Source organism: Grimontia indica, assembly GCF_000333895.2.
Lineage (GTDB): Bacteria > Pseudomonadota > Gammaproteobacteria > Enterobacterales > Vibrionaceae > Enterovibrio > Enterovibrio indicus.
Genome location: NZ_ANFM02000027.1, coordinates 57672 through 115342, shown reverse-complemented (window position 1 = coordinate 115342; position 57671 = coordinate 57672). Strand labels below are relative to the sequence as shown.

Below are 57671 nucleotides of genomic sequence, written 5' to 3'. Positions count from 1 at the left end.
TCACCTGTTTTCTTTATTCGATCCACTACAGTGGCAATATCGAAAACCTCAGCGCTTGTATTCGAAGTGCTCACGCAGCACTTAAGCCTGGTGGTGTGTTCTGTTTTAACGCCGTTGAAAAGAACCTGATCAACAACAACTCTTTCGTGCGCCATATTGTTCAGCACGAAGGCAGTGAGTTTGCTTTTAAATCTGGCTGGTTCTATTCCGGTGAAGGCGACAGACAAGCACTGAAACTCAGCATCGAAAAGACCACAGACAAGGTGACCGAGGAGTGGCATGACGACCACCCAATGGTCGCCGTGAGCTTCAACGAGCTAAAAGAACTGCTTGATCCATACTTCGAAGTCACTGTGTTTGAACACGACTACGAAAAGCTGGAGATGTGGAACACCACGTCAGGCAATGCCATTTTCGTGTGTGTAAAGCGATAAGCTAAAATCAAGATAGAAAAGGCCGGATTAAATCCGGCCTTTTTTGATTAGATTGGATTGCCGTTGATAGTGGCGGAAAAAAGCTTGTCTGAGCCTGTCATGGTTTCCCCATTTTCAGCAGTCGACACGAAATCTTCCCGTATGGTTAACCCATTTCCCACCCCAATATACTGCGTAAACACCACTTTAAGCCTGTCTCCACTCGCATCTACGTTATCTACAACAAACTCAAGTACACAAGTTTCAAAAGTCCCTGCGGGAACCGTGATATTTTCCGTTCGCAAATACTCCAGAGAATAATCAGTCGTATTGCTTAGAGCATTGTTTTCGTATTCGGTGACCGTGGAGAATGTTTTCTTTTCACCCAGTGCCAAATCGTAATTGAGAACAAAGCCATTGGGACGATAAGTAATTTCATCGCTTCCAAGAATCTGACCCAGAGTTGTCACATTTTTTTCAGTCTGATCTACAAGGATATAGAGGCGATTATCTGAACCACTGCCGTCAGTGATTTTCTCTTCGATCGCATCGTTGTAGCCACGATAAGACGTTTTTTGAATCACTTCTGTGGTTTCAGAATAATTTGACAATGATTCACCGTTAAAAATAACGGCATTAACCTCATTGACCACAGTACCCACGCTGTAAAGCGATTCGTTAAAACAAGCCGAAGAATTGGCACGCTGGGCCACTGTGTTTCCGTCTCCGCTACTGCCTCCACATCCTCCTAAAAATAGTGCGACACTTAAGAACAACAGATACGACTTCATACTTCATTCTCCAACTGCAATCCATGGGCAGAATGCCCTTCGCAAGCGAAATATCTATCGATTCTATCGACCGTATTTCGGAGAATTTGCTTTGAAAACGAGACGAAATATAAATAGAAAAACAGCAAGCCCAAATTTGTTCTTTAAAGCTGAGCTACTGCACACTTTACAATATCGACACAAAATGAAAGCACTTTCTTTTTGGGGCCAATTTTTACTGAGCCCCTTTGTAATGAGCCACTATCTCCGCATTACCAATTGAACGTTCCGACTTGGAACCAAGAAAAAACACGCCATTGGCTGCATCTACATTGTATTTTTCAGGGATCAAACGATCGAACAACATCACCCAAAACAGCGAAAGCTTGATTGCTTTCCCCGCCCAGTGCGAGCGGAAAAGTCCACTGAAGAAGCCTTCAAGCGCCCACAATAGCTGCGTACCTGCCCCGGAACAGACTCCCGACTTAACCAAGCTGAACTGACGGAATAACAAACGGTGCCCACTTTCGGTAAAACGCATGAAATCGTAGGGGCCTTCATGGACATGCTGTAAAAAGGGGGTTTCCGCATACACCAGACCATTGGGTTTCAGTACGCGATGGATTTCAGAGACAACCATTCCCGGATCCATAACATGCTCTAGCACGGCCTGAATGATCACAGCATCGAAACTGTTGTCGCTCAATGGAATACAATGAGCATCAGCCACAAATTGAACGTTTGGAGACGCGTAAACATCAAAAGAAACTAATTCGATATTCTCGTCTTCATAGAAGCGTTCCATGCCTTCACCAATGGTACCGCCCCCTATTATCAACACGCGTGGCTTTCTGCGTAACTCAAACAGTGTGGAGATTAGCGTGTCGACATTCTTCTTTGTCGCACCGGAAGGTGGAGAAACCATGCGCTTCATCACCTTCATCGCTCCAGAATAGGTGTGCCGTGGTACAACAGAAGCATCAGATGACAATTGCCATCCCAATCCTTTGCAGCGTTCAGAACACAACAATATCGGGCACCCACCCACTACTTCATAGTGAATGTCACCCGTGCTTGACGCCACCTTGGCGTTTTGATCGTCCAATTTATCAAGCTCAGCGCCGCTACGCGGACAGCGCAACAGTGCTAAAACTTCTTTTTGATCCAAAAGCATTATTAGCCCTAATCCCTTACTGCAAAATACTAAGCGTTTGAACCTTTGTCTAAGTCTAAAAAATCTGAACTTTTAGCATTTCATTATTATGAGATAGACCTTATAGATTTTATGGTGAAGGATCTAGGGGAAATCATTCTTTAATAAAAAAATAGGACTTAAAGACTAAACAATCCCCATATACAAAGAAAGGAATAGTTGTAGAAAGGATGTATACAATTGAGAGGAACTAAAATTATTTCCTTTTAATACAATAAATTAAAAGGATAAGTAGGGAATTCTTTACAACATTAGTAATACATAAATTAGAAAACATTATTTTCCGAGACACCATACGGAAAACTTTCAATTTTCTGACAGCGCCTTGACGGCAATATTTTATGCGGAATAACCCGTGAATACCTATCAAGACACTGTGCATGGAAATGCATTCAATTCGATAAAATCCATAATGCCATTTCAGCCTAGCAATGTGTATTAATTATGCATTACACCTTATTGAAAATAAAATTATGCAACGAAACAAAATGTTAGCGAGTTTAGTCAACCACCATATAAAACAGGCAGTCTGATAGGGCAATATGGTGTTTGGTGGTGATCATGAAAAGCTTGGAGGCATGTTTTAAAAGAAGCTCACCATTATGTTCATAGAAAAGTGCGTCAATTGGGTGTCCGCCTTCGCCATCATTGGTGGTCATGCCGTCCAGTCCTTTCTCTCCGAGCCACCCAATCATGCTATCTGCCGCCATCCAACCGAAGTTATGGCGGTCAATATCAGGAGGAAGGGTCAGGTCTGCATCCTCGACCTTCCGGTCGTGATAGCAAAGTTCCAACCCTTGTTTCAGTTGCACTCGCACTGGGTGGTAAAGCAAGTCCAGTGGCCAGAAGCCAGAATGATTGGCGAAGATATTGTCTGCTGTCAGGAAATGATGAAGCCCATTTTTCGCCACTTCATGGGCGGCATGATCGGCAGCGCCCCCACATTCGACAGTAACGATAGGTGACTCGTCAGTGGTTTGCTCCATCAGCGCGCCCAAACGAACACTGGTGCAAAGCATTCGCTCAGTAAACAGTGAGGCAATCTGCTGGTGTTTTTCATCATCAATGATAGAGACCGAGAATGAAGGACTGGTGCCGGAGGTGTTGTGGAGGTCGACAACCGCTTCAGGTTTTAACTTAGCGATACGTGACATGATTTCAGCCGCGATGCCATAGCTGTCATCCTCGCCCGTTTTCCCAAAGCAGCGATTCATGTCCGGTTTATCAGCGAAATGTCTGGTGGTAAAAGGCTTGTCGTAGAGCGCAGCTTTCACATTGGCCAAACAAAAATGCGTAGTTACTGCACAGTCAGGAGAATTCTGGGCAAAATGCCAGAGTGCCTTGGCTCCGGAAGGTTCATTGCCGTGAAGTAATGTCACCACCACACGATGTCGTTCAGGATCCCGGCCCGGCAACGTCAGCCAACTGGCTCCCAGCAGCGTATCCAACCAGGCAACCAATCCGCGTCGTAAATCTTCATCGTTAGGCCAGCTAACATCATGCAGCATCATGATTTTCTTACACTCCTTGTGAAATTCTTAGGGTCTGTTAACACTAGCACCCACTGCATCATAAAATCGGCCAGTGTGAAACTGGTACGCCTGATAAATATTGCTTTTGATACAGGGCGAACATCTTGTTCAGGGCGACTTCACGGCCGTATTTTCTTTCCAGCTCAACCAGAGTCGAAAGCTGCCAACTCGCTCCGTTCTGACGTTTTGCCAAACGGTGCTCTATCACCACCATCAACATGTCAGCCTCTACCCTGGAAATGCCCAGTTCAACCAACGAATCGGCAACGCGTGGTAACAACTTATCCAACACATCCACCAGTGGATACTCTTGCAACGTGCCATTTTCTGATTCCCAAAGGATATTGGCATTCACACCATATTGAGCTGCTCTATAGAAATTATACTTGGCAAATTCAAAAGGTAGCCTGTCCATCAGCCTGTCCAGGTCACGTTGAAGCGCATGTGCCAAACCAATGCAAAGTGCCGCGTTAGCTACCATGTCAATGGTGGTCGGCCCGGCGGGCAAACTTCTGAGTTCAATACGAAGGTGTCCACCGTCTGCATCGTCATACACGGCGCGGTTCCAGCTCCAAATCGTGCTCTGGTGAAGACGCAGCGCATCAAGCCTTGGGCCACAGCCTTCCTTACATTTAGATTCGGGCAGATCAGGCAAAAGTACAGGCTGAAGACTGACTCCTTGTCTGAAAAGTTCCAGCGCGCTTTTTCGCACATACCCTTTACCGAAGGATACCCGTGCAGGCGTGTGCCAGTTCATGCCACAAAGATTGCGGCTGTCTATGGACTGCTTAAACAGCGGTACCCGGGTTTCATGCCAGAGTTTTTTCTGTAAGAAGACGGGGGAATTCGCTGCCATCGCCAAGGTGAAAATGGTGGCGATTTGAATACCGTTGTACCACTGAGCAAACTCATCAGGTTTGACACGATAATGCACCTGAAAAGACGTATTGGCGCCTTCCAGCGTGAGATCATCAGCATCCACTTCCAGGCTTTCTGCGCCATGAATACGGATATGGAATGGCCCACCGCGGGATTCGCAAAGAATATCGGTCAGAGCGTGATAACGGGGGGAGTCCGTCATAGACGCCAGTCCGAAGTCGCCATCTTTCAGTGTGGGCAATATCCCAATCGGCGTGACATCTATACCGTCTGCTTGTGCGATAGCCTGCAGCGATTGCAGTCGTTCGTCCATTTTTTGCTTGAGGAAGGTGAAAGGCGCGCCACTAAATTCGGTATAGGGGCAATTGTATTCCACATTAAAGCGATTGATTTCAGCCGTCATAAGTGGATCTGAGGCTTTGTCGAGAATATCGAGATTGTAGTGCGCGGGTCGATGATGTTTGTCGGTGAGATAAAGCTCCAATTCGGCACCTAAGGTGCATTTCCCTATTCCCCAACCCGGCGTTTCCAGTAACCCTTCGAGTTGGTCCAATTCTGACTTTAGCTGCTTGGCGAATTGCTCATGATCGCTGGCGCTAAACGAGGTTTTATTAATATTCTGTCCCACTGTCTTACCCTCGCTTGACTTCAATGTTTAACATAGAACAAAAAGCGCGCAGTTACAGGCAAGTAGCGACGTCCAAGCCCATATTCACGCCAACATTCGCATTCCTGAGCTAGTATACGAGTGCGGATTATGCACAGCATTTCCGTGAAATCAGACTATCTGATACACTCGCGCCCCTTCTTTATGGCGGAACTTTTTACCCATGTCAGACAACGTATTTTCACTTCTTCATCCCACGCTTCAGCAAACGCTGAGTGAACTTGGTTACAGCGAGCCCACTGATATCCAGCAGCAAGCGATTCCAAAAGTGTTGGAAGGAAAAGACGTGATGGGTGCTGCCCAAACAGGCACAGGCAAAACCGCCGCTTTTACGCTGCCTCTGATCCACCAACTTCTGGAACGTGGTGTGAAAGGTTCTGCGCGAGTGTTGATCGTCACGCCAACCCGAGAGCTTGCTCAGCAGGTGTATGACAAAGTTGCAGAGTATGGCCAGCACACTTCTCTGAAATGTGTGGCGCTATATGGCGGGGCGAACATTAACCCTCAGAAGAATCAGTTGGCGAAGAAGCCGGAAATCATTGTCGGCACGCCGGGTCGCCTGCTCGATCACCTTCATATTGGTACCTTGCAGCTTAACAGCCTGGATACGCTGGTTCTCGATGAAGCTGATCGCATGCTCGACATGGGCTTTATTTCAGACATCAAGCGCCTGATGAAGAAAATGCCAAAGGAACGCCAGACGCTGTTTTTCTCCGCCACCTATCCAAAGCAGGTCATGGATTTGGCTTACCGCCTGCTGAACGACCCTGTACGAGTGGAAGTATCAACCGCTAACAGCACAGCTGAAACCGTCAATCAGTTGGTGCATCCGGTTGACAGAAAACGTAAGCGCGAACTGCTTTCCTACTTGATAGGCAGCCGTAACTTGCAGCAGGTATTGGTATTCGCTAAAACCCGCCAAAGCACTGAAGCGTTGGCAAACGAACTCAAGCTCGACGGACTGGCAGCAGAAGCGATTCACGGCGAGAAAACCCAAGGCGCACGAAACCGCGCATTGGAAGGCTTTAAAAACGGTACTGTGCGCGTATTGGTAGCAACCGATGTGGCTGCACGGGGGTTGGATATCCCTTCACTGGATACCGTGTTCAACTACGAACTGCCACACCAGCCAGAAGACTATATTCACCGAATCGGCCGTACCGGTCGTGCAGGGAAATCCGGCATGGCGATATCGCTGGTCAGTCGTGAAGAAGAAGGCATGCTGAACGCAATTGAAACCTTGATTGACCAACGCCTCCCTCAGGAGTGGCTGGCGGGTTTCGAACCAGATATCAACGCAGATAAAGAGCACCATGAAAAGCGTGGTGGTCGCGGCGGAGAGAAGCGTCGCCTTAAGCGCCAGCTGTTGAAAAAAGCAGGGGCTAAAAAACGCTAGGGTCTAAGTAAAAGAGAAAACGGCGCATTCAGCGCCGTTTTTTTGTGTTCATACCAATCGCAGTAGGTAGCTGATCAGAAATAGCGCAGGAAAAATGCTAGGGGCTGTTGACCTTTGGTGATGATTTTTGCAGCAGTTTGTGGGGATTTTATGCAAGGCAGAGGCTTCGATGTGTAGCTAGCCTACATGAGAAGCCGATAACGCAGCAGAAATTCCCCACAAGCGCTGCCCGAAGGGTTCTGCTCTAAGCGTTTTATGCTTTGTTGAGGTGTATTTGCTTAGAATGCTAGGCGGCACACACCTCGCCGCGCCTAAAACGCTTATAGCTAGAACAAAATTTAACCACCAAAGGTCAACAGCCCCTAGAGAACAAGGCGGGAAATTTCGATAAGTAGTTATTCTACAGTCAAATTTTCCAACGCAGTTATCGAGCATTTTAACAAGCTAGGATGAGAAGATATTTACTACGATTGGTATCAGTCCACCAGCTCAATGCCGAGGCTTTCCAGCAAGTTCAACGCTTCGTAGCGAGAGAACTTGGCGCCTTTAAGCTGATTTTCCAATACGTTGATGGCGTAGTCTGTCGATTCACTGAAATCGACCTCTTGCAGATTGGTACGCATAAACTGAGCGTGGGTAAAATCGCAGTATGTCATCGAAGATTGCTGGAAGTCCCCTTCCCTGAAATCCACTTCATGCAGCTTGCACTCTTCGAGTTTGAGCTCATGCAGCGTCAGCCCAAAGAATGACGCATCATTCAAAATGCATTGCTTGAACCTGAGTTCGAAATCCACATGGTAAGAAGGCCAGTCGGCCTTGCTCCAATCCACGCCCACCAACTTACACTCTTCAAACTGCACGGTAAAAAGACGCGTGCCAGAGAGGTTCATCAAACTCAGATTACAGCGTGCAAACTCACAATTGATGAACTTACAGTTTTTGAAAATGGCGTCAGAGAAATCACACTCTTCAAAGCGACACTCCTCAAACTCAATGCCCGTGAACGATTCGCCTTGAAGGTCTTTCTTCGCGAACAGCTCGTCGTAATAACTTTCGCCACTTTCAATCATACTCAATGTTCCCAAATACGGCCAATAGACAACATTATGCCTGACAATCCGCCTCTATTGCCTGAGTATTCTTGCTTTGGTTTAAAAGCACATTCACTTTTCTAACCACCGCATCCACGACAAACTCATCCAGAAAAATGTCATGACCACCGGGAATTAAATCGACGCTCACTGTCTTGCCTTGCTCCTTCAACACATCACCATAGGTTTCAGTCAGGTAAGGCTGTGTGACGTTGTCTTCCTTGCCGCAAATCAGATGAATATCTGTCTCGGCATCGATTCTTTCAACCCGCGCAATCGGTGAGGTTACTCGAAGGCTGCCCCAAAACAGCGGATTGCGGCGTTGTTCATACATGTCTTTGCGCCAACGGTTAATATCCGCAGGGCAGGAAACCATCACCGCGGCATCAGCAAGGCTTGGATAATACGCGATGATCTTTCCCGTTATCGCAGCGCCACCGGAATGACCACAAATGATCACTTTAGCGGGACTATAGAGGTCTTTTAACGCTTGAATGGCCAAAACAATATGATCGATACGTCTGCGGTTGTAATTGTCACCAACGGTAAAACCTTTCCACCCCCCGGATTTTCGCCCCAGATTGTCTTTATAACCCGGCCTCAATAACCCGACAGATACGACATTGCTAGCGCGTTGGGCGATGGTTTTCGCAAACTGGTTTTGATAGCTCACCGCACCAAAAGGACTGTCGCCATGAATTGCCACAACCAGACAAGGATGAGCCCGCACACCATTTTCGTGAATGTCGACAATGGTTCTGCGGTTATCTATGTTGAGTTCCAAGCGAACGCTCCTTGAAAGGGTGGATTTTGTATGAGCAAAACGAGCTGGCCATAGACTGACTCGATGTATAAGTAAGGAGGACGCGCTAGTTTAGCTAAGAACCGCGTAACTGACGCAGATACCAAACGCGGGCAGTCCCGCGAAAAACAGCTTGAGAAACATTCGGCTGTCGTAGAACCGACGCACTGCATTAAATTCTGCTGCAATGGTGTTATCTACCAAGCTGGAAGCGGCCACGCTTGCTTTATCCGCATCAGCGTGAGAGTCACCATCGTCGAGCCAAAGAAACAATATCGACAAGCCCCACAAGCTCGTCACTGCGCCAAACACATAATCAATCCAGTGCGTGATACCAAATAAGCCTGTGACCTGGTCAAAGCCCCAAATTCCTGCAACCACTATCAAGTTACTTACCAGCACAAATCCCGCTAGCTTTAACATCGTGACCTCCCTCTACGATGGCTATTTCTCTAACCCACTCAATCTATTGCATAGTTGTAACAACAGTCACGTCTGGCGTTCACAATGCGCTAAGATGATTCCATCTTTTTCCAAATTTTCGCGACGCATATGGCAATTCCACTGATCGACTTTAAACAGCGTGAAGCCGCCCTACAGGACGTGGAGATCATCGAGCTTTCAAAACTCTATACCCGCGAGTTCAAAGATCACGATCCTCAAGCGCCGCACCGCCTTTCCTTCTTCATGACAGTGATTTTTGAAAAAGGGGAAGGTAAGCAGATGGTCGATTTCAAGGAACACGCATTCAAACCCGGTACAGTAATCAGTGTGCAGCGTGAACAAGTGACGGCGTTTGATTTAGGGGATAAGCCCGAAGGGAAAATCCTGATATTCACACAAGCATATCTGGATGCGGTTCACGCCAACATGAAGCTGCCCAGTTTCACGCCGACCCACCTCAACAGCCAATATTCGCCAGCCTTTGAACTCGATGAAGAAAACCGTAAACGCACATCCTCATTACTTGATGAAATGATCGCAGAGCTCATCTGTGAAGATGGTGACCCATTGATCGTGATGTATTTATTCTCAGCATTGACCTTGCTTCATCGACGTTTGAAAACGGTCGGGGAAGTCGACAACCTTTCCCCTTCGCAAAGTCGTCTCCTCTCTCGTTTTATCGCGCTCCTACAGGAACATTTTGAACGTACACGTGATGCAAACTGGTATGCCGACCAGCTCGCTACCACCTATAAAACCCTCAATCAGGTTTGTAAGGCATCTACGTCCCTCACCACCAAACAAATGATTGATGCCTTCACCATTACAGAAATCAAACGGCGGTTGGTGGTGAGCAAAATTACCTCTCAACAACTCGCCTATGACTTCGGGTTCGAAGACCCAAGCAACTTCGTTAAATACTTCAAAAAGGAAACCGGACTCACACCTAGCAAGTTCAGAAATCACTATCTATGACTATTGGTGCATAAAGGACTTGCACTGAACTTAGTTTTCTCAGGTTCGATATTGACCATTTTTCTGCCTATTTCCACTCTGCACGGATTCAGTGCAACGTCCTAACATGGCTTCAACACCGAACAAAAGGACGAGACAATGAAAACAATGACAAACAAATTTCTTCGCTCTGTTGCTGTAGCCAGTGTGATGGGAATTGCTGCATGCAGTGCCCAGTCAGCGTCGGAGTCGCTCTCAAACAAGGACAAAGCCGTCGCACTGATCAGCAGTATTGAAACCGGTGACCACGCGCCAATCGCTTATGTAAACCCTAACAAATACATTCAGCACAATCTCGCAGTTGGGGATGGCCTGGAAGGATTCGGTGAACTGATGAAAGCCTTGCCTGAAGGTGGCGCGAAAGCCGATGTGAAACGTGCATTCCAGGATGACGATTACGTGTTCCTGCACACTGAATATGACTTCTTCGGCCCTAAAGTTGGCTTCGACGTATTCCGCTTCGAAAATGGCCAAATTGTTGAGCATTGGGACAACCTGCAAGACATCGCCCCGGCAAACCCTAGCGGTCGTACCCAGCTCGACGGCCCAACAGAAGCGATTGATCTGGATAAAACTGAAGAGAACAAAGCCATTGTTGCAGACTTCGTGAAGACCATCCTGATGGAAGGCAACATGGCGCGCATCAATGACTTTATCGACAACGAACCGGAAGCCTACCTGCAACATAACCCGATGGTAGCTGACGGTCTGGCAGGTTTGGGGGCAGCACTGCAAGCGCTGGCTGAGCAGGGCATGCCAATGTCTTACACCAAAAATCACAAGATTCTGGGTCAAGGTAACTTCGTGTTGACGATCAGCGAAGGGAAATTCCTGAACGAGCACGTGGCCTTCTACGATCTGTTCCGCGTCGACAACGGCAAAATCGTTGAGCACTGGGATGTGATTGAAACCATTCCACCGCGCAGCGAGTGGAAAAACGACAACGGTAAGTTCGGCTTCCAGTAAGCGAAACGTCCACTGTCAAATACCCATCATGAGGCCACAAACGTGGCCTCAGTTACGGAGGTCAGCATGAGAAAATTAACTGTCAGCGACTACGCCGATCGCATCTCGCTCCATCGCCCGTATGTCCCAACCCCATTGCAAGGTCTGACGAACCCAGCATTGGTGCTCAGAGTATTGCAGGAGCTGACACCCGTTCTGCAAAAATCTGGCATTACAGACGTTCGCGAGCTGGATTCCGACGAGCAGCGCACTCTGCTGGACTCCGCCATTACTGTTATTCCGCCAGGTTATCTGAGTGAAAACGGTAAAAGTGCGCTGGATACCCTGATATCTGCAGAGTGCCAAAGCCAATCAATCACAGATGTCAGCGAATTAGCGCCATTTCTAAAAATCGGTGACACCAAGGTAGTGCTCTGGCGTGGAGACATCACCACACTGAAGGCAGACGCAATTGTAAATGCCGCAAATACCATTGAAAATCACGTCATGCTGGCCTTTCAGGTCATTCCACGCCTTAAAGAAGGTAACAATTTCGAAGTGGTCGATAAAGCCATTGAAGTCGTGAAAGCCGCCAATGTGTCATATACCCAAACGACCTGAAGATGCCGATTCAGCGAGTTTGACTGGCGTTGTGATCGCGGCGTCACTTTGCAGGTGTAGTCATCTCCATCAAAAAGGGACAACAAAGAGCACGACGTCAGTCAACTCGCCCGAAGGGAGGCCCTCAATGCGCCCACTTCATCGTTAAATTCCACGGAAATAGAACCACTATTCCTCGCAAAATTTGCCTCGAATTGAACGCATTGATGACCTCTGAATGCGAGCATCTTCAGGTCGTTTGGGTATATAAGGTCGGCGCGATGGAAACCACTATGAAAGGTGAGCTGGATTACTTGCTGGAAGTGGTCAAAAAAGCGCAGCAAGCTTGCTACGACGCAGGCGCGGTAGAAGTGATCACCAATATCAAAATCCATAGCAAAACAGACGCTGCAACAGATACCTTCTGCACCTATCACCGTGGCGTGACGGAAGCGAACCATATGTTTGTGGAAAAGTAAGAAAGCCAGAAACACAAAATCCACCCGAGGGTGGATTTTTTCGTTTCGATAAAGCCAATATACCCAATAAATACTATTTCAGGGCGTAGACATAAGCCTCAACAACCTTGCCATTTTCACAGGCTGCTCGAGTCAATACTCGCTGATATCCCTCGCCTTCAAACTCATCCAAGCGCTTCCAGTGTGAAGGTAAGGCTTCAGAACTGAAGATAAATCCTTCTACGTTATCTGCTGTTTCTGCAAGCGTAATGCCGGGGTAACCATGCTCTGCCCCCCAGCCTTCCTGTAGCAACTTTCCTTTCACCGACGCAGGTTCCCACGTCCCCGGAACCAGTGCTAATACATGCTCATTCGGACGCCCGGGTGCCAGCGTTCCATAGACAAATAGACGAGAAACCATCTTCAACTCCTCCAATGGCTTTTTCGCTATCCTAGCATCGGAATTGCTGGCAGATTTTATCGAATTTTGGACGGAATGAAGTTTATATCTGGTGTGTGTTACACCCTGCTCCAACATCAAATAAATGAATAGTAATCAATCATATAGTTGGATATCGCTCGCCTTTTTATGCCCCATCCCCCGCGTCTTCACTAGCAAACGTTAACATCTCCCCATTACTCTCACACCACAACCACTTAGTGTGCTAAGAACAGGCTCATGACCATGAAAAAACTAATGATCGCTGCTGCTATCGGCCTCACGGCTTTTATTATCTACTCCGAAGCAAACCGTGAACCAAGAGAACGCATTAACTATGCGCAAGCGCTACCTGAAGCTCCTGCCTTTGAAGTGTCATCAAACTTCGACGGCCAATGGGAAGGTAAACGTATTGATATCAGCGGCGACAACATCTGCCTCGAAACCCGCATTCTCGGAAGCATTGAAGAAGGCAAAGTCTCCCTTCGCTTGATGTATAACAACACTCTGCTGAAGGGTTGGATTGCCGATGATGGAAAGCTTGAACTCTACAGCAATAACGAGCGCTGGGGTTACGATTTCAAAGGGACGGCGCAAAACGGGCAAATTGATGGTGAATGGAAGGTATCAAACGCACCCTGTCGTGGCTCTTGGAAAGTGGTGAAGGTTTAATCAACAGTTCCTAAGCACTGGAAAACTGTTCGAATGAGCAGATTGATGAGAAAGTAAAAAAGCGTTCGCAACTAGGGATAAAAGGAAAAAGAGCATGAACTATCTGGTTTTAATCGCTGTGATTCTTCTCGTCTGTCTGGCAGCCGCTCACTCCTACTTGGGCGAACGCTATATTCTGCAACGTCTTTTCAGAAGGGATAACTTGCCCAAGTTGTTTGGGAATGATGATTTTACCAAGCGGACATTGCGCTTCGCTTGGCATGTCACGTCTATCGCCTGGCTGGGTTTTGCAGGCGTTATCATCGCCCTGTCTCTCCCAACGGTTAATGTCTCCCTTATTGCCACAATCATTGCTATCACCTTCCTTATTCATTTCGTTATTGCGCTTGTCGGCTCTAAAGGTAAGCACCTCTCCTGGATAGCATTTTTGATTGTCACTTTGGCCGTGTATTTTGGGGTTTCACACTAGCTCCGGCATGAATTGATAGCGCCACAATTTCATATAAACCTCTTATCGCTGTTTCCCAAAACCCTTTGAAAGCACTCTACACATTATCCGTCTCACCCTTGCATCATCTTTGTTTTGTCTTTTTTTCTTTACTTGAGTGACACAAAGCTTCAATAGCTTAGTCCGCTAAAGAAAGCGCTATCTTCTCTAAGGAAGGAACGAAGAATGAAAACCAAGGTTCTCGCTGCGGCTGTCGCAGCGCTGTCTCTCCCGCTCACGGGCTGCTTTGAACGTCCAATGGATCTCACCATCGCACATATCAATGACCATCACTCTCATCTGGAAGCTGACGATGGTTTAGACATCACCGTTGGTGGTGAAAGCACACGTGCAGAAGTGGGTGGTTTCCCGCGCGTCGTAACCAAAATCCGCGAAATCGACGAATCAAAACAGAACGTTCTGAAGCTACACGCGGGCGATGCCATCACTGGCGATCTGTACTACACCCTGTTTGGCGGTGAAGCCGATGCAGCCATGATGAACCAGGTGTGTTTCGATGCTTTCGCGCTGGGTAACCATGAATTTGATGACGGCGATACGGGCCTGAAAACCTTCCTGGATCAGCTGGCAAGCGGTGACTGTAACACCTCAGTAGTCGCAGCAAACGTTCGCCCAGAAGTCGGTGTATCTCCACTCACACCAGAAGGTCCTTGGGACTCTTTCCGCCCATTCGTGGTGAAAAGCTTCCATGGTCAGAAAGTCGGTATCGTAGGTATTGATATCGCCACCAAAACCAAGAACTCATCTAATCCGGATTCAACCACTGAGTTTTTGGACGAAACGGAAACCGCGCAAAAGTACATCGACAAGCTCAAGAAAAAAGGCGTGAACAAGATTGTTTTGCTGACTCACTACCAATACGGCAACGATCTGGAGCTAGCGAAGAATCTGAGTGGTGTTGACGTGATCATCGGTGGTGACTCTCACAGCCTGCTAGGCGATTTCGATGCGGTCGGTCTGAACAGCGCGGGCGACTACCCAACCATGGTGACGAACAAAGATGGCGACCCGGTTTGTGTCGCGCAAGCTTGGCAATATTCCTCAATCGTTGGCGAGCTGGATATCAGCTTCGACCGCAAAGGTGTCGTTGAAGCGTGTTCGGGTACCCCTCACCTGATGCTGGGTGACACCTTCAAGCGCCGCAACGCTGAAGGTACCCGTGTAGAACTGGAAGGTGCTGACCGCGATGCCGTTTACGCAGATATTGACGCAAACCCCGTGCTTTCAATTGTTGAGCGTGATGCAGAAACGCAAACTCTGCTGGACACTTACACACAACGCATCGAAGAAGAAACCCAAACTGTCATCGCGAACGCGACCTCTAATCTGTGTCTTGAGCGTGTTCCAGGGCAAGGTATCAGCTCGCTCTGTGATGTGACTGAAACCCAGTCTAACGGCTCTGATGTTTCAAATTTGGTGGCGAAAGCTTTCATGTTGCAGAGCCTAGAAGCAGATGTTGCCATTCAGAATGCGGGAGGTGTGCGTGCCGACGTCCCTATGGGTGATGTGACTATCGCGACCGCCTATCAACTGCTGCCATTTGGTAATACCTTGGTGAACCTGAACATGAGTGGTGCTGAAATCAAACTGGCTCTGGAACAAGGCGTGGATTATGTTCTGAACCCAGACGGTTCAAGCGGTGCCTACCCTTACGCTTCGGGTCTGCGTTTTGATGTGGATATTTCGAAAGCGTTTGGTGAGCGTGTCACCAATATCGAAATCAATTCGCGCTTAGCAGGTGATTGGGTAACGCTGGATACAGCAAGTACCGAAACTAATATTCAGGTGGTAACCAACAGCTTTGTCAGCGGTGGTCGCGACGGTTACTTCGTGTTTGGTGATGTCACCAATGATGGTCGAGCAGTTGATACTTACCTTGACTACGCAAAAGCTTTCGTAGATTACGCAGAAGCGGTTGGCACACTGAGCAAACTTCCTCTCGAAGAGTACAGCACCCAGCGTTTTTACGACGCTGACGGTAACCTGCAGTAATCAAACACCTATCTAATCAACAAAGCCCGCAAATGCGGGCTTTGTTATTCTAGGCCTTTGCAGGCTCAAACCAGTGGGTTGTTCTGTTTGCAAACCACACTAGAGATAGCATCACGGGGACTTCCACCAGCACGCCCACAACCGTTGCCAATGCCGCACCTGAATGCAAACCAAACAACGAAATCGCGACGGCGACTGCCAGCTCAAAGAAGTTAGACGTACCAATCATCCCAGCAGGAGCTGCAACGTTATGTGGAAGCTTGAGCCATTTGGCTGCACCGTAAGCAATCGCGAAGATGCCGTAAGTTTGAATAAGCAGAGGTATTGCAATCAACAAAATGGTTTGAGGCTGGCTGACGATGGTCTTCGCCTGAAAACCAAACAGCAACACAACAGTGCCAAGAAGTCCCACAATCGACCAAGGCTTTACAGCCGTCAGGAAGCTTTGCAGTTTTTCCTCACCTTTCGCGAGTAAGTGTTTACGAGCCCAAGCACCTGCGACCAGCGGAAGAACAACATACAAGGCAACGGAGAGAATCAAGGTTTCCCAAGGCACCTGAATATCTGTCACACCCAGCAAGAATGCCGTGATAGGGGCGAAAGCAAACACCATAATGAGATCATTCACTGACACCTGAACCAAGGTATAATTGGCATCTCCTTTGGTGAGCTGGCTCCATACAAAAACCATGGCGGTACAAGGCGCCACACCAAGAAGAATCATACCCGCGATGTATTCGCTTGCACTTTGTGGGTCAACCCAATCTGCAAAGATTCCTTTGAAAAACAACCAGCCCAACGCTGCCATGGTGAAAGGCTTCACTAACCAGTTGATTACCAGCGTCAGAGCCAGACCTTTTGGCTTTTTTCCCACGTCTTTGATGGCGGAGAAATCGACCTGAACCATCATAGGAAAGATCATCACCCAAATCAGTACCCCAACTACCAAATTTACGTGTGCAAATTCCAGATTGGCCACCACTTCAAAAGCAGAAGGAGCAAGATTTCCAAGCAGTACACCCGCACCAATACACACTGCTACCCACACGGAAAGGTAGCGTTCAAACATCCCCATCATTCAGTCCTAAGTCAGTTTAATATATGAAAATTCATATATATTGAGCCATAAAAACACCATCATCCTGGCTCTCTACTCTTAACAGCAGGTAGAAACGCGCTCTGGGCGATCGCCCATTTTGCATAGGCGGGTCATACATTCTTGCAGGAAGACCGGATTAGAATCGGTCGTCACGGCAAGCACCTCTTTCGCCCACGCCGGCAATGCTCTGGAAATGCTGTAGAACACCCACTGGCCCTGACGGCGATCGGTCAGCAGTTGGCATTTACGCAATTGAGCAAGATGACGGGATACTTTTGGCTGGCTTTCTTCGAGCGCTTCCATCAACTCACACACACAAAGCTCCCCTTCCTGTTGCAGCAACATCAGGGTTTTCAGACGGGTTTCATCAGCTAAGCATTTGTAGAAATTAACGGGAGAGATCATTCATATTCACCAGGTCGTTGTTCACCCTGCACACTGTATATATGTTTTTTCATATGTAAAGTGACATTTGGATGTCAGCATCTTCTCTTCACTGAATCAGGCGCAAAGTTGGTTTCGATAATCTCTCGGCGAAGCGCCACTCCACTTACGAAATGCATGACGGAAGTTAGCGGGATCTGAAAAACCCACCCGCTCGGAAATATCTTCAATGCTGATTTGGGTTGAGCGCAGGTAGTGGCGGGCAAGACTGAACCGCACATGATCCAGAATGTCCTGAAACCCGGTGTTTTCATTTTTCAGGTGACGGCGGAGTGTTCGGGAAGACATACCCAGCTCTGAAGAAACCACTTCAATCGACGGATACCGACCGGGGTTTTCCAACAACATCTGTGTAATTTTTTCATTCAACGTCAGCGCCCCTGAGACTTTATCCAGCATCTCATCACAGGATTTAAGACACATACTCAGCGTCATCGGATTTGCGGTTGGCAGCGGCTCATAGAGCTTAGTAGCGTCGAAATGCCATTCAAGGTGTTTGCTGTTGAAATAAACCGGGCAGTGGAAAGTTTCTTCATAGAGTTCGGCATATTCCGGCGCAGGGAAGGGAAAATAAATGGCTTTGGAAGGGAACGGTTGCTGAATCACCTCTTCACACAAACTCAAGATCGCCGCAAACCAGTATTCAGAACAAAACGGCAGCAATGAATCCAGCTCCACCAGCTGATCAGCACGGAAGTAGCCGACATCGTCTTCTACCCACATGGTTTTCTTGAGCACAGGTCCCGCCAAGCGAAGGTATTTGAAACCCATCATCAAGGCGTCAAGCAAAGTATTGCTGCTAAATACGGCGTAGCCCAGGACGCCAAAGTCGCTAAACCTCGCCTGTTGACCGACCTTCAACCCGAGCCCCGGCTCTGAGGTGTTGTTGATGGCATTGCTGAAGGTAGCGAGCTTTTGCATCAGGGTAATGTGGGTATCTGGCGCGTAAAGCCTGTCTTGTTGCAGTCCGGTTCCTTCAAGAAGCGTTTCCATCGGCACGCGATCTTGCAGATAACGGCTTAAAAGCTGCAAATCCAACACGCCACAAGACTTCATGTCTGGCTCATAAACCGCAGTGTACTTCATGGCGCTTCCCCAAGCTGCTCGTCACCAGAAACAGTGATAGGACTATTAATAACGCAATTTTGTCCGAATATCACCGGATTTTGTCTTTTTGGCACCTGTTCGGGGGTTTGACCTGATGTTGTAATCGAATGGTAAATGACAAAACCATCAGGAATTCGGGCATGAACAGTCAAAGCAGTACCGCACCATTCTCCCAACACACTGCGCTTAGTGAATTAGAAACGTGGTTTTACGCGCTGAAATCAGCCTATCAGCAAGATACCCAGCCCGCACTGGAAGATAGAAAAGCGCAACTTTCTGCGCTGAAAACCCAGCTTCGCCGTTATCAGAATGTATTGGCTCAGGCCATGAGTGAAGATTTCGGTGGCCGCAGCCATTCTGAATCCCTGATGGCAGATATTCTGGGGCCGATCCTCGACATCAATCATGTACAAAGTCACCTTCGCCGCTGGATGCGCCCGAAACGCCGCCCAACGGAGTGGCTGTTCAAAGGCAACAAACTGGCACTTCGTTACCAGCCGAAAGGCGTGGTTGGCATTATCTGCCCGTGGAATTTCCCGCTTTATCTCTCTTTGGGTCCCTTGATCACCGCGCTCGCAGCGGGCAACCGCTGCATGATCAAAATGCCGCCGAACTGCCCAAAAACCACCTCTGCATTGAAAGCTATGCTAGCGGAAATCTATTCAGAAGATCGTGTTTGCGTTGTGCCGGGCGATCATCCTCAGGCAATGGAAATCAGCCATCTGCCGTTTGATCATCTGGTCTTTACCGGATCGCCAAACAGCGGAAAGATCATCATGGCGAACGCATCAAAGAACCTCACGCCAGTCACCCTTGAGCTGGGTGGAAAATCCCCTGCTGTGATCTTCAATGATTACGACATCCAGCAAGCAGCCAACCGCATTGCCCACGGTAAGAGTTTTAATGCCGGGCAAATCTGTATCGCACCGGACTATGCGTTCGTGCCAAACGAAAAAGTGGATGCCTTTGTTGAAGCACTATCCCAGGCTTACAACAAGATGTATTCAGGAATAGCAAGCAACGCTGATTGCACATCCTTGGTTGATGATGCCCAATTCGAACGCTTTCAGGCACTCGTTGAAGACGCCAAAGCCAGAGGTGCCAACACCATCAAATGTCGCGATGACAGCGATAAACGCAAAATGCCGCTGCACATTGCAACCAACCTGTCGCCGGAAATGCGGATTTGTCAGGAAGAAATCTTCGGGCCCCTGCTGCCCGTTCATGGCTACAACAGCCTTGAAGAGGTCGCTGATTACATCACTAACCGCCCAAGACCACTGGCTTGCTACCTGTTCAGTCACGATAAAGAACGTCGGGAATGGATGCTTGAGCGCACCCACAGTGGCGGCGTCACTATCAACGATTGGGGCTGGCATGCCCTGAACCATGCCGTGCCGTTTGGTGGCATTGGTAACTCTGGCATTGGGAATTACCACGGCGAAGAGGGCTTTCGCGAACTTAGCCATGCCCGGACCGTTTTGCAGATGCGCCGTTGGTTCCCAATCAGCCTGTTCGCGCCGCCATATGGCAACCTCGCGCAAAGACTGGTGATGCGACTATTCATCGGCAAACCCGATCCCATGCTTTCCACACAAGACAATGCCAACGCCGCTATTGAAACCCCAGACATCGCTTCTGGACGATAGTGCTCGATAAAAACAAGGCAAACTAAAAGGAAGATAAGGAGTACAAGGATGCACAATCTTGCTGTCAATCTGGAGCGCAGTGCGGCGCTCTTTTCCGATAAAGTTGCTGTTCGAATGGCCGACACCGCCTTCACCTTCGAACAGCTCGACAAACTCGCCGCCAACGTCGCCCATCACCTTGTTTCACTCGGCTTGGAACCGGGAGACAAAGTTGCCCTCTCCTGTCCCAATATCCCCTACTTCCCCATCGCGTATTACGGCATTCTGAAAGTAGGCTGCGTGGTAGTACCGATGAATGTATTGTTCAAGCCCCGCGAGGTTGCTTATCACCTTAATGATTCCGACGCTAAAGCCTATCTCTGTTTCGATGGCACAGAAGAATTGCCGATGGGCACCTTTGGCCAGGAAGGGTTTAAACACGCGGAAGGCTGCGAGCACTTTGTGTCCATGCCAGGAAATGATTCGTCAGCCCATTCCCTTCAAGCCTGGCTGTCAGAAGCATCACAGCCATTTGAAGCGGTTTCCCGACTGGGCGATGATACGGCGGTTATCCTCTATACCTCTGGCACCACAGGCCAGCCCAAAGGTGCTGAGCTTTCCCACACCAACATGATGACCAATGCCATGGCGTCGCAGAACCTGATGCGTTTGGAATACAGCGACACCACCATGGCGGCGCTGCCACTGTTCCACAGCTTCGGACAAACCGTGATGATGAATGCCAGCATACTCACTGGCGCGACTGTGGTGCTGGTGCCCCGCTTTGAACCTGCCAGCGTGATTGAACAAATCATCGAACAACGGGTGACTGTATTTGCTGGCGTTCCTACCATGTATATCGCCCTGCAACGTGCCAGCGAAGCCTGTGCAGAGAAAGCCGAGAAAGTGCGCCAGAGTCTGCGACTAGGCATTTCTGGCGGTGCCTCTTTGCCTGTTGAAGTGTTGCGCCAGTTTGAAGCGGCCTTTGAGCTTCCCATTCTCGAAGGCTATGGCTTGTCTGAAACCGCACCTGTGGCGACTTTCAACCATATCGACAGCGACAGACTTCCCGGCAGTGTCGGCCAACCGCTGTGTGGTCATATGATCAAGATTATCGACTTGGCCGGAAACAGCGTCCCGACGGGCGAGCGTGGTGAAGTGTGCATCAAAAGCCCAAGCGTGATGAAAGGCTATTACAACCGCCCAGAAGCGACGGAAGAAACCTTTGTCGACGGATGGTTCAAAAGTGGTGACATCGGCTATCTCGATGAACACTGCAATCTCTTCATCGTTGATCGCGTGAAAGACATGATCCTGCGTGGTGGCTATAACGTCTATCCGCGTGAAATCGAAGAAGTGATGATGTGTCACCCTGCTATCGAAATGGTAGCTGTGGTGGGCGAACCCCACGAGAGACTTGGCGAAGAAATCCATGCTCATGTACTGTTAAAGCAAGATGCTGAGGTCTGCGAAGAAGCCGAGATTATTGCTTGGTGCAAGGAACAACTGGCGGATTACAAATACCCGCGCCGCGTCATTATCCGTAGCAGCTTCCCAATGACCGCAACGGGCAAAATCCTCAAGCGTGACCTCCACCCTTCCAATGATGGAGACGCATAAATGGATAGCTTTGATTACATTGTTGTCGGCGGTGGCTCAGCTGGGTGTGTGATGGCATCCCGCCTGTCCGAAGACCCGACAGTAACTGTCTGCCTGCTGGAAGCCGGCGGCAAGGACACCAGCGCCCTCATCCACACCCCTGTTGGCGTGGTGGCAATGATGCCAACCAAAATCAATAACTGGGGATTTGAAACCGTTCCCCAACCGGGATTAAACGGACGCAAAGGTTATCAGCCGCGCGGTAAAACCCTTGGCGGTTCGAGCTCAATCAATGCCATGATGTACTGCCGCGGACACCGATTCGATTACGATCACTGGGCAAGCTTGGGAAACCAAGGCTGGAGCTATGATGAATGCCTGCCGTATTTCAAGAAAGCGGAAAACAACGAAGTTCACCACGATGAGTTTCATGGCAAAGGTGGCCCGCTCAACGTTGCTGAGCTTCGCTCGCCAAGTCCTTTGATTGAGCGTTTTCTGGATGCCTGTGAAAGCATTGGCGTACCAAGAAACCCAGATGTGAACGGCGCAGAGCAATTCGGTGCGATGGTGACTCAGGTTACTCAGCTTAATGGTGAACGTTGCAGCGCTGCCAAAGCCTATCTCACGCCTAATATTGAGCGCCCTAACCTGACTGTGATCACCAATGCCACCACTTGTCGTGTGCTGTTCGAAGGCAAAAAAGCGGTTGGGGTGGAATACGAAAAACAAGGACAACGCGTTCAGATCCGCTCTCATCAAGAGGTGATCCTGTCAGCCGGTGCGTTTGGTTCACCGCAAATTCTGATGCTTTCAGGTGTCGGGGCGAAAGCTGATCTGGATGCCCACGGCATAGAGCAAATTCACGATCTTCCCGGCGTGGGTGAAAACCTGCAGGATCATATCGATCTGGTGCATTCTTACCGCTGCACCGCTAAACGCGACAGTTTTGGTGTTTCGCTGCAAATGGGTATCGAAATGGCGAAAGCCCTGCCCGAGTGGATGAAAGAACGCAAAGGCAAACTGAGCAGCAATTTCGCGGAAGGTATTGGTTTTTTGCGTTCATCGGATGACATTGATGTGCCGGATTTAGAAATCGTATTCGTCGTTGGCGTCGTCGACGACCATGCCCGTAAAATTCACGCCAGTCATGGTTTTTGCTCACACCTCACCCTGCTTCGCCCCAAGAGCATTGGTACTGTAAAACTCAACAGTGCCAATCCTTCGGACTCACCGCGTATCGACCCCAATTTCTTTGCTGCCCCTGATGATATGCGAGTGATGATTGAAGGCTGGAAGAAGCAATATCAGTTGCTTGAAAGCGACGCATTCAAAGACATTCGAGGCAAGCCTTTTTATCCGGTCGATGCTAGTGACGATGCAGCGATCGAGCAGGACATCCGCAACCGCGCAGACACCCAGTATCACCCGATTGGCACCTGCAAAATGGGAACGGAAGAAGACCCAATGGCCGTGGTGGATAACCAGCTTCGTGTCTACGGTTTGGAAGGATTACGCGTGGTGGATGCGTCCATTATGCCGACGCTGGTAGGTGGTAACACTAATGCCCCGACCATTATGATTGCGGAGAAAGTCGCCGACATCATTAAGCAGCAGCGACAAACCTTCACAACCATCGCCAAGGCGAATTAATCGCCTTTCAGCGCTTTATCCACGGCTTTCACGTTGAAGCCGTGGAGAACTTTGTCACCAATCTTTATCACCGGCACGCCACGCGCACCCAGCGAGGCGTGCTCTTTTCTGCCTCTTGGTGTGCCCACATCGCACAAACGGTAGGCGATTTTCTTACTGTCGAAATACTGCTTGGCTGACTGGCAGTGAATACAACTCTTACTGGTATATAAAACGATGCGTTTCAAAAAAGCGCCTTTGTTCAATGATAATTTTTGAGGAGGTTACCACCGAACAAAGGCGGGGAGAACATTCAGATCAGGTTCAGACGAGCCCTTTTTCTCTCAGTAGAGAGAGAATAGCGTCCGCCGCTTCCTGTGGGTTTGGGTTCATCATCACCTTTCCGCCTGAAGATGCAGGCGCAGCGGTGGCGGCTTTGAAGCGGTCTCGGCTGGAGGCTTTCGCAGCGATGGTTTTGGTCCGCTTCGGACGTTTCTTGGCAGGCTGCCATTCCCAGCCCTGTTGCTCCAAATCCATTTTCACTTCAACTTCCAGCACGTTCACTAAACCGTCTCTCGCTTTGGTAAACGCGCTTTGCCTGGCTGCAGGCGCTGATGCGCTGGCAATCAGCACGGCAGGTAGTTCCACCCTTAGTTTTCTACGCTGACCGCCCGCCAAAGCCTGAAGCACTTCAACGTGGGAATCGGTATGCTTCATCACATTGACCACCTCCGGCACCACGGCTGCACCTAACCCATCAGCAACTAGATACGGCACCATGCCGGATGATTCCCCCTGCTCTGCCCGGGCACCGCAGAAAACCAGTTGGGGCTTCTGGGATGCAACGAAATCCGCCAGTGCCATGCTAGTGTCTGCTCCTTCAGGTTGCTTCAACACATTGACCTTGGAAACGCCCATACCAAGATATTCCCGAATAGCAGGTGATTGCGGATCTCCGGCAAACACAACCATTGCTGATTGAGACTGGGTCAAAGCCATTTCCAGCGCCTTGGCATCTCGCTCTGCCCGTCTTGGGCGGCCAGAGAGCGGGTGTTGACCGGCTGAAACCAGTACGAGGATGTTTGGGTTATCCGACATCATCAAGCTCTCCTTCACCACCAGAGGTTGCGTCAACCAATGCCTGCATCACCTCGCTGCTGTCAGCGATAATGCTGAGATCAGCGCGCTTGATCATGTCGCAGTTGGCATCGGTATTGAGTGCGATGACAGTTTCACAGGTCGTCATCCCCTGCAAATGCTGAATCGCGCCCGAAATACCTACCGCGACATAGACTTTGGCATTCACGTAAGTGCCGGTTGCACCCACTTGAGTCGTTCTCGGCATGTGTCCGTTATCGACAGCGACGCGGCTGGCCCCTTCTGTTGCGCCCAAAGCTTGCGCACATTGATGGAACAAGGCCCAGTTTCGAATTCCGTTACCACCGGAGAGAATAAAGCGGGTTTCCGCCAAAGGAATGTCAGCCGGATCAACGGCAACACCACCAAGATCAGTGACTTTCGGGATCACGCCCGCCACTTCTGCGACATCCAGAGAAGACGCCTCCGTGATAAAGCCCGCGATGGGGTCGGCCACTTGTTCTTCCACCAGCAATATTCTGGAAAGCTTCCGGTTAACGCTTTTCGAAGCGTCACCACCACCACAGTTCAGCTCGCCATCTGCAAATTGTTTGCCGCGGGTGATTGGCCGGACACCCAACGAGACCGCCAATCTTCTTGCTAAATCTCCACCGACTAAGGTGCCATCCGCGAATATCCAATGTTTGGGGGATAGCTCTGAATCAATGGTTTGTAATATCGCGAGCCAACTGTCAGGTGAGTAACTGGCTGCATCGAGCGTCAGCGCCCTGTCTGCGCCGGCCGAAGCAAGGTCATCTTCACGGCTGTGAAGGTTAATCATTACGACGGCTGTGCCATCGTCAGCCAGCGAATGCGCAAGTCCTAACATGTCTTTATCCAGCACCGTCAGCTTGGCACTGTCAGAATCCGAGAACACCACAATATAGTTGGAAGGATTAACAATGGTCCTGAGTGGCAGGCTTTGTTCTTGCTGTTTTTTCGCCACGCCAGCCGCGGCGATCGCAGCACCAGAGCGGTCAATCCGTTTGATGCCTTCCGCCGATAAGTACCCCTGCTTGTGGGGATTTTTGCGGTTTGTACCGCCTGACAGCAGCAAGTCATGGTCAACAGCCATCTCATCATACTGAGGATGCAGGCGATTTCTCAGGATATGTTCTTTACGGGGATCGCGTCGTTTGATGTCGTCCATTTACTCCCCCACCGCTTTTGCTTGGCCAGCGTCGGCGTTTTCTGCCACGGCATCGAGCAGCATGACCGCAATGTCTTTCACTTCTGGCCTTGGCATCACCACGCCTTCGAGCATTACTGCACACTGCGGGCAGGCAACCGCTACCATTTCTGCACCTGTCTCCCTGGCATCATCCATCCGCATATCTGCAATACGGTGTTCGCCCGGAATATCGGTGACTGGCGCACCACCTCCACCGCCGCAACAACGCGAGCGATAACCTGAACGCTCCATCTCACTGACAGTGAATCCCATACTACTCAAGAGGTAACGCGGTGCGTCATAGCCACCGTTGTAACGCCCAAGGTAACAAGGATCGTGATACGTCACCGATTGGGCTTTGGCCTGATTCAGCTTGATATCACCTTGCTCAACCAGCTTCGCCAGATACTCGGTGTGATGGAAAACATCATAGCTGCCGCCAAAGTCCGGATACTCGTTTTTCAACACATGGAAAGCGTGAGGATCCGGCGTAACAATCGATCGGAATTGGTATTTGTTCAGGGTTTTGACATTGGCAATCGCCAAGCGCTGGAAGGTCGCTTCATCGCCCAGACGACGCGCCAGATCGCCGCTATCCAATTCTTCATTACCCAAAATGGCGAAATCGATATTGGCGTTTCGAAGCAGTGCTACAACCGCACGGAGCGTGCGTTGGTAAGCTAAATCAAAGGCGCCATCACCTGCCCAAAGCAACACATCTGTAGTACCTACCTCTGACAGATGATTGAGCTTCAGATCGACGGACCAGTTCGCTCGGCTGTTGGGCGACAGGCCATTCGGGTTATCGGTTGCAATCAGGTTTTCCAATACCTCTGCGCCTTTTCCGACTGTTTCACCTTTTGCGAGCGTCAGGTGACGGCGCATATCGACGATGGCATCGACGTGTTCGATCATCATTGGGCATTCTTCAACACAGGCGCGACAGGTGGTGCACGACCAGACGGTTTCTGCATCCAGCAGACCTTCAAACAAAGGTTTATCCGGCGCTCCGCAACGGGCTTCATCAGATTTGCCAGGGTACTGGCTGCCTGCGTAATTTACGGTGTCACCGCCAGCCATGCCAACCACCATATCCTGAATCAGTTTCTTCGGATTCAGCGGCTGACCTGCGGCAAACGCGGGACAGACTTTTTCACAGCGCCCGCATTGCACGCAGGCATCAAATCCCAACAGCTGGTTCCAATAAAAATCGGATGGCTTTTCGACGCCCAGAGTTTGCTCGTCAAGATTGATTGGTTTCAATCCCGTTGATCGGCCACCGCCAAAACGTTCCTGACGACGGTGAAAACCAAGATGCAAGGCACCCGCAAAGGCGTGTTTCATTGGGCCGCCCCAGGTCATGCCAAACAGCAGGTCTGCTAAACCTAGCAGAATGCCAACGATAAGCAGTGCCGCGACGATGATGGGCACATTGCCGATGCCCAATAACAACAGCAACGACATCATCAAGCCAGAGAAGGAGAAAACCAGCAGACTGTTAGGTAGCCTCTGCCAAGGCCCTTTGGAAAGGTTCGCAGGCGGGTTTTCGCGACGTTTTTTCACTTTCACTGCACCAAACGCCATCGCAGCAAACGTCGCGCTCATCAGTGCGAATGTCAGTATATTGTCGAACCCCAGAATGAAAACCAGCACCATTAAAATGCCGGATGCCACAAAGCCCCCAGCAGTGGCGACGTGCGTGTTCGCAAACGCTTTGTCACGTGCAACCACGTCGTGAAGATCGACCAAATAGCGTCTGGGGATGGCAGCAAGGGCTTTCCCGATAGGAAGGCTAGCTGGCTTCCCTTGCTGCCAGAGACGAATCCGTTTGACTGCGCCCGCAATCGCCAGCGCAATCATGATGACTAACAAGGGACCGATAAGCGACGTCCACATCACAGCTACCCCGCAGTCGGTCAGAGGTCTTTAAACAGACGCAGTGAATCGTAGATGGCAGCGTGAATATTGCGCTGCGCGCTGCAATCCCCGATGCGATAAAGTAGATAACCGTCCGCCTGCTCAGCAAATGCGGGTTGTGGCTCGAAGGCAAACAGAGTGTCGATATCTACCTGGCCGCGGTTGCGGGAGCCTTCTTTGAGCGCATAGTAGAGCGCCTCGTCCGGTCTGACGCCGTTTTCAATCACTACCTGATCGACCACGCGCTCTTCGCGCACACCTGTGTATTCGTTTTCAAAGCGGGCAATCAGTTTGTCGCCCTCTTTGTAGACTTCTTCCAGCACCAGATCCGGCGTCATCACCACATCGCGCTCGTAAAGGCTGCGATAGTATGTGGGGAAGCTGGTACCGCCCACAGCGACACCCGGCTTGATATCATCAGTGACAATTTCCACCAACGAGCCTTTCGCCGCGAGATAATCCGCCACAGACATGCCCGCAAATTCGCAAATAGTGTCATACACCACCACGTTTTTGCCCGGCTCAACTGCACCGCTTAGAATGTCCCAACTGCTCACCACCAGACCGTCATCACCGCCCCATTTGGCTTCCTGATTGATAAACGGTTTACCGCCGACAGCCAGTACCACAACATCGGGCGATTGCGCCAAAATAGTGGCTTCATACGCTGCCGTGTCGAATACAAGGTTCACCCCCAAACGGCGCAGTTCCAGATCGAACCAGCGGGTAATACCTGCGATCTGCTCACGTTGCGGTGCAGCCGCTGCCAGCGTGATTTGCCCACCCAGTTCGCTGTTTTTCTCAAACAAAGTGACCTGATGACCACGCTCGGCGCAGACACGCGCGGCTTCCATGCCACCGGGGCCACCGCCAACAACAACCACTTTGCGAATTGGGCCGTCGGTTTTGCTGATGATATGAGGTACTTTGGCTTCGCGAGATGTCGCTGCGTTTTGGATACAGAGGACATCAATACCCTGATATTGGCGGTCAATGCAGTAGTTGGCACCGACACACTGACGGATTTGATCTGTCTGGCCCAGCTTCACTTTGGTGATGAGATGAGGATCTGCGATGTGGGCGCGTGTCATACCGACAAAGTCAATCAATCCGCTTTCCAGCGCACGCGCAGCCTGTACCGGATCTTTGATGTTTTGTGCATGCATCACAGGCACATTCACCACGCTGCGAATTCCTGCGGCAAGGTGAATAAATGGCTCTGGCGGGTAAGTCATATTCGGGATGACGTTCGCCAAGGTGTTGTGGGTATCACAGCCCGAGCCGACCACGCTGAAGAAATCGATCATGCCGAGCCCATCATAGTAAGCCGCGATTTCTTTCATGTTCTCGTGGTCAAGGCCGTCAGGATGGAATTCATCCCCCGTCATGCGGATACCCACTGCGAAATCCGGCCCCACTTCCGCACGCACCGCTTTCAGAATTTCTACGCCAAAGCGCATGCGGTTTTCGAAGCTGCCACCCCATTCATCGGTACGACGGTTAACACGCGGACTCCAGAACTGATCGACCAAGTGCTGGTGGGCAAATGAGAGCTCAACGCCGTCCAAGCCACCTTCTTTTGCACGACGGACGGCTTGCGCGAAATCATCGATAATACGCCAGATTTCTTCAGGTTCAATGGTTTTACAGGTCGCACGGTGAACCGGTTCGCGAATACCGCTTGGGCTCATCAGGGTCGGCCAGTTGCCACCATCCCAACGGGAACGGCGTCCCATGTGGGTCAGTTGGATCATGATAGCCGCGCCATGTTTATGCATGGCATCAGCAAGGTTCTGGAAGTGTGGAATAACCTCATCGGTACTGACGTTCACCGAACTCCACCAATGCTGCGGACTGTCGATAGACACCGGGCTTGAACCGCCGCAGACACAAAGGCCAATACCGCCTTTGGCTTTCTCTTCGTAGTACTTGATGTAGCGCTCAGTCGGCATGCCATTTTCCGTCGCATACACCTCGGCATGTGCCGTACTGATCACCCGGTTTCTGATCGTCAGCTTGTTGATCGCAAGCGGCTGAAAAATAGCGTCGAACTGAGACATTGCACTTCCTTATTTTGTTTTGAGGTCCTAGGACCTGCTTTTCCTAGGATCCAGAACCTTCTCTTACCCAATCGGCTTCACTTCAAACAGTCCAAAATCGCAGCCTTCTTCAGAGCCGCTTTGTAATTGCACTGCCTGGGTTTTGAACGGAAAGCCGACACTCTCCGTCACCTGATCCATGGCACCGGCAAACCAGCCCGTGAACATGTAATCCACCTTGCGGTTGACCTTGCCGTAGTAATACACAAACGCGGAGTTTTCGAGCCGCACTCGTGCCGTTCCCTGAGAAACATCCAGATGCTCGATAAAGAACTGTCCCCAACCGCGCTGGGAAAGACGCTTCATGTAATGGTCGAACACTTCTGCACCTGAGATGCCGTGGGTTTCCCCCTCCTGCTCGCACCAGAAATAAGCGGATTTGTAGCCTGCTTTGTAGAGCAAATCCGCGTATTGATCTGCGCCAATGGCGTCTTCCACCGCTGCGTGGTTATTGATGAAAAAGTGTCGGGGGACATAGAGCATGGGCAAGCCATCGGTGCTCCAAACGCCAGTTTCGTCGTCGACCTGAATAGGGATTTCCGGTGGATGATGACCCATTAATGCTTCCTCTCTTTCTGGCTTATTTGCCCCAAACGTCTTTAAGAACTTTGACCCAGTTGCCACCCATGATTTTCTGCACTTTCTCTGGCGACCAACCGCTGTCGAGTAACGCCGCCGTCAGATTCGGGAATTCACCCACGGTGCGGATACCTTTCGGGTTGATGATTTCGCCAAATTTGGTCAGCCTTCTTGCGTAGCCTTTGTCATGGGTAATCCATTCAAAGAATTCCTGATCGTGACCTTGGGTGAAGTCAGTGCCGATACCAACACAATCTTCACCGACCAGATCAACGATATAGTCGATGGCTTCGACGTAATCTTCGATGGTAGAATTGATGCCGTTTTTCAGGAAAGGGGCGAACATGGTGACGCCGATAAAGCCGCCGTGGTCACCAATGAACTTCAGCTCTTCATCGGATTTATTGCGGGGATGATCTTTCAAACCGAGTGGTAGACAGTGCGAATAGCAAACCGGCTTTTTCGATTCCAGAATGACTTCTTCCGAGGTTTTTGGCCCGACATGGGAAAGGTCACACATGATGCCGACACGGTTCATTTCCGCGACGACTTCACGGCCATAACCGGATAAACCACCATCGCGCTCGTAGCAACCTGTACCGACCAAGTTTTGGGTGTTGTAAGCCATTTGCGCGATACCTACACCCAGCTTTTTGAAAATCTCGATATAGCCAAGTTTGTCCTCAAACGCATGAACATTCTGAAAGCCCAGCATGATGCCGGTTTTACCTTCACGCTTGGCAGCAAGAATATCTTCTGTGGTGTGCACCGGACGAATGAGGTCGCTGTTTTCACGCAGTAATTGGTTGAATTCGACAATGTTATCGACGGTACCCTGAAAACCTTCCCATACCGAAACCGTGCAATTGGCAGCCGTCAGCCCACCTTTTGCCATGTCTTCAAACAGTTCCCGGTTCCATTTGGCGATAATCAGGCCATCAATGATGATGGAATCTCGATGCAGCGCTAGAGCATCTGACATGGGTGCGTCCTTTGTTGGTTTTTCCTTTTCTATATTTAGCCAACTTAAACAACACTCAGCTGATCCAGCGATGCGAATGCGACAGGATGTATTTGGAATGCGCCGCGAACGGCGCATAGAGGAGAGTTTTGAATTTATTTTTGCTTTCTAATCAGTGCTGTAAGCGGATACAGAGTTTGTCCGATGACGCCCTTCGGCATAGGTTTGGTGGTGCCATATTTTGCTGGCCAATGCTGTTTAGGCATGTGCATGGTGCCGAACAACCAGTCAAACAGCACCAAATGTGCACTGTAATTGGTATCGATCGCAGGCTTTTCTGAGCTATGATGCCAGTGATGGAATTGCGGCGTCACAAAGATATATTTCAGAAAACCAAAGTGCATGCGGGTGTTACAGTGAATCAATACCGCTTGCAGCGCTGCGAAAGCCACGTAAGCATTCAATGCAGCCTCTGAAGGCCCCAGCAAATACAGTGGCACCATCACCATTGTACGCTCTGAAAACACTTGAATGAAGTGACCTCGAGAGCCTGCCAACCAATCCAGCTCTTCCACCGAGTGGTGAACCGCATGAACCGGCCACAGCGCTTTTACTTCGTGGAACAGGCGATGTTCCCAGTAAAGAACAAAGTCCGCAGCAATCAGAATCAGTACGAATTGAACAATGACTGGCAGGGATTGCATTGACTCTTGCAATGAAGCGCTCACTGCCCAGTCAAAATGCGAGGTATGGTAGTTGGCATAAATCAGGATGGCGGAAATCGCCAGATGGTTAAAACAGAAATAGAAGAAGTCCGTTTCCCATTCTTTACGCAAGATAACTTGGTTCTTGTACTTAGGCAGCAGCTTTTCCAGCGTCATAAAAATCGCCGCAGAGCCCAAAAATGCCAGGATTAACCAATCCACTCCCAAGGAGAGTTCTTTCGGCTCAACCGGGCCAACGGGAACGGTATACCCACCCAAAGCAAAAGCCACCAGCGTCAGCAGTATGCCGATGCAACCCAGACGACGATACCTTTTCAGCAGGTGCGTCATTGCACCAAAGAAAAGAGAAAAGTACATGCCGTATTTCAGAACATGTTGCAGGCTTTCCGCATCGTAGGTTTTACGAAGTTCAGTCGTGGTGAGATAGGAAGGAAAGAGATAGGCCAGTACAGCAAGCAGCGACAAACCACCCAAAGTCACGGATAGATAGCCACTGATTTTGCCTTCGCCAAGACGAAACGCGCGGTCGGTATCTAACTCAACCTGACGTTCCTGATATTGATACGGTTTGTCCTTCTTACACATCACTTGCTCCTGCTGCCAAATCGCTTGGAATTGAATGACAAGTACTTTACGTGCTTCAAGGCAGGAGAAAAACGTTCAAGAAATAAGTAACAAAAAGCGCTACCCAAGGTAGCGCTTTTTGACACTTAAATCAGAGGGCACTCAGAACAGTCCAACAATCTCGCCATCATCATCCAGAGAGATGCTGAGCGCGGCGGGCTTACGCGGCAGTCCTGGCATGGTCATGACATCACCACAAATCGCGACAACAAAGCCTGCACCCGCCATCAGGCGAAGTTCACGCACAGGCAGTATGTGTCCTGACGGTGCGCCAAGCTCCGATGGCTCTGAGGTAAAACTGTAAGGTGTTTTCGCGATACAGACAGGGAGATGCCCGTAACCTAACTGGTGGATTTCATCGAGCTGCTTTTGAGCTGCAATGTTGAACTGCACGTCTTCCGCGCCATAGAGAGCGGTGGCAACTTTGCGGATTTTGTCATCAATCGGCAGGTCGTCTTCGTAGAGGAATTGCACATCTGGCGCTTCACCGTCCAAAATGGTTTTCACTGCTTCAGCAACCGCTTTGGCACCGACACCACCTTCTGCCCAATGCTGTGCTTCTTCGACGCGCGCCCCCAGGCTCAGGCAAACTTCTTTGATGATTGAAAGCTCCTTGGCATCATCGGTCGGGAAACGGTTGATAGCTACCACAGGCGTAAGGCCAAACTTCTGCATGTTTTCGATATGGCGTTTAAGGTTGGCTGAACCAAGCTTCACCGCGTCAGCGTCTACTGAATCCAATTTGTCTTTCGCGACGCCACCCTGCATTTTCAGAGCGCGTACGGTGCATACCAATACGGCCGCATCCGGTCTCAAACCAGAAATACGGCATTTGATGTCGATGAACTTCTCTGCGCCTAAGTCCGCACCAAAGCCCGCTTCCGTCACTACAACATCGGTTAGACCCATGGCTGTGCGGGTCGCCATCACAGAGTTACAGCCATGAGCGATATTGGCGAACGGACCGCCATGAATAAGCGCCGGGTTGTGCTCCAAGGTCTGGATAAGGTTTGGTTGAATCGCGTCTTTCAAAAGCACCGTCATTGCGCCTTCTGCGCCTAAATCACGCGCGGTCACTGGCTTGTTGTCACGGTCGCGTCCAATGATGATGTTACCCAGACGACGTTGAAGATCTTTTCTGTCTTCTGCCAGACAAAGGATTGCCATGATTTCAGACGCTACGGTAATGTCGAAACCAGATTCTCGCGGCTGACCATGCGCAGGACCGCCCAATCCCACTAAGGTATGGCGAAGCGCGCGGTCATTCATGTCCATCACACGACGCCATGATACTTTGCGCGCATCCAGATTAAGCTCGTTACCCCAGTGGATGTGGTTATCAATCAAGGCTGCAAGCAGGTTATGAGCAGAGGTGATCGCATGAAAATCACCGTTGAAGTGGAGGTTTAAATCTTCCATCGGAATGGCTTGCGCACGGCCACCGCCAGCAGCACCACCCTTCACGCCAAAACATGGGCCCAGTGAAGGTTCGCGTAAACAAACGCTGGCGCTAACGCCGATAGCATTCAGTGCATCTGCCAGACCAATACTGGTGGTGGTTTTTCCTTCCCCAGCAGGGGTCGGCGTAATTGCGGTGACCAGCACGAGTTTGCCCACTTTCGAGGTGGTATCAATCTGTGACAAATCCAGTTTGGCTTTGTAATGCCCAAACGGGATCAAAGCATGTGCGGCCACGCCGAGTTTACGCTGGGCCACTTCAAAGATCGGCCAAGGTTTTACAGCGCGGGCGATTTCAATATCCGGCGCGCCGGGTGGAGGTAAAGCTGTCATATTTTCAGTCACTAATACGGTATTATTTTGATTATTCATTAGAGTGCCCCAAATTTCACTCTTTTAGGGTCTCAGCATCAAAACTAAATGCCAACGCACATACCCTAAATTGGATTATCTGGCTTTGTTAGCGAGCCATTCGGCAGATTGTTTCAGTCCACCAAACGGAAACAAATGGATCCCCTTCAATACAGATTCCGACCTATTCGATTGATAAACTGCCATCCCTTCCAGCAATGCATCTGGCGTCCAAGGTCTGAGCAGCCTGACGGCATTTAGGTTCTTGGTCAGTGCCTTTGCGGATGTTGCCACCCCGCACTGCGCAGCGTAAGAGAGCAGATTTTTCAAACGCGTAGGCCCAGCAAGTCCGAGATAAACCGGAATGCCAGCAAGTATGGTTTGGTGTTCATCGAGCCACTGCTCCAAAACCGTCTGATCAAACGAGAATTGCGTCACCACCCAAAGGGATAGTCCGTGCTCTTTGGCATAATTTCGTTTGAATTCAAGGGCATTTTTCAGCGTTGTTTGGTCGGCGTGGGGATGTCCTTCGGGATGCCCCGCAACACCAAAGCTTTCAATGCCGTATTCCTGCAACAAACCAGATTGCAGAAGCTGCATGGTATCCGCATAAGGCCCCTGCACAGTTTCAATATCGCCAGATATAAGCAGTAGTTGCTTTACGCCCAGCACTTTGAGCGCCAACAACCATTCACGAAGTTTTTCTTCACTGGGGACAGCGCGTGCAGGAAGATGAGGAACCGGAACCGCCCCCCAAATCAACAGGGTTTTACAGGTATCGAAAGCATCTTCAAAGTTTGAAGAGGGAAGAAAAGGCACGTACACACGGATACCTTCCGGTAGCCATTCCGGGCGATTTTCCAATGCGCTCACTTGACGCGGTGTCGCTTCTAGAGAGGCATGATAAATAAGCTCTGCCGCAGCAAAAGCGGGATCGGGAAGCTGAGGCATACAATCAACTTTGCCTTGTTCAAAATTCATGGTCATGAGCATTTCGCCAGAAAGAGGCGGCGCATTGCACCGCCAGCATATAGGTCAGGAAACAGGCGCGCTGGTGCGCGATTTCTCCACTTCACGGGAATTAGGATTCACTGAAGGCCGGAAGGGTATACTGACGACCTCGGCTTCGACAACCTCCCCGCCAAATTCCGTTGGCAACGCCACCCTGTATTTGGTACCGACATCCCGTCCATTCCACGGTACATGGCAAAGCGCGATGTTGGTTTCCAGCTCTGGGCTATACCAAGGCGATGTCACATAGCCGACCGCATCATCGCCCTCTTCGCCATAAATCAGCCAAAAATCGTTGGCGTAATCGATCACTGGCTCGCCACCGAAGACAATCCCAACCATACCAAGCGGGTACGGTGAATATCCGGTATCAATTTGCGCTCTCGCTTTCTCAAGCGCCGCCTTGCCTATGTAGTCGCCCTCTTTGTCTTTCGGCACTTGATAGGCGAGGTTACATTGGAAGGGAGACACCTCCTGATCAACATCCTGCCCCCAGGAAAGAATGCCAGCGGCAATGCGGCGGTGATGGGCTACGGCGGTCACTTTCAGGTTGTGCTTTTCACCTGCTTCCAGCACGCCATACCAGACTTTTTCCGCGTTCAACGTCGCGTCCAAGCAGTAGATTTCGTAGCCCTTTTCGCCGCTGAACCCGGTCTGGGAGATAATCACGTCCGCGCCATTGAGCGTGCCTTCCATCAAACCATAAAAGGGAATATCACTGACAGCTGAGCCAAACAAATCCGTCATCAGCGCTTCAGATTTTGGCCCTTGGATTTGTACCGGACAGACATCAATTTCTGCAATGGTGACATCAAAGCCTTTACCAATGTTCACGCCACGAAGCCAAAATTCGATGTCACTGTCTGAAATCGAAAACCAGAACTCATCTTCCGCAATGCGCAAAAGCACTGGGTCATTCATGATCCCGCCTTCTTCGTTACACAAGATCACGTACTTTCCGCGCATGGGTTTGATGATGTTTGCTGGGCGAGTGATAACAAAGTCGACGAACTTTTCAGCGTCCGGCCCTTTCACTTGAATCTGGCGCTCAACCGCAACATTCCACATCGCCACGTGATTGACCAACGCATCATACTCCGCCATCACGCCGCCTTGTTCTTTGGGAATATGGGCGCGGGGGTGATACATGCGGTTATAAATCGTGGCCTGCCAGCAGTCAGATTCGTAAGAGAGATGCCAATAGGGAGATTTCCTCACCCGTGTAGAAATCAGAAGTTCGACCGGTGTGGGACCGGACTGCCTGAGATTAATCGGCACTCGTCGGTTAGATTGATCAACAGAGGTTGTGTGCCTGGCTGCTGCCGCTCGCTTCTGCATGGGTGTTTTTTCATTCATTGCATCTGAACTCCTTGTATTCGGAACCCTATCTGTCCAAAACGCTGACGTTCCTTAAGGCAGATCCCACACCGTCCGTTGATTGGATGCTTCGCCCTTTGTTGAAAAGCGCTTTCTTGATGATGAGTTAGCCTCACCCTGTTGCCTAAACTGAGCCGTTTTAAACATCCAAGCCATTCAACACGCGACACGGTAAAAATGAAAAGCGTCAAACCATCGCAGTCAATTGACGACGAATCTCATCAATCATCGTAAAATGGAAGCAATCAATATAAAGGGATATCTCAATGCCACGGATTTTATGTTTCGGTGATTCAAATACTTGGGGTTATAACCCTTCAAATGGCTCGCGCTGGGGCGAGGGCATTCGCTGGACATCACGCCTTCAAGACGCGCTCAACATTGACAAAGACGACGGCTCCGAAGACCGTTTTGTGATTGTTGAGGAAGGGCTCAATGGACGCACCACAGTGTGGAATGACCCAATGAAGCCTTACCGCGATGGAAGCGCCGTTCTGCCCATGCTGCTGCTCTCTCACCGTCCACTGGATGGCGTGGTGATCACACTCGGCACCAATGACTTGAAGTCCCAGTTTCCTTCAGAGCCAGCCTGGATTGCAGAAGGTATTCGCAAGCTGATTGGTCAAGTCAGAGAGTGCGACAACGCAGGTCACCCGACACCACGTATTTTGATTGTTTCGCCTGCGCCAATGCACGACGCCAACAACTGGGCTTCAGGTTTTCGTGATGGTCGGCAGAAGTCTCTTGAGCTTGCGAGCTTTTTCCGTGCAGTGGCTGAGGAAGAAGGCTGCGATTTCTTCGAAGCAGCCACCGTCTGTGAGGCATCACCTATTGATGGCCTCCATCTTGATGAAACAGGTCATGCGGCATTGGCTGATGCACTGACGAAAATTCTTCGTTAAATGACCCACTAGGGTTTTGGCATCGTACTATACCCAAACGACCTGAAGATGCTCGCATTTAGAGGTCATCAATGCGTTCAATTCGAGGCAAATTTTACGATGAATAGTCATTCTATTTCCGTGGAATTTAACGAAGAAGTGGGCGCATTGAGGCCCTCCCTTCGGGCGAGTTGACTGACACCGTGCTCTTTGTTGTTCCTTTTTGATGGAGGTGACTACACCTGCAAAGGAACGCCGCGATCACAATGCCAGTCAATTTCGCTGAATCCTGCATCTTCAGGTTGTTTGGGTATAAAACACACTAACCAACAATAAAAAGAAGACACGATTTATGTTTAAAGCGCTTTTGATTGCGGCTTCTCTTTTTGGCCTGACCGCCTGCCAATCCGTTCCTGAAGGTGTTGAGCCTGTCACTGGATTTGACGAACAACGCTACTTAGGGAAATGGTACGAAATCGCAAGACTCGACCACTCCTTCGAGCGCGGCCTTTCTTCCGTCTCAGCGGAATACACACCACGCGAAGATGGTGGCATCAACGTCATTAACCGTGGTTACAGCGATGAAGACAAAGAATGGAGTGAAGCTTTAGGCCGAGCCTACTTCGTCGCCGAACGTGATGTCGCCCATTTGAAAGTCTCCTTCTTTGGTCCTTTCTACTCGTCTTACGTGGTGTTTGGATTGGGTGAAAACTACGATTACGCCTTCGTTTCTGGCTTCAATACAGATTACCTATGGCTGCTAGCGAGAACACCAGAGGTTTCGGAAGAGGTAATGCAGAAATTCATCGAAGCTGCCAAATCCCGTGGCTTTGATACTGAGGCTCTGATTTACCCTAGTCACAGCGAATAGGCGTCTGCATTTTTCGATATTAATCGCAAAACTTCAGTGCTCTTGGAAAGCAAGTAACACATGCTTTCTGCGCTTGAAATGACATCCTAACAATTTTAAGAATGGCCGCTTTGAGTAACTTTAAGCGGCTAATTTCATTACAATTGGGTGACAAGTCTAATTTTCTGGTTAATTTTTGCACCAACTCTGCCGCTTATGACACCAAGCGCTACACTTCGATTGACTGAAACAATCCGTTTCAAAACCAGATTGTTTCCTTGAGTCGCTTTCTGATTAAATAGCCCAACACTAATAACAAAAAAGTTAATAACAATGCCTATTACAACTGATACTCCGGCGACGCGTAATGCACTCGCCAGACTTAACGACGACGTTCTAAATTCGATGGACAACGAGGGCAACTGCACGGTGAAAGTGAGTGATCTCTCCACCCTGTTGGCTGCCTACAAAATTGAACTTAACAAAGCTCGCTCGCTGAAAAAGTCCCTGTCTGAAACGTCAGAGGTCTAAACTCAACGCCGCGGTCGCAGAACACCGGGAACTATGCCGATATCACTGACAAAATCTAATCATCCTGACGATTGGCGAACAATTGAAGGGTTTCTTTTCGAAGCCATTGAAAGACTCGAAAGCGCGGGGATCCCCCTTTGGGAGCGTGAAGAGGTCTCGGTGTCTGCACTACAAAAAGCATACGGCGATGACAGTCTTTATCTGGTCAAAGAAGAAGACAAGATCATCGGCGGTGTCTTCATCCTAGAAAAGGATGCTCTTTTCTGGCCTCAAATCACTGCTAATGACTCTTTGTTTTTTCACAAACTAGTGATTGGCGATGCCTTTATCACCCGTGGTATTGGTCATCGCGTTTTACAAGCTATGGTGGACTTAGTTAAGTCAGAGGGAAGACAGTGGCTGCGCTGTGATTGCCACGGTGATAGGCCAAGGCTTCGCAATTTCTACGAATCGTTCGGCTTTTATTTCATTGACCGGCGAGAAGTCGAAGGCTTCGATGCCGCGCTTTACGAATATCCCTGCCTATAACCAGCACTGATTTCGACATCACAAAATCTCAACAATGAAACATTGGTTATGTTTCCTATACTCACTAATAACCAAATAGTTAGTAAGGGGCTTTGTGATGAAATTCTTACGCTGGATAATGGTGTCCTTTCTCGCGCTACCATATACCGTTTTTGCTGAGGTCGGTGTCACTGATACCACCATAACTTTCGGCATGAGTAATGCACTTTCCGGCCCAGCCTCGGGTTTAGGCACAGGGGTGAAAGCGGGTACCCTCGCCTACTTTGAGAAAATTAACCAGCAAGGCGGCGTTCATGGCAGGCAGATCAAGGTCATATCCCTTGATGACGGTTACGAGCCGGATCGCGCAGCGAAGAATGCGAAGAGGCTGATTTACACTGACAAAGTCTTTGCGCTCGTAAGTTTCGTTGGCACACCAACTTCGAAAGCCGTCGTTCCCGAAGTGAACCGCGCAAAGGTCCCTTATATCGGCCCTTTCACCGGCGCAGAGTTTCTCCGCGCGCCTGCCAATCCGAATATTTTTAATATCCGCGCAAGCTACTTCAATGAAACAGAAAAGCTGGTTAACCATTTCATTAATGATTTGGGATACAAGAAAATTGCCGTGTTTATTCAGGACGACGGCTATGGCGCAGCAGGTAAAGCGGGCGTGCAACGCGCGCTAAGAAAACGCGGTCTCAAAATCCATGCGGAAGGCAGATACACCCGAAATACATTGGATGTCGAGCAAGGGCTGAACAGCATCATGAGCAAAAATCCGGATGCTGTAATTTTGGTCGGCGCTTACAAAGCCTGTGGTGCCTTCATCAAACTGGCAAATCAGAAAGGCTTTGACGCTAAGTTCGCCAATATCTCTTTTGTGGGCACTAAAAAGCTGATTGCAGAATTAGGTGCTGACGGCGACGGCAGTTATATCTCCCAGGTCATGCCGAACCCAGATGAAAGTGACCTTCGCATTATTAAAGACTTCAAAAAAGATCTCGCCGCCCAAGGCGTTGAGAGCCCTTACTACACTCAACTGGAAGGCTATTTAAATGCCATGGTGATAGTTGAAGCCTTACAACAGGCTGGTCAATCACTCACCCGATCAAATTTTGTCAGCGCGATGGAAAACATCAGCAACAAGAGCTTTGGTGGCCTTAATGTGAACTTCAGTAAGTCAGATAGACAGGGCCTGGACGATGTATACCTGACGAAAATCGAGAATGGCAAAGCGGTTCCAGTCAACAGTATGAAGTGAAGCCATGAATAAGTGGATGTCGTTTTTTAAAGGGTTGTCGCTTAAGTACCGGATTCTGGTTCCCTTGATCGGGAGTATCACCGCATTGCTGGTTTTGGCGGCCGTATTCTTCCACCACATGACTGCGCAGGAGCTTTCCCAGATACAAAAAGGGAAGGTGCAGTCATTGGCCAACTTTCTGAATCAATCCAGCAAGACATACATCATGAATTATGACTTGTCGGCGTTGGAGGAGTTTGTTCAGGTTGGCATGAAAGATCAGGATATTGACCATATCCAGTTTATGGACAGCCTTGGGGTGCCTTACACAGAAACAGCCCCTAAGGAAGCCAATGACGGAGCACTGAAGTACTCGGAGGAAATCCTCGCTCCTGATGGTACTTTGCTCGGTGTGCTGAATATTACCTACAACGAGAAGGCTTCAACGGCGGCACTGCAAAGGAATCTGCAAGTGGTGCTGTTTTGCTTTGTCAGCATCATCATTCTGCTTTGCCTGATCATCTACTTTGTTTCGATGCGACTTTCTAAGCCGCTGATTTCAATCACCAAAGACCTCGCCTATGTATCTGAAGCTGCTCAGGAGAATTCCCAGCTTGTTCTACAAGGCGCAAAAGACATTGCCAATGGAGTAGAGAAACAGCGGAGCGCACTGGATTCGAATGTATCTGCCATGTCTGAAATCCGGGAGATGGTGGAGCGTACCAATGAAAACGTCCTGACCTGTCTGGATGTGTCAAAAGGCACGTTAGCGCTCAGCTCTGACGGCAGCAAGAACATGGACAAGATGGCGCATTCGGTCGTGCTGATTGAAAACTCCAACAAGCAATTGCAGGAGATAAACGAGATCATCAGAAAGATCTCCGACTACACAAAGGTCATTCATGACATTGTTTTTCAAACCAAGCTGCTGTCACTCAATGCTTCTATAGAAGCCGAGCGTGCAGGTGAGCACGGACGTGGGTTCGCCGTTGTGGCTCAGGAAGTGGGACAGTTGGCCTTAATGTCGGGTCAGGCATCGCAAGATATCGATAAGCTGCTGAAAGACTCGATGGTCACCGTTGGCCAGATAGTGCAAGACACTGAGTTGCGGGTAAAGGAAAGTAAGGCGCTTTCAGAACAAACCCAGGTCAGTTTTTCGAATATCTCCAACAAAATTGAAGGGTTGGCGCAGGAAATTGATTCCTTTAGTCAGGCGTTCAACCAGCAAATGAAAGGCCTCATTCAAGTGAATTCTGCCATGGAATCCATGACAGGAATCGTCAACAATAACCACCAGATTGCCAATGAAACCTCAGAAGTCTCGATGAGTTACAAAGAACAGAGCCTGAAACTTAAGCAGGTAACTGAGACCATCGAGGATCTCATCAAAGGTAACCGGCAAAGCTAGCTGCTTGCCAAAGTCCGCTGAAAGAAACCTCCTCCATTGCAGTTCTTCTTTTTCATAGAAAAGGAGAGCTGTCATGAGAAAAAGCGTCATATCATTCCTGTCCCCCCTGTTGCTGTCTGTCATCGCGACGCCAACTTTGGCACAGGATAAATACAAGGATTTTGGTTTTGTCGGTGCCGGGCTTACTGTTGGGGAATCGGTCTTCTCAAATCAAGGCGCAAAGGCTGGGGCTGAACCATACCTGTTTTACAACAGTGAACATGGCTTTATTGATGGCAGCCTGTTCACTTACAACCCTATCCCGTTTATTGGCCTTTCCGGTAACCTTCGCTTTGCAGAAGTTTCTGACGATTTCGACGACATCCCTTCAGGAATAAATAACCGCGATGGCAACGGCGAGCTTGGCATTACGCTCGGTACTGTCGGTGCCCGCCTCACTTATCTTCATGATGTTACCGACGAGCACAATGGCTATGAAATACAACTGCATCTCGGCCGAGCGTTCGACACGCCCATCACCAACTTTGTCTTGTCACCCTACGTGGAAGTGAATTATCGCGACGAGAAGCTTTCCCAGCATCTGTATTCCATCTCAGCTCAGGAGTCTTCTGCCTCTGGCTTAGCCGAATTCAGCGCTGACGAAACCTGGGTGTACAAAGGCGGTGTCGTCGCCCTTTACGATATTTCTGAAAACTGGTTGGCTATTTCTGAAGTTGCACTTGAGCACCATGATAGCGACAGCCCCCTTGTACAAAACGATTTGGGTTGGGAGTTCAGCCTTGGGGCTGTATATAAATTTTGATAATAAAAAAGGCTGCCAAGCAGCCTTTTTTGTCATTCGACGCGACTAAACAAACAACCAAGTATGCAGTAATCTTCCCGGCGTAAACTCAAATGCACCCGCGACCAATAGCGCCAAAACATACAAAATCACCATGCCTTGCTGATGTTTTTTCACATTACCCTTTCTAATTGCAATGAAGGACTCAGGCACGGTGTAGAGAGTGACCTCTCAATCAATATTCATTCAGCAACTCAGTCATTTGGGCGACACACTTTAGCGCCTCCTTCTCCGGCATTCCCTTGAACATCTGAATACTTCGATAAAGAGGGCCATAATCAAACACAACCGAGCCGCCAAGCATATGCAGCCTCAATTGTTCTGAAAGAGGGCCTTTGGGGTCAAAAAAAACGGCTTTGACATGCTTGGGTAAACACGCAAGTTTTGTATGTGTCCAAGTGGGTACTTTCTCTTTTTGTAGGTCACACCAAGCAGATGATGAGAATGCTCCAGTGTAGACGAGTTAATTTCTACCAACTCATGGCTAAACAGATAACCAAAGAACAAAAAGAATACGATGAAAAAGAGTAGTGATGCCAAAAACAGCGTCAGTTCAAATTCGTGATTCATCAAGAAAATCACGAAGAATGCCAGTGGTGACAAAAAGAACAGTTTCAATGCGAGCGGTAAGCGGTTGTTAAAATCCCATGCTCGGATCTCTGTCGAAGATTCAGTCGTCATGCTTACCTATCCTTGGCATCATAGTAAATATCTTTTTAATCAATGAGCTAGTTTGAACCAGACATCTCCTATCTAGATGCTTCATTTTCAAGAACGAATTTCAGTTCGAAGAGAATCAAAACAACTTCTATCTGCAATACTCCATGTAGTCGCATACATTGAAACGTTATGTTATAACATTTCAATTACGAGACAAATTGGAGACTGTCCATGATAGCGGAAATCGAAACAGTCACCCGGCCAGTGACGGTTCAGAATACCCACCCAGAATGCCTGACCGAAATATTCCGGGAAGACGTGAATCTTACCGTCTGGCAGCGCGAGCTTTCGCAAGATTGCAGAGAGTTTGCCGACCAGTTCGCTACTCGGGTAGGAAAATACAATCGCTTTGTCGCACTGGAAAATTCGCTGTCTATCTGGGAACTTCTGCCTAAATGGGCGTTGGAACTTAAAGGCATAGAAAGCTGGTTAGCGGATGTGGAAGATGTGGTCGAAATGTATCGATGCCTTTTCGAACCCGACGCGTTAGGCGTTCGCCTTCAGGTGTTGGATACAACCATGTGCCCGCGTTTCCATATCGACCGTGTCCCAGCCAGATTACTGGTGACATACTCTGGTCGCGGAACAGAATGGATAGATGAGAGTAACGTTGAGCGTTCTAGCTCACCGGGGCAATTACCAGAGCAATCTGTCGCCCCATCTGGTATCAAAGAAATCCCCACCGGTGCCGTAGCGATATTGAAAGGTGAAGCCTGGGTCGGCAATGAAGGCCGAGGTATTGTTCATCGCTCTCCCGCTCCCGGAAGTGCCTCACGATTACTACTCAGCCTGGATTGGTTGTCTTAACCTGTCGTTCCAACGCATAAAGCTCACCTCTGTGGGCTTTTTCGTCGTTCGTACACTTACCTTCTTACTCATACGAATTCATACGCTTTTGGACGCAGTCATTTTCCTTGTTGTCGCACACTGATTGCGTTTTAATCACTTCTCGACTCACTCTCATCGCGCAAGGATTGATGCCTCATGCTGAAAAGCGCCATTCCCTTTGTCTTTGTCTTGCTTTGGAGCACGGGCTTTATCGGGGCCAAATTTGGCCTTCCCTATGCGGATGCTGCCACTTTCCTCTTTATTCGCATGGTGTTGAACGTCTTGGTTTTTGTGGTCATTCTAGGCGTAATGAAACCTGTGATGCCCAAAAGGAAAGTACTGTTTCACGTTCTAGTGTCTGGGCTGTTAATCCACGGTTTTTATCTCGGCGGCGTGTTTGCCGCGATTGGCTTTGGCATGCCCGCTGGTTTGTCATCCTTATTGGTTGGGTTCCAGCCAATCCTCACCGCACTGATTGTGATTAATCTTTCCAGCGAGCGGCTTAATCCGGCACAGTGGGTTGGCTTGTTCGCGGGTATTTTCGGCATCGCATTAGTCGTGCAAGGCAAGATGAGTTGGAATATCGACGCTCAACCTTTTTACGCTTACATGTTTGTATTCCTTGCTTTGCTTGGCATTACCCTTGGCACTTTGTACCAAAAGCATTTTTGTCAGGGTGTTGATTTGGTTGCTTGTGCGATGTGGCAATATGTCGCAGCTGGTGTGTTCTTTTTACCGATTGCCTGGTTGGTGGAAGGCTTTGAAGTGACTTGGTCGTTAACGTTTACACTCACCATGATTTGGTCAGTACTGGCGTTGTCAGTCATTGCAGTGCTGCTCTACCTTTACATGGTTGGCCGGGGCGCAGCATCTAAAGTCACCTCGGTGATTTATCTGGTTCCGCCCGTTACCGCTATTCAGGGATGGCTCTTTTTCGATGAAGCGTTTTCAACGGCTACCATTATCGGCTTCATAGTCTGCGCACTCGCCGTGTTCCTTGTTATGAAAGCTCCCAAGTTGCGTGTTGGTCTTTGACAAGTTTAGGTCGGCTATCAACCCGCAACTTTTATCACCAAAGGTGAACAGACCCCAGGGGCGGCGCACAAATTCTGAGCACAGAGAGGATAGCAACGACTGATTCCCCCATATTCAGCTGCTTCGTGTTAACCACTTTAGATTGAGTTGGTCTTTGCTATTTATGCCTGCGTTCAAGCAAATCCAACACCTCGTTTTCCACATCAAAAATGGCTTGGTTTTTTTCGGCATCCAATCGCGTTTCTTGAAGAAGGATGGGATCCCAGCCACTTCTGTCCGCTTCTCTGAAATTTCCTCCGTAGATGTGGATACCTGCAGCGAAAAGATGTGTCGGGTTAGTCACTGAATGAATGGCTTGATTATCCATACTCAGCACTTCTCCTGCAGCGATAGAAGCGGCACCAACAGCACGAATGTCGGCTTCTCCAAATCTACTGTCTCCAGCTTTTTGCCAAAAAATATGATCTTCTCTTCCCTCATAGACACCCACAACTGCCCAAAGGTTATGATTATGTGCAGGCATGGTCATTTTAGGTGCCCAAATAAAATGAAGAATGGTGAGATCATCTGACTCATACAGAAACTCGAAATCTGCTCGGTTACCAGGCATGAGCGCTAATTTGACCGAACCGGGATCGCGGAGACTTTCTCTCAACAATCGCTTAATGGCTTGTTGCGGGTTTTCCTGTTCGAGAGCTTCTTCACAACGCTCAATCAGCGTCTTGAGATCAAAAGACATTGCTTCACCTCTTACATCCATGCCCTACTTCTTTCATTCTAACCAACGTCGCTCCAACTGCCATCGGGCATCACTGGATCCCATTGACGAATTCAAACGTTTTTGGACACAGTCATTTTCCTTGTCGTTGCCCTTGCTAATGCTGGCACCATTATCTGATATTGCTGGTGTGCCCCTTCAAATTACGTTTCTGGCCTTCCAGTTGTGTGATGGACCAACATCATTGTACCGACATCTGCTTCATTGATGGCTACACTGGGTGTATGTCGCATAGATTGGGGTAATTGGGCGAAGTTTGTCTGGCGGTTTATGCTTTTACTTTTTGTCATCGCAAGTATCACAGTTGTGAGTGCACATCTCACTGGCTTCGCGTAAGCTTAAAGTATTATCGACATGAATAAAGGCGGGATGACAATCTCGCCTTTTTTGAGTTTTAACGACCTGTAAAATTCTTAAAAATAAGAACCTACGTAATGACGAAGTGTATTGAAGGAAACAAAATCGACGGCTTGTCCGTGATCTCTTCACTTGATGTGGACCAACTGGATGCAGGCTCACACAAGTTTTGGTTCCGTGCGGCGACCGATGCATTAGCACAGTGGCAACACCTTCCGGTCTGGGTATTTAAGGGCACTGAGCCGGGTAAGAAAATCATGATCACCGCCGGTGTTCACGGTGACGAATATAATGGCGTTTTGTCAGCACATGCGATTGCCCGTGCGCTGCATGGTAAATCACTGAAAGGCTGTGTGACCATCGTGCCTACCGTCAACCTGAGCGGTATGCTGCACCACAGCCGCGATTTCTTTTCCTCTGACCCTGACGTTTCCTGTGGCAACCTGAACCGCCATTTCCCGGGCAATCCGCAAGGTAACGAACCTCAGCGCTATCTTGATCCTATCTGGCGTAACCTTCTCCAGCCAAATGCCGATCTGGCGATTGACCTACACACGCAAACATCTGGCACCCGCTATCCGCTTTATGTGTTCGCGGATTATCGTTTAGATGACGCCGTAAACATGGCGCGCTTGATGAACCCAGATGCCATTCTGAACGATCCGGGCGACCCGGGTATCCTGGAAACCGTTTGGAATCAGAATGGCATTCCGAGCATCACGGTTGAAGCCGGTGTCGGCCGTTATACTGATGTGGAAATGGTCAACCGCACCGTACGTGGCATGCTGAACATCTTCACCCTTTACGGTTTGATTGATGGCGAATTTGCCGCGGTTGAGCCTGCCATTGAAAGCGCCCGTGTGACCAGTATTCGCGCTGTTCAAGGTGGTTTTATTCTTCCGCAGGTTGAGTTGATGCAGACTGTAGAAAAAGATCAGCTGCTGGCGATCCAATATGACAGCTTTGGTGAAGAGGAATACCGCTACCATGCGCCGGAAGGTGGCGTGGTATTGAGCCACAATGTCGAATCAATGCGTGCAGCAGGTTCGTTGGTGATTCGCCTGATTCACCCTGGCGCAACGCTCTGAATACGCTTATACCCAAACAACCTGAAGATGCAGGATTCAGCGAGATTGACTAGCGCTGTGATCGCGGCGTTCCTTTGCAGGTGTAGTCACCTCCATCAAAAAGGAACAACAAAGAGCACGACGTCAGTCAACTCGCCCGAAGGGAGGGCCTCAATGCGCCCACTTCTTCGTTAAATTCCACGGAAATAGAACGACTATTCCTCGCGAAATTTGCCTCGAATTGAACGCATTGATGACCTCTGAACTCAAGCATCTTCAGGTCGTTTGGGTATATTTCCTAATTTGACATGCAAAATCAAACGAAGCGCGCCGCACTGGCGCGTTTTTTCTTTTCATTTTCTGTAACCCGTTATTTTAAAAACATTTAATAACTCTACTTTCTCTGGCGCACATTTTGCTGCGATCTCTGCTTTACTCAATGCATGGGATTTCTTCGTCCAGAAAAATGCAATTAATCGAATGGCTTAACGACCAGCGCCAGCTGTTGCTTGTCCGTATCAGAACACATTTCGTACACGCGACCGCCGCGTTTGTCGCGCTGTCGTGTTTGCTGTGGTTGGTCATTCCTCATCCCGTCATCCCCATTGCGATTGGTCTGGTGCCCCTTGCCATTCTTATTACCCTTTCTCAACCTGTCCTGTTGGGGCTGCTGTTTATCGCTTTCTCTTTTTTCCGCCTTCATGAGGCTTTTGCACCACTCTACAATTTCAAAATCCCACTGTTGTTATCTCTCGGTACCCTGACCACGCTGACATGGCACATAGGTATCAGTGGCAAGCTCAAAATGTGGTCTTCGAAAGAACTGAATACCTTCTACATTTTTTTTGTACTTGTCGTGATTGGTATCCCTCTCTCCAGCAATGTGGGTGAAGCCATTGCCTACTTCAAAAACATCTACGTCAAAATTGGCATTATGACCCCCGCACTGGCGTGGCTGCTTACGGGGGTTCACCACTATCGCAATGCGCTCGTCATGATTACCGTATCTGGGGTCGTGGTGGCAATTGTCACCCTTTTCAATAAGGTCAATGGCATTGGCTTAGTGGAAGAAACGCGTGTCACCGTGGGCCGTGAACTTGGCTCCGTGCTTGGTGACCCCAACGATTTAGCGCTGGTGTTACTGTTCCCCTTTTCGTTTACCATCAGCATCTTGTTGACACCCGAACTTTCCAAGAAAACCCGCTTCTTTGCACTGATTGCGACTATCACCATATTTTTTGCCATTATCGCGACTCAAAGCCGTGGCGGATTGCTGGGCATCATGTCTGCTGTCGGCATTCTTGCCTGGCGCCGCGTGAAGTCGAAAACGTTGCTTTTCATTGGTGGCGGGATTGCCGCTGCGGTGCTGTTCGCAGTGGCAGGTATCAGTGGGCGAAAATCTGGTGGTGCAGCGGAAGAAGGTCTTGATGCATCGGCACAAGGCCGACTCTATGCGTGGGAAGCGGCTTTCTACATGGCGTTGGAAAATCCTTTGTCTGGCGTTGGCCTTAATAACTTCTACTTCAACTATTTCTACTATTCAAAGCACTGGGATGGTTTGAACCACGCCGTTCACAGCACATGGTTTGGCGTGCTGGGTGAAACGGGGTTTGTCGGTTTAATCGCTTTTTTTGTCATGACCATCACCGTTTACCGCTCAGCCCAAAGTGCTACCAATATCGTGAAAGAAAACGCCGAAAGGTACAGCCCTGTTATTCGTGCCATATCGGAAGGGCTTTACTCTGGTATCATCGCATTCTGTGTGTCAGGTACCTTTCTCACCCAAGGCTTCACTTGGCCGATCTATATTTTAATCGCACTGACCGCCTCTGTTTACCGGTATGTGCAGCTGGAGGAAAAAGCATTTCTCCAGCAAAGCGAAGCGGAAAAACAAGCAGACGACCAAAACGCCGACATATCGCCTCCTTCACAAGAGCCACATGACTCTTCAGCATTTCCCTTCGATAAGCGCTAATTAGGGGCTGCTGATCCTTGCATTTAAAAACTTGGCAAAGTCCCTGCATAGTCCTCTTAAGAACACAGCTAAATACGTTAAATAAAGCAGGAATCGCGCTCAATTTGCTCAAAGTGACACGCAAAGTCATTGTCAAACTGAGAGCCTGACAAGGAAACGAGCAGGCCGCGAGGACGGCGAAGGAGATGATGATGAAACAGTTACCACTCTGGCTTAAATACATGCTGTCCGTACTTTCAATAACCATGGCCCTTAGCTTTATTGCGGGCGAAGCCGCTCGTTCATTTGAACGCCAATATCTTTCTGATCGAATGGACAATCAAATCCGCGCGAATTTTTCAGCGCTGACGGCAGCACTGTCTTCAGACGTACTCATCAAGAATTCTGGCGCACTGAATGAAAAGCTCGCACTGATGGCAGAGCATTACCCCGATCTCTGCTATATCTCCATCGTTACTGACGGTGGCGTGCAAATTGGACAATGGGGCGATAAACCGCACGACAACAACCCAATGGCTCTCAATTTCGTCAACTCTGTGACCTATCGTGACACCCAAGTCGGCGACATGCAGATCTCCATGAGTAAAAAACAAATGATGGCCGACATTGAAATCCACGTAGAAACCGTGCGCTTTTACACAGCACTGGCTTTACTCTCGCTTGGTTTTCTCATTTTCTTGCTGTCACAAAAGATGGTTTTTGGCCCGCTATCAAAAATCAATCAGCGTTTAATAGACATTGCCAAACAAGAAGGCCGAGCACCGCAGCATGTCAACGAAATTACACGCCTGTCTAAGTCCGTCGATGATCTGGAATTTCACATTGAGCATTTGCGGTATCGAGAGCAAGAACTCGAGCAGGCGAGGGAACATGCTGTCGCTGCGAACCTCGCCAAATCCCAGTTTATTGCTACCATGAGCCATGAGATACGCACTCCGATGAATGCTATTTTGGGGGCGATTGATATCCTAAAAGAAGAAAAACTCCCAGAGCAATGCCAAACCCTCACCAATATGGCTGACGACGCTGCGCACTTGCTGCTTAACCAACTCAACGACATTTTGGACTACTCAAAAATCGATGTCGGTGCCATCAAGGTCGAAGAAAAAGAGTTTGATGTTGCTGAAATGGCGCGTGGCGTGATCTCTATGTTTGAAAAGTCAGCAGAGACCAAAGGCATCAGCCTGAGATTAGATGACCGGCTGAACCACCATATCATCGCCAAAGCTGATGAAGGCAAGCTCTCCCAAGTTGTCACTAACCTGGTGGGCAATGCCATCAAATTCACCCAATGTGGCGAAGTGGAACTCATGCTCAGCCATCACTTCCCTCAAGGTCTTCGCATTCACGTCAGAGACTCCGGGATTGGGGTAGATCCAGAGTATCAGAAGATCATTTTTGAACCCTTTACCCAGAAAGATGCGACCTTCTCGCGCACCTACGGCGGCGTCGGTATGGGGCTAGCCATTTCCAAGCGTTTGGTTGAATTGATGGGTGGTGACATCCAGTTGGAAAGTCATGTCGGATTGGGCAGTGAATTCACCGTGGTGCTGCCTTGTGAGCTGCATTACCCCGAAGAGTATGTACCTAACCCACACAGCAGAACAGCTTTTAAAAGCGACACAGGCGCTGCAATTCTCTTGGTGGAAGACAACGCTGCCAACCAGTTGATCGCCCGCACCATGCTGGAGCGCGCGGGGTTCAGAGTGACCACCGCCAACAACGGCAAAGAGGCGATATCTGCCATAGAGAAAGAAGAGTTTGCGTTGGTGCTGATGGACTTGCAGATGCCTGAAATGGATGGTTTCACTGCCTGTGAAACCATCAGGGCACTCAATGAACATGGTCGTACTCTGCCAATTCTCGCCATGACCGCCAATGTGACAGAGAAAGACAGAGAGAAATGCAAAGAAGTCGGCATGGATGATTTTCTGGCGAAGCCCGTCAATAAGCGCAAGATGATTGACGTCATTGAGAGTTGGACGGGTAAAAAGCACATCAGCTTTAACGCCTAGCCTGACAGCCTCTCCCTTTGTCTCGAACGAAGAGGGAGAGGCTGTTTTCTCAAACCTCAGCCTGTGCATGATGCCCTTCTTTGTTCTAATTAGGCATCTACTCCCAAACAACCCCAATATGCTCGTATTCAGGTTGTTTGAGTATAAAGAATCAGGATTCGTACGATGGCTGTGACCGCAAAACACCTTTTAAAGATCTACCAAGACCGCGCAAACATGCAAGCGCCTGGAATCACTCACCCGCACGCCCACATTGTGGAGGGGACAGCGAGATTAGTCGAAGTGCTATCCAAGCTCCCGCCAGAAGAAAAAATCTTGATCGAGTGTACGGGCAAAACTCTGTTTATTAGAGAGACCAACGGCGAAGTGCTGGCAGAGATTGACCCTCGAATCCCTGATTAGCCTATCGCTGGCTTTCTCCATTTACCCCCAACTTTATCTTTGACTGCTCACCTACTGGTGTCGCTTAAAGTTGGATCAACATGAAAAGTCATCATTTCCTATTCCGCCAACTCACCAACAAATCCTCTACGACCTCCCGCAAAATCATCGATTTACTTCTATCTTATATTTAAGACAAACCGCTGTAATAAGCGCTAATTGGCAATCAACATGAAGAGTGCATGAGTTTCCCATTTCTGTTTTCAAAATGAGAAATCCAATATATGCCCTCCACTAAGAATCTCTATCCGACTGTTTTTAATCAATATTACAACATGGTATGGAATTCGCATTAGAACCCATATCTATACAGGTGAGGCAAAAAAGTCATGCAAATCGAATCCATTAAACAGCCTGATGAATCCCTGCTGCTGATAGTTCGTGGCGACATGGACGCACAGGGATGCAGCGAAGCACAACCCATACTGGATGAGCTTGTTGCCGATGAAAAGATGACGGATATCTCCATGAACTTAGGTGAAGTGGACTTCCTCGACAGTTCAGGCATTGGAGCGATTGTGTTTCTGTTCAAACGCCTGAAAGCAAAAGGCCACACTCTGTCTCTGACCAATGTTCATGGTCAACCGATGGAGATCATCACCCTGCTACGTATTAACAGTGCGATTACCGTAGAAGCCGCCCAAACGACTCAGTAAGGCTTTCTTCCCAGGGAGAATTAGGATGACAAACCGCTTTACACTTTTCTTCACGATACTACTGCTCTCTGGTTGTTCAGCGTTTCCTGACCACGGTCAAGGTGGTATGGCCGAAGGTTATCATTCGTCAATCTCTCCCGTCATGCCTGATGAACCTCTCGGCCCTGAGCATGGTTTGCGATTCGAATGGGAGTTAGGCGCCAGACACCTCGATGTTCTTGTGCTGGAAGGGGCAGAGCTTTGCTTCCCTGCTACCGTATTACAAGCACGCCGCCTACAAGACCGCATTGTTCGTGAGCTGCATGGCGGACTGGAATTTGACGCCGCCAACGACATCATTATCCAACGTGCTACTCTTGAAAGGCTTGAGAAGCAGCTAGATGCAGTGAAGCGCAGTGGCGCTTGTGTGCCTTCTTCTGCGATGGGTTACAGCAACGCCTCAGACCTCGCAGCAGAGATCTACACCTTACTCAATGTCGATAACCAATTTGCCTTTAATTCACCTGAAGTGAACCCCAAATACATGGGGCATCTAGCGGAAGCCGCTCATCTGCTCCGTGACCTGCCTCAGTACAATCTTCATGTCACCGGACATGCGGATTCAGTGGGCGGTTCTGCCGCCAACAAAAAGTTGTCTCTCGAACGTGCGATTCAGGTCAAACGTTACCTGCAGATTTTCGGTTTATCCCCTTCGCGCATCACAGTCGATGCAGTGGGTTCTACCGACCCGCTTTTTGAAGGCAGTGAGCCTCAAAACCGCCTCGTAAACCGCCGTGTTTCTATCGAGTTGGTCGAAGCTGGCGCCAATTCAAAAGATGATGGGAGTCAACCATGACCCGTTTCATCACCCTCATTTTTCTGCTGATGGTCAGCGTTTCAGCGACCGCGGACGAATATCGTGTGCAGGTGGGTGATCAGATTGCCATCATGTTGCCCGGCGAAGTCACGCTCAACAAAGAGTTTCAGGTTGATCGTCAGGGAAGGCTCACCCTCCCAGAAGTCGGCATGATTGAAGCCAACGGCATGACAGAAGCTGAGCTGGATGTCGCAGTGAAAGAAACGCTTGGCGCTGTGTTCCGTGATCTGTCCTCTCTGCAAGTGTTCATTAGTAAGCGACAGCTCCTCGTCACCATTCAGGGCTACGTGGAAGAACCAGGTGAGTTCACGCTAAACCAAAATGCCTCAGTGCAAATGGCGCTGTATGCCGCAGGCGGCCTGCGTGCCGGTGCTCAATTAGACCGCTTTCAGCTGCGCCGAAACGGCGAAGTGATTACTTTTGACTACAAGAAATTTCTCGATACCGGCGATTCAAGCCTGCTACCTGAACTGCGCTCGCTGGACACCCTGTTTGTGCCTGCCTCTCCAATGATTGGCAACATTGAACAAACGTTTGACCCTACTGCACTAGCTGATTCCGGTGATGCCGCAGAAGACAGAGAAGCCATCAAGGTGTTTGGTGAAGTACTGCGCCCCGGCAGTTTCTCCGCCAAAGAGGAAAACAACTTGGTGGACATGCTGATGCGTGCAGGCGGCGTGACCCGCTACGCGGCAGTGGAACAAATCCGCGTTATCTCTGACAACGAGCCAAAAATCTTCGACCTCAAACGCTATCTAGACTCAGGTGATGAAAGCCTTCTACCAAACATTGTGGCAGGCGCGACGATTTTTGTGCCTAAGCAGGAAGAGGAAATCAAAGCTGGTTCCAACACTGTGTATGTGATGGGTGAAGTCGCCAAGCCGGGTGCTTACGAAGGCAAAGAAGGCGCTACCTTTATTGATATTCTTGCTAATGCGGGAGGCCCCACACGTTTCGCTGAAAGTCGGCAAATCCGTATTATCCGACGAAACGGCACCAACGTTCCGTTCGACCTCACCTTGTTCTCGGAAGGACGAATGACAGATGCCATGCCTAAGATCTTGCCGGGTGACGCTATCTTTGTGCCAGAGAAACTGGATTTAAATGAAAAATCCTGGCTAAAGGTATCACCTACCCGTGCCGTCCGCGTGATCGGGGAAGTCCTTAGACCCAGCCGGGTTGAATGGTCAGATGAAATGTCGCTGATGGATTTACTCGCCCATGTTGGTGGTCCCACGTCACGCGCCGATACCAGCCGTATTGAAGTCGTCACGCCCATTGGAGGGAATCGCACTAAAACCTACGTGCTGAACCTTGATACCTTCATCAACGAAGGACGACCTGACAGCGAATTACCAGAGATTCGTGCCGGCTCGACCGTCAGGGTCCATGATTTGCCAGATGATCCGACGGACAACAAGTCCAAATGGATTCGTCAGAGCTCAGACAGCTCCATCTACATATTCGGTCAGGTCGGCGCGCCGGGGCGCTACCGTTTCACTGAAGAAATGCACTTTCTCGACATCCTCTCCGCCGCGGACGGCCCAACCACTGATGCCGATATACATAATATTCGTATCACGCACTTAGACGGAAAACATGCCCGCGTCAGTCGCCTCAACCTTGCCCTGTTTTTCGAAACCGGTGATGCGAATTTGCTGCCAGAAGTGAATATCGGCGACACCATTTATGTTCCAGAAAAAGATCGCAACTGGTTGGATCGTCCGAAAGAAGAAACCATCCGCGTACTGGGTGCTGTTAACAAACCCGGTCGCTATAGCTTCGATGATCATATGACTATTCTGGACTTGCTCGCTGAAGCAGGAGGCACTTCCAACAATGCCTATGTAGAGAAGATCACCGTCGTGAACCTCTCTTGCTGCCGAGATCAGGCGCGAACTTTCAATCTTTCAGAATTCAGCCGAACCGCCCGTTTTCAGGATCTGCCCGTGCTTCGCGCCGGTGATACCGTTTATATACCCAGCAAGGATGAAAGCACCGCAGAAAAAATCCGCCAAGGGATTACCGACCTGTTCCAAATAGCCGGTATCGCCGCACTGATAGGAATATTGTGATGTTTATTTCGCCGCTCAACGTCGAGATCGAACGCATTTACTTTCAGATCGTTCGCAACAATTACAAAACCCTGACCATCACCGCCACGGAATCAGGCGAAGGTGTGACTTCTCTTGCTTCTGCCATTGCACACCGTTCCCTGCTGGCTGGGCAGTCTACCCTTGTGGTTGACCTGAACCTTTACCACCCCAGCCTCGTCAGTCAGGGCATGACGGTCACGACGTATGACAATCATTACCTGCCTAACCCTGAACTAGTGGGCGTGGATGGTGAAAGCACTTACTTCACTGGGATCATTGCACCGTCCAAGCGCGAAACCATCATGGAGCTTCGTCGCCCAGGGTCTTTAGAAGCGTACGTCGAAGAGTGGCACAAAGACTATGATCTCATCATCTTCGACACCTCGCCGATGGCGCGCTTGAACGCCAACAACATTCCTCCCGAAAGGGTCGCGTCCGCGTCGGACGGAACCATTCTGGTTGTGATGTCAGGGCAAACCACAGAAGCTCAGGCGTCCGAATCAGTGAAGAAATTACATGATGCGGGCGGCCACCTATTGGGCTGTGTGATGAACGACAAAAATAATCCGTCGCTGAAGACGGAAATTCTTCGCGAGGTCGGCAGGCTGTCCAAACGATTCCCGAAAATCACCCAAAGGCTACGTAAATCTATTTTCAGTAGCCATCTGTTATCGTTGGAGATATAGCGTATGGTCTCCGTGGTAAAGGAAGAATGCCGCCCCGCTACACTCGCTAAAGTGAGTAGCACACGAAAGCACTTAGGCGACACACTCAAGCAACGTGGCGTGGCTGATCACCTTTCCAACAAAATCCAACTCTGTTTTTCTGAAGCGGCCGCTAACCTGATAGAGCACACAGAGCCTCACCCAACCTTTATTGCCGTCTCTCTGGAATGTGTTGACGGTGCCTGGATGCTGCACATTGAGGATGACGGCGAATACTGGGACCCAACCTTGGCGGACCGGGTACAATCACTCGATACCTTTGAAGAAAAAGAGGGCGGCCGAGGACTTGCACTGATCCACAGCCTGACCGACGGACTCGAATACGTGAAACGCACCACATTTGGTGCCAACCGCCTCACACTGAAATGGAAGATACAACAGGTCGCGACTAAGCCCAGCGTATTAGTTGTTGAGGACGATGATAGCCAGCGTCGCCTGATCAGCGCGTATCTCTCCGAACACTTTAAGGTTTCTGAAGCCGCAAATGGTCAGGAAGCCCTGCAGTTCCTAATGAATAACCACGTTGATTTGGTGATTTCTGATATTCGTATGCCCAGTATGGACGGGTTAGACCTAAAAAGAGCACTCCATAAACAAACCAATACCCTGCTCACCCCTTTCATTTTCCTCACCTATGCGGACAGCCAGGAAGTGCGGGACAACGCCATGGGATTGGGGATTGATGACTATATCCTCAAACCTGTCACCAAATCCGCGTTGGTACAAAGCGCTCGAAGGGTATTACACCGCTCAGAGCAGATCTATCGCCAGCTTACCGATAAGGTAAACCATAGAATTACGCACTCTTTGACCCCGTCACTGCCAACAGAATCCCGCAACTGGCAAATTGCGATTGCCACCAGAAATACCGGGATTGGGGGTGGCGATTTGGTATTGCATCGCAACACGGATGATTTCCTGATGATCAACATGGTCGATGTGATGGGCCATGATGTGGCAGCCAAATTCTTCTCTTACGCCTATGGCGGCTACCTGCGCGGATTGATGTATCACGTCGACGACACTAGTGACCCATGCGGCACGCTATTAAGCCGTCTTTCCGACTGCGCAATGGACGATAATTTGCTCTCACAGGTCATCTTAACCTGCTGC

General features: G+C 49.5%; 53 protein-coding genes and 2 pseudogenes (2 of these 55 cut by a window edge). 31 read left to right on the top strand and 24 right to left on the bottom strand.

Annotated features, from left to right (window positions below; all coding sequences use genetic code 11):
- On the top strand, positions 1 to 434 hold the 3' portion of the coding sequence (locus D515_RS15555) for a class I SAM-dependent DNA methyltransferase (protein WP_002539931.1). It extends 352 nt beyond the left edge of the window; the window shows 434 of its 786 coding nt (coding positions 353-786); its start codon lies beyond the left edge, outside the window; the stop codon is at positions 432 to 434.
- 47 nt (positions 435 to 481) lie between these two features.
- Here D515_RS15555 and D515_RS15550 read toward each other — a convergent pair whose 3' ends face one another.
- From D515_RS15550 to D515_RS15535, 4 genes are all read right to left on the bottom strand, one after another.
- Positions 482 to 1204 (bottom strand): hypothetical protein, encoded by a 723-nt coding sequence (locus D515_RS15550; RefSeq protein WP_039850186.1) that lies wholly within the window; start codon positions 1202 to 1204, stop codon positions 482 to 484.
- Positions 1205 to 1418: 214 nt separating this feature from the next.
- Complete coding sequence (locus D515_RS15545) at positions 1419 to 2357, bottom strand: class I SAM-dependent methyltransferase (RefSeq protein ID WP_002539929.1); 939 nt, start codon at positions 2355 to 2357, stop codon at positions 1419 to 1421.
- A gap of 539 nt (positions 2358 to 2896) precedes the next feature.
- Entirely contained in the window at positions 2897 to 3907 is a 1011-nt protein-coding gene (locus D515_RS15540; RefSeq protein WP_002539928.1) for a M14 family metallopeptidase, read from the bottom strand.
- A gap of 58 nt (positions 3908 to 3965) precedes the next feature.
- Complete coding sequence (locus tag D515_RS15535) at positions 3966 to 5435, bottom strand: glutamate-cysteine ligase family protein (protein WP_002539927.1); 1470 nt, start codon at positions 5433 to 5435, stop codon at positions 3966 to 3968.
- 202 nt (positions 5436 to 5637) lie between these two features.
- On the opposite strand from D515_RS15535, the gene D515_RS15530 reads away from it, so the two are divergent.
- Positions 5638 to 6870, top strand: a complete 1233-nt coding sequence (locus tag D515_RS15530; RefSeq protein ID WP_002539926.1) for a DEAD/DEAH box helicase — start codon at positions 5638 to 5640, stop codon at positions 6868 to 6870.
- Between the two features lie 476 nt (positions 6871 to 7346).
- Here D515_RS15530 and D515_RS15525 read toward each other — a convergent pair whose 3' ends face one another.
- The 3 genes from D515_RS15525 to D515_RS15515 all read right to left on the bottom strand — a co-directional run bounded on the left by D515_RS15525 (position 7347) and on the right by D515_RS15515 (position 9186).
- A complete protein-coding gene (locus tag D515_RS15525) occupies positions 7347 to 7946 on the bottom strand; it encodes a pentapeptide repeat-containing protein (protein ID WP_152442381.1) in 600 nt (199 codons plus the stop codon).
- A gap of 28 nt (positions 7947 to 7974) precedes the next feature.
- Positions 7975 to 8745: an alpha/beta hydrolase family protein gene (locus tag D515_RS15520; protein ID WP_002539924.1), complete on the bottom strand. Its 771-nt coding sequence runs from the start codon at positions 8743 to 8745 to the stop codon at positions 7975 to 7977.
- Positions 8746 to 8835: 90 nt separating this feature from the next.
- Positions 8836 to 9186, bottom strand: a complete 351-nt coding sequence (locus D515_RS15515; RefSeq protein WP_002539923.1) for a hypothetical protein — start codon at positions 9184 to 9186, stop codon at positions 8836 to 8838.
- Positions 9187 to 9315: 129 nt separating this feature from the next.
- On the opposite strand from D515_RS15515, the gene D515_RS15510 reads away from it, so the two are divergent.
- From D515_RS15510 to D515_RS15495, 4 genes and pseudogenes are all read left to right on the top strand, one after another.
- The gene (locus tag D515_RS15510) at positions 9316 to 10182 is read left to right on the top strand and encodes a helix-turn-helix domain-containing protein (RefSeq protein WP_002539922.1); all 867 of its coding nucleotides are present in this window, start codon (positions 9316 to 9318) and stop codon (positions 10180 to 10182) included.
- Positions 10183 to 10320: 138 nt separating this feature from the next.
- Positions 10321 to 11187, top strand: coding sequence for a nuclear transport factor 2 family protein (locus D515_RS15505; RefSeq protein WP_002539921.1), 867 nt, complete (start codon positions 10321 to 10323; stop codon positions 11185 to 11187).
- 66 nt (positions 11188 to 11253) lie between these two features.
- Entirely contained in the window at positions 11254 to 11787 is a 534-nt protein-coding gene (locus tag D515_RS26435; protein WP_002539920.1) for a hypothetical protein, read from the top strand.
- Positions 11788 to 12032: 245 nt separating this feature from the next.
- Positions 12033 to 12245 (top strand): annotated as a pseudogene (locus D515_RS15495) (thiamine-binding protein); the annotation flags it as partial.
- A gap of 73 nt (positions 12246 to 12318) precedes the next feature.
- Here D515_RS15495 and D515_RS15490 read toward each other — a convergent pair.
- Positions 12319 to 12645: a gamma-glutamylcyclotransferase family protein gene (locus D515_RS15490; RefSeq protein WP_039850184.1), complete on the bottom strand. Its 327-nt coding sequence runs from the start codon at positions 12643 to 12645 to the stop codon at positions 12319 to 12321.
- A 264-nt stretch (positions 12646 to 12909) separates the two neighbouring features.
- Between D515_RS15490 and D515_RS15485 the strand changes: the two genes are divergently transcribed.
- The 3 genes from D515_RS15485 (at position 12910) to nadN (ending at position 15835) form a co-directional block, all read left to right on the top strand.
- Positions 12910 to 13335 (top strand): hypothetical protein, encoded by a 426-nt coding sequence (locus D515_RS15485; RefSeq protein ID WP_039850210.1) that lies wholly within the window; start codon positions 12910 to 12912, stop codon positions 13333 to 13335.
- Between the two features lie 94 nt (positions 13336 to 13429).
- Entirely contained in the window at positions 13430 to 13804 is a 375-nt protein-coding gene (locus D515_RS15480) for a hypothetical protein (protein WP_002539916.1), read from the top strand.
- Between the two features lie 204 nt (positions 13805 to 14008).
- The gene (gene nadN, locus D515_RS15475; protein ID WP_002539915.1) at positions 14009 to 15835 is read left to right on the top strand and encodes an NAD nucleotidase; all 1827 of its coding nucleotides are present in this window, start codon (positions 14009 to 14011) and stop codon (positions 15833 to 15835) included.
- 49 nt (positions 15836 to 15884) lie between these two features.
- On the opposite strand, the gene arsB is transcribed toward nadN, so the two are convergent.
- The 3 genes from arsB to D515_RS15460 all read right to left on the bottom strand — a co-directional run bounded on the left by arsB (position 15885) and on the right by D515_RS15460 (position 18464).
- Complete coding sequence (gene arsB, locus D515_RS15470; RefSeq protein WP_039850183.1) at positions 15885 to 16910, bottom strand: ACR3 family arsenite efflux transporter; 1026 nt, start codon at positions 16908 to 16910, stop codon at positions 15885 to 15887.
- Between the two features lie 81 nt (positions 16911 to 16991).
- Entirely contained in the window at positions 16992 to 17339 is a 348-nt protein-coding gene (locus D515_RS15465) for a metalloregulator ArsR/SmtB family transcription factor (RefSeq protein WP_002539914.1), read from the bottom strand.
- A 96-nt stretch (positions 17340 to 17435) separates the two neighbouring features.
- Positions 17436 to 18464 carry an AraC family transcriptional regulator gene (locus D515_RS15460; protein WP_002539913.1) on the bottom strand — a complete coding sequence of 343 codons (1029 nt, stop codon included), beginning with the start codon at positions 18462 to 18464 and terminating at the stop codon, positions 17436 to 17438.
- 161 nt (positions 18465 to 18625) lie between these two features.
- Between D515_RS15460 and D515_RS15455 the strand changes: the two genes are divergently transcribed.
- From D515_RS15455 to D515_RS15445, 3 genes are read left to right on the top strand one after another with little or no spacing between them, the layout of a single operon-like run.
- Positions 18626 to 20134 carry a coniferyl aldehyde dehydrogenase gene (locus D515_RS15455; RefSeq protein ID WP_002539912.1) on the top strand — a complete coding sequence of 503 codons (1509 nt, stop codon included), beginning with the start codon at positions 18626 to 18628 and terminating at the stop codon, positions 20132 to 20134.
- Positions 20135 to 20182: 48 nt separating this feature from the next.
- The gene (locus D515_RS15450) at positions 20183 to 21733 is read left to right on the top strand and encodes a long-chain-fatty-acid--CoA ligase (protein ID WP_002539911.1); all 1551 of its coding nucleotides are present in this window, start codon (positions 20183 to 20185) and stop codon (positions 21731 to 21733) included.
- On the top strand, positions 21734 to 23362 hold the full coding sequence (locus D515_RS15445) for a GMC family oxidoreductase (RefSeq protein WP_002539910.1): 1629 nt from the start codon (positions 21734 to 21736) through the stop codon (positions 23360 to 23362).
- On the opposite strand, the gene D515_RS15440 is transcribed toward D515_RS15445, so the two are convergent.
- From D515_RS15440 to D515_RS15390, 11 genes are all read right to left on the bottom strand, one after another.
- Positions 23359 to 23589, bottom strand: a complete 231-nt coding sequence (locus D515_RS15440; RefSeq protein WP_002539909.1) for a glutaredoxin family protein — start codon at positions 23587 to 23589, stop codon at positions 23359 to 23361. The two genes, D515_RS15445 and D515_RS15440, sit on opposite strands and share 4 nt — an antisense overlap.
- Positions 23590 to 23665: 76 nt before the next feature.
- The gene (locus D515_RS15435; protein WP_002539908.1) at positions 23666 to 24442 is read right to left on the bottom strand and encodes an adenine nucleotide alpha hydrolase family protein; all 777 of its coding nucleotides are present in this window, start codon (positions 24440 to 24442) and stop codon (positions 23666 to 23668) included.
- Complete coding sequence (locus D515_RS15430; protein ID WP_002539907.1) at positions 24429 to 25628, bottom strand: electron transfer flavoprotein subunit alpha/FixB family protein; 1200 nt, start codon at positions 25626 to 25628, stop codon at positions 24429 to 24431. Before D515_RS15430 ends, D515_RS15435 begins: the two co-directional genes overlap by 14 nt.
- Positions 25629 to 27545, bottom strand: coding sequence for a (Fe-S)-binding protein (locus D515_RS15425; protein WP_002539906.1), 1917 nt, complete (start codon positions 27543 to 27545; stop codon positions 25629 to 25631).
- Between the two features lie 20 nt (positions 27546 to 27565).
- The gene (locus D515_RS15420; RefSeq protein ID WP_002539905.1) at positions 27566 to 29626 is read right to left on the bottom strand and encodes an oxidoreductase; all 2061 of its coding nucleotides are present in this window, start codon (positions 29624 to 29626) and stop codon (positions 27566 to 27568) included.
- Positions 29627 to 29689: 63 nt separating this feature from the next.
- Entirely contained in the window at positions 29690 to 30223 is a 534-nt protein-coding gene (locus tag D515_RS15415) for a DUF5943 domain-containing protein (RefSeq protein WP_002539904.1), read from the bottom strand.
- 22 nt (positions 30224 to 30245) lie between these two features.
- On the bottom strand, positions 30246 to 31226 hold the full coding sequence (locus D515_RS15410) for a dipeptidase (protein WP_002539903.1): 981 nt from the start codon (positions 31224 to 31226) through the stop codon (positions 30246 to 30248).
- A gap of 134 nt (positions 31227 to 31360) precedes the next feature.
- Positions 31361 to 32515, bottom strand: a complete 1155-nt coding sequence (locus D515_RS15405; RefSeq protein ID WP_002539902.1) for a sterol desaturase family protein — start codon at positions 32513 to 32515, stop codon at positions 31361 to 31363.
- A 141-nt stretch (positions 32516 to 32656) separates the two neighbouring features.
- Positions 32657 to 34345 (bottom strand): formate--tetrahydrofolate ligase, encoded by a 1689-nt coding sequence (locus D515_RS15400; RefSeq protein ID WP_239643989.1) that lies wholly within the window; start codon positions 34343 to 34345, stop codon positions 32657 to 32659.
- 114 nt (positions 34346 to 34459) lie between these two features.
- Entirely contained in the window at positions 34460 to 35350 is an 891-nt protein-coding gene (locus tag D515_RS15395) for a methylenetetrahydrofolate reductase (protein ID WP_002539900.1), read from the bottom strand.
- A gap of 48 nt (positions 35351 to 35398) precedes the next feature.
- Positions 35399 to 36730 (bottom strand): glycine cleavage T C-terminal barrel domain-containing protein, encoded by a 1332-nt coding sequence (locus tag D515_RS15390; RefSeq protein ID WP_039850182.1) that lies wholly within the window; start codon positions 36728 to 36730, stop codon positions 35399 to 35401.
- Positions 36731 to 37017: 287 nt separating this feature from the next.
- Here D515_RS15390 and D515_RS15385 point away from each other — a divergent pair, with 287 nt between their 5' ends.
- The 7 genes from D515_RS15385 to D515_RS15355 all read left to right on the top strand — a co-directional run bounded on the left by D515_RS15385 (position 37018) and on the right by D515_RS15355 (position 42970).
- Positions 37018 to 37653 carry an SGNH/GDSL hydrolase family protein gene (locus D515_RS15385; RefSeq protein WP_002539898.1) on the top strand — a complete coding sequence of 212 codons (636 nt, stop codon included), beginning with the start codon at positions 37018 to 37020 and terminating at the stop codon, positions 37651 to 37653.
- A 331-nt stretch (positions 37654 to 37984) separates the two neighbouring features.
- Positions 37985 to 38503, top strand: coding sequence for a lipocalin family protein (locus tag D515_RS15380; protein ID WP_002539897.1), 519 nt, complete (start codon positions 37985 to 37987; stop codon positions 38501 to 38503).
- A 312-nt stretch (positions 38504 to 38815) separates the two neighbouring features.
- Positions 38816 to 39013: a hypothetical protein gene (locus D515_RS15375; protein WP_039850181.1), complete on the top strand. Its 198-nt coding sequence runs from the start codon at positions 38816 to 38818 to the stop codon at positions 39011 to 39013.
- Between the two features lie 33 nt (positions 39014 to 39046).
- Positions 39047 to 39541, top strand: a complete 495-nt coding sequence (locus tag D515_RS15370; RefSeq protein WP_002539894.1) for a GNAT family N-acetyltransferase — start codon at positions 39047 to 39049, stop codon at positions 39539 to 39541.
- A gap of 97 nt (positions 39542 to 39638) precedes the next feature.
- Positions 39639 to 40781, top strand: a complete 1143-nt coding sequence (locus D515_RS15365; RefSeq protein ID WP_039850180.1) for an ABC transporter substrate-binding protein — start codon at positions 39639 to 39641, stop codon at positions 40779 to 40781.
- 4 nt (positions 40782 to 40785) lie between these two features.
- Positions 40786 to 42168 carry a methyl-accepting chemotaxis protein gene (locus tag D515_RS15360; RefSeq protein WP_039850179.1) on the top strand — a complete coding sequence of 461 codons (1383 nt, stop codon included), beginning with the start codon at positions 40786 to 40788 and terminating at the stop codon, positions 42166 to 42168.
- Between the two features lie 73 nt (positions 42169 to 42241).
- Positions 42242 to 42970 (top strand): MipA/OmpV family protein, encoded by a 729-nt coding sequence (locus D515_RS15355; protein ID WP_002539891.1) that lies wholly within the window; start codon positions 42242 to 42244, stop codon positions 42968 to 42970.
- Between the two features lie 351 nt (positions 42971 to 43321).
- Here D515_RS15355 and D515_RS15350 read toward each other — a convergent pair whose 3' ends face one another.
- Complete coding sequence (locus D515_RS15350; RefSeq protein WP_002539888.1) at positions 43322 to 43690, bottom strand: hypothetical protein; 369 nt, start codon at positions 43688 to 43690, stop codon at positions 43322 to 43324.
- Between the two features lie 210 nt (positions 43691 to 43900).
- Between D515_RS15350 and D515_RS15345 the strand changes: the two genes are divergently transcribed.
- Together D515_RS15345 and D515_RS15340 are read left to right on the top strand one after the other, a co-directional pair.
- The gene (locus D515_RS15345; RefSeq protein ID WP_002539886.1) at positions 43901 to 44536 is read left to right on the top strand and encodes a DUF1826 domain-containing protein; all 636 of its coding nucleotides are present in this window, start codon (positions 43901 to 43903) and stop codon (positions 44534 to 44536) included.
- A gap of 177 nt (positions 44537 to 44713) precedes the next feature.
- On the top strand, positions 44714 to 45592 hold the full coding sequence (locus tag D515_RS15340) for a DMT family transporter (RefSeq protein WP_002539884.1): 879 nt from the start codon (positions 44714 to 44716) through the stop codon (positions 45590 to 45592).
- Between the two features lie 157 nt (positions 45593 to 45749).
- Here D515_RS15340 and D515_RS15335 read toward each other — a convergent pair whose 3' ends face one another.
- Positions 45750 to 46352 (bottom strand): hypothetical protein, encoded by a 603-nt coding sequence (locus D515_RS15335; RefSeq protein ID WP_231590930.1) that lies wholly within the window; start codon positions 46350 to 46352, stop codon positions 45750 to 45752.
- 97 nt (positions 46353 to 46449) lie between these two features.
- On the opposite strand from D515_RS15335, the pseudogene D515_RS25365 reads away from it, so the two are divergent.
- The 10 genes and pseudogenes from D515_RS25365 to D515_RS15290 all read left to right on the top strand — a co-directional run.
- A pseudogene (locus D515_RS25365) lies at positions 46450 to 46706 on the top strand (putative basic amino acid antiporter YfcC); the annotation flags it as partial.
- Positions 46707 to 46804: 98 nt separating this feature from the next.
- Complete coding sequence (locus tag D515_RS15330; RefSeq protein WP_002539881.1) at positions 46805 to 47815, top strand: succinylglutamate desuccinylase/aspartoacylase family protein; 1011 nt, start codon at positions 46805 to 46807, stop codon at positions 47813 to 47815.
- Between the two features lie 445 nt (positions 47816 to 48260).
- Positions 48261 to 49769: an O-antigen ligase family protein gene (locus tag D515_RS15325; protein WP_051997520.1), complete on the top strand. Its 1509-nt coding sequence runs from the start codon at positions 48261 to 48263 to the stop codon at positions 49767 to 49769.
- A 191-nt stretch (positions 49770 to 49960) separates the two neighbouring features.
- Positions 49961 to 51784: a response regulator gene (locus tag D515_RS15320; protein ID WP_002539876.1), complete on the top strand. Its 1824-nt coding sequence runs from the start codon at positions 49961 to 49963 to the stop codon at positions 51782 to 51784.
- 165 nt (positions 51785 to 51949) lie between these two features.
- Entirely contained in the window at positions 51950 to 52186 is a 237-nt protein-coding gene (locus D515_RS15315) for a hypothetical protein (RefSeq protein ID WP_002539875.1), read from the top strand.
- 368 nt (positions 52187 to 52554) lie between these two features.
- The gene (locus tag D515_RS15310; RefSeq protein ID WP_002539874.1) at positions 52555 to 52881 is read left to right on the top strand and encodes an STAS domain-containing protein; all 327 of its coding nucleotides are present in this window, start codon (positions 52555 to 52557) and stop codon (positions 52879 to 52881) included.
- A gap of 25 nt (positions 52882 to 52906) precedes the next feature.
- Positions 52907 to 53716: an OmpA family protein gene (locus tag D515_RS15305; protein ID WP_002539873.1), complete on the top strand. Its 810-nt coding sequence runs from the start codon at positions 52907 to 52909 to the stop codon at positions 53714 to 53716.
- Positions 53713 to 55812: an SLBB domain-containing protein gene (locus D515_RS15300; RefSeq protein ID WP_002539872.1), complete on the top strand. Its 2100-nt coding sequence runs from the start codon at positions 53713 to 53715 to the stop codon at positions 55810 to 55812. The genes D515_RS15305 and D515_RS15300 overlap by 4 nt, the downstream gene beginning before the upstream one ends.
- The gene (locus D515_RS15295) at positions 55812 to 56519 is read left to right on the top strand and encodes a P-loop NTPase family protein (RefSeq protein WP_002539871.1); all 708 of its coding nucleotides are present in this window, start codon (positions 55812 to 55814) and stop codon (positions 56517 to 56519) included. The genes D515_RS15300 and D515_RS15295 overlap by 1 nt, the downstream gene beginning before the upstream one ends.
- Positions 56520 to 56522: 3 nt before the next feature.
- Positions 56523 to 57671 carry the 5' portion of a response regulator gene (locus tag D515_RS15290; protein ID WP_002539869.1) on the top strand. The gene runs 393 nt beyond the window's last position, so only the first 1149 of its 1542 coding nucleotides appear in the window; its start codon is at positions 56523 to 56525; its stop codon lies beyond the right edge, outside the window.

Coding starts and splice junctions, on each gene's coding strand:
- D515_RS15325 (WP_051997520.1), top strand. CDS start 48,261: ATGCAATTAATCGAATGGCTTAACGACCAGCGCCAGCTGTTGCTTGTC.
- D515_RS15505 (WP_002539921.1), top strand. CDS start 10,321: ATGAAAACAATGACAAACAAATTTCTTCGCTCTGTTGCTGTAGCCAGT.
- D515_RS15540 (WP_002539928.1), bottom strand. CDS start 3,907: ATGATGCTGCATGATGTTAGCTGGCCTAACGATGAAGATTTACGACGC.
- D515_RS15385 (WP_002539898.1), top strand. CDS start 37,018: ATGCCACGGATTTTATGTTTCGGTGATTCAAATACTTGGGGTTATAAC.
- D515_RS15355 (WP_002539891.1), top strand. CDS start 42,242: ATGAGAAAAAGCGTCATATCATTCCTGTCCCCCCTGTTGCTGTCTGTC.
- D515_RS15515 (WP_002539923.1), bottom strand. CDS start 9,186: ATGTTAAAGCTAGCGGGATTTGTGCTGGTAAGTAACTTGATAGTGGTT.
- D515_RS15365 (WP_039850180.1), top strand. CDS start 39,639: ATGAAATTCTTACGCTGGATAATGGTGTCCTTTCTCGCGCTACCATAT.
- D515_RS15350 (WP_002539888.1), bottom strand. CDS start 43,690: ATGACGACTGAATCTTCGACAGAGATCCGAGCATGGGATTTTAACAAC.
- D515_RS15380 (WP_002539897.1), top strand. CDS start 37,985: ATGTTTAAAGCGCTTTTGATTGCGGCTTCTCTTTTTGGCCTGACCGCC.
- D515_RS15435 (WP_002539908.1), bottom strand. CDS start 24,442: ATGATGTCGGATAACCCAAACATCCTCGTACTGGTTTCAGCCGGTCAA.
- D515_RS15300 (WP_002539872.1), top strand. CDS start 53,713: ATGACCCGTTTCATCACCCTCATTTTTCTGCTGATGGTCAGCGTTTCA.
- D515_RS15320 (WP_002539876.1), top strand. CDS start 49,961: ATGAAACAGTTACCACTCTGGCTTAAATACATGCTGTCCGTACTTTCA.
- D515_RS15420 (WP_002539905.1), bottom strand. CDS start 29,626: ATGTCTCAGTTCGACGCTATTTTTCAGCCGCTTGCGATCAACAAGCTG.
- D515_RS15305 (WP_002539873.1), top strand. CDS start 52,907: ATGACAAACCGCTTTACACTTTTCTTCACGATACTACTGCTCTCTGGT.
- D515_RS15395 (WP_002539900.1), bottom strand. CDS start 35,350: ATGACCATGAATTTTGAACAAGGCAAAGTTGATTGTATGCCTCAGCTT.
- D515_RS15310 (WP_002539874.1), top strand. CDS start 52,555: ATGCAAATCGAATCCATTAAACAGCCTGATGAATCCCTGCTGCTGATA.
- D515_RS15415 (WP_002539904.1), bottom strand. CDS start 30,223: ATGGGTCATCATCCACCGGAAATCCCTATTCAGGTCGACGACGAAACT.
- D515_RS15465 (WP_002539914.1), bottom strand. CDS start 17,339: ATGATCTCTCCCGTTAATTTCTACAAATGCTTAGCTGATGAAACCCGT.
- D515_RS15410 (WP_002539903.1), bottom strand. CDS start 31,226: ATGTCAGATGCTCTAGCGCTGCATCGAGATTCCATCATCATTGATGGC.
- D515_RS15370 (WP_002539894.1), top strand. CDS start 39,047: ATGCCGATATCACTGACAAAATCTAATCATCCTGACGATTGGCGAACA.
- D515_RS15530 (WP_002539926.1), top strand. CDS start 5,638: ATGTCAGACAACGTATTTTCACTTCTTCATCCCACGCTTCAGCAAACG.
- D515_RS15330 (WP_002539881.1), top strand. CDS start 46,805: ATGACGAAGTGTATTGAAGGAAACAAAATCGACGGCTTGTCCGTGATC.
- D515_RS15425 (WP_002539906.1), bottom strand. CDS start 27,545: ATGTGGACGTCGCTTATCGGTCCCTTGTTAGTCATCATGATTGCGCTG.
- D515_RS15445 (WP_002539910.1), top strand. CDS start 21,734: ATGGATAGCTTTGATTACATTGTTGTCGGCGGTGGCTCAGCTGGGTGT.
- D515_RS15455 (WP_002539912.1), top strand. CDS start 18,626: ATGAACAGTCAAAGCAGTACCGCACCATTCTCCCAACACACTGCGCTT.
- D515_RS15490 (WP_039850184.1), bottom strand. CDS start 12,645: ATGGTTTCTCGTCTATTTGTCTATGGAACGCTGGCACCCGGGCGTCCG.
- D515_RS15345 (WP_002539886.1), top strand. CDS start 43,901: ATGATAGCGGAAATCGAAACAGTCACCCGGCCAGTGACGGTTCAGAAT.
- D515_RS15430 (WP_002539907.1), bottom strand. CDS start 25,628: ATGGACGACATCAAACGACGCGATCCCCGTAAAGAACATATCCTGAGA.
- D515_RS15460 (WP_002539913.1), bottom strand. CDS start 18,464: ATGAAGTACACTGCGGTTTATGAGCCAGACATGAAGTCTTGTGGCGTG.
- D515_RS15405 (WP_002539902.1), bottom strand. CDS start 32,515: ATGTGTAAGAAGGACAAACCGTATCAATATCAGGAACGTCAGGTTGAG.
- D515_RS15375 (WP_039850181.1), top strand. CDS start 38,816: ATGCCTATTACAACTGATACTCCGGCGACGCGTAATGCACTCGCCAGA.
- D515_RS15545 (WP_002539929.1), bottom strand. CDS start 2,357: ATGCTTTTGGATCAAAAAGAAGTTTTAGCACTGTTGCGCTGTCCGCGT.
- D515_RS15450 (WP_002539911.1), top strand. CDS start 20,183: ATGCACAATCTTGCTGTCAATCTGGAGCGCAGTGCGGCGCTCTTTTCC.
- D515_RS15550 (WP_039850186.1), bottom strand. CDS start 1,204: ATGAAGTCGTATCTGTTGTTCTTAAGTGTCGCACTATTTTTAGGAGGA.
- D515_RS15480 (WP_002539916.1), top strand. CDS start 13,430: ATGAACTATCTGGTTTTAATCGCTGTGATTCTTCTCGTCTGTCTGGCA.
- D515_RS15400 (WP_239643989.1), bottom strand. CDS start 34,345: ATGACAGCTTTACCTCCACCCGGCGCGCCGGATATTGAAATCGCCCGC.
- D515_RS15295 (WP_002539871.1), top strand. CDS start 55,812: ATGTTTATTTCGCCGCTCAACGTCGAGATCGAACGCATTTACTTTCAG.
- arsB (WP_039850183.1), bottom strand. CDS start 16,910: ATGGGGATGTTTGAACGCTACCTTTCCGTGTGGGTAGCAGTGTGTATT.
- D515_RS15340 (WP_002539884.1), top strand. CDS start 44,714: ATGCTGAAAAGCGCCATTCCCTTTGTCTTTGTCTTGCTTTGGAGCACG.
- D515_RS15315 (WP_002539875.1), top strand. CDS start 51,950: ATGGCTGTGACCGCAAAACACCTTTTAAAGATCTACCAAGACCGCGCA.
- D515_RS15360 (WP_039850179.1), top strand. CDS start 40,786: ATGAATAAGTGGATGTCGTTTTTTAAAGGGTTGTCGCTTAAGTACCGG.
- D515_RS15485 (WP_039850210.1), top strand. CDS start 12,910: ATGAAAAAACTAATGATCGCTGCTGCTATCGGCCTCACGGCTTTTATT.
- D515_RS15335 (WP_231590930.1), bottom strand. CDS start 46,352: ATGGATGTAAGAGGTGAAGCAATGTCTTTTGATCTCAAGACGCTGATT.
- D515_RS26435 (WP_002539920.1), top strand. CDS start 11,254: ATGAGAAAATTAACTGTCAGCGACTACGCCGATCGCATCTCGCTCCAT.
- D515_RS15390 (WP_039850182.1), bottom strand. CDS start 36,730: ATGAATGAAAAAACACCCATGCAGAAGCGAGCGGCAGCAGCCAGGCAC.
- nadN (WP_002539915.1), top strand. CDS start 14,009: ATGAAAACCAAGGTTCTCGCTGCGGCTGTCGCAGCGCTGTCTCTCCCG.
- D515_RS15510 (WP_002539922.1), top strand. CDS start 9,316: ATGGCAATTCCACTGATCGACTTTAAACAGCGTGAAGCCGCCCTACAG.